57 protein-coding genes, 3 tRNA genes and 4 pseudogenes (1 of these 64 running past the window's edge) are annotated in these 57,671 nt (G+C 30.3%); 21 read left to right on the top strand and 43 right to left on the bottom strand.

Annotation, left to right across the window (positions count from 1 at the left end; all coding sequences use genetic code 11):
• A protein-coding gene (locus IPK88_00590; GenBank protein MBK8241894.1) for a site-specific integrase crosses the window boundary here: on the top strand, positions 1-843 show its 3' portion. It extends 375 nt beyond the left edge of the window; only the last 843 of its 1,218 coding nucleotides appear in the window; its start codon lies off the left edge, out of view; the stop codon is at positions 841-843.
• Positions 844-854: 11 nt separating this feature from the next.
• A complete protein-coding gene (locus tag IPK88_00585) occupies positions 855-1,901 on the top strand; it encodes an FRG domain-containing protein (protein ID MBK8241893.1) in 1,047 nt (348 codons plus the stop codon).
• A gap of 38 nt (positions 1,902-1,939) precedes the next feature.
• Here the strand turns inward: IPK88_00585 and IPK88_00580 are convergent, their stop codons facing one another.
• From IPK88_00580 to IPK88_00540, 9 genes are all read right to left on the bottom strand, one after another.
• A complete protein-coding gene (locus IPK88_00580) occupies positions 1,940-3,787 on the bottom strand; it encodes a hypothetical protein (GenBank protein ID MBK8241892.1) in 1,848 nt (615 codons plus the stop codon).
• A 66-nt stretch (positions 3,788-3,853) separates the two neighbouring features.
• Complete coding sequence (locus IPK88_00575; GenBank protein MBK8241891.1) at positions 3,854-4,654, bottom strand: hypothetical protein; 801 nt, start codon at positions 4,652-4,654, stop codon at positions 3,854-3,856.
• 205 nt (positions 4,655-4,859) lie between these two features.
• Complete coding sequence (locus tag IPK88_00570) at positions 4,860-5,732, bottom strand: relaxase/mobilization nuclease domain-containing protein (protein MBK8241890.1); 873 nt, start codon at positions 5,730-5,732, stop codon at positions 4,860-4,862.
• Positions 5,733-5,780: 48 nt separating this feature from the next.
• Positions 5,781-6,320, bottom strand: a complete 540-nt coding sequence (locus IPK88_00565) for a hypothetical protein (GenBank protein ID MBK8241889.1) — start codon at positions 6,318-6,320, stop codon at positions 5,781-5,783.
• A complete protein-coding gene (locus IPK88_00560) occupies positions 6,304-7,746 on the bottom strand; it encodes a type IV secretory system conjugative DNA transfer family protein (GenBank protein ID MBK8241888.1) in 1,443 nt (480 codons plus the stop codon). The genes IPK88_00565 and IPK88_00560 overlap by 17 nt, the downstream gene beginning before the upstream one ends.
• A gap of 189 nt (positions 7,747-7,935) precedes the next feature.
• On the bottom strand, positions 7,936-8,643 hold the full coding sequence (locus IPK88_00555; protein MBK8241887.1) for a hypothetical protein: 708 nt from the start codon (positions 8,641-8,643) through the stop codon (positions 7,936-7,938).
• On the bottom strand, positions 8,640-9,656 hold the full coding sequence (locus tag IPK88_00550) for a hypothetical protein (GenBank protein MBK8241886.1): 1,017 nt from the start codon (positions 9,654-9,656) through the stop codon (positions 8,640-8,642). Before IPK88_00550 ends, IPK88_00555 begins: the two co-directional genes overlap by 4 nt.
• 2,154 nt (positions 9,657-11,810) lie before the next feature.
• Positions 11,811-12,734 carry a DUF1738 domain-containing protein gene (locus IPK88_00545; protein ID MBK8241885.1) on the bottom strand — a complete coding sequence of 308 codons (924 nt, stop codon included), beginning with the start codon at positions 12,732-12,734 and terminating at the stop codon, positions 11,811-11,813.
• Between the two features lie 30 nt (positions 12,735-12,764).
• Positions 12,765-13,244, bottom strand: coding sequence for a JAB domain-containing protein (locus IPK88_00540; GenBank protein ID MBK8241884.1), 480 nt, complete (start codon positions 13,242-13,244; stop codon positions 12,765-12,767).
• Between the two features lie 333 nt (positions 13,245-13,577).
• Between IPK88_00540 and IPK88_00535 the strand changes: the two genes are divergently transcribed.
• Together IPK88_00535 and IPK88_00530 are read left to right on the top strand one after the other, a co-directional pair.
• Positions 13,578-16,400: a family 16 glycosylhydrolase gene (locus tag IPK88_00535; protein ID MBK8241883.1), complete on the top strand. Its 2,823-nt coding sequence runs from the start codon at positions 13,578-13,580 to the stop codon at positions 16,398-16,400.
• Between the two features lie 849 nt (positions 16,401-17,249).
• Entirely contained in the window at positions 17,250-18,122 is an 873-nt protein-coding gene (locus IPK88_00530; GenBank protein MBK8241882.1) for a hypothetical protein, read from the top strand.
• Between the two features lie 253 nt (positions 18,123-18,375).
• On the opposite strand, the gene IPK88_00525 is transcribed toward IPK88_00530, so the two are convergent.
• The gene (locus IPK88_00525) at positions 18,376-19,131 is read right to left on the bottom strand and encodes a hypothetical protein (protein MBK8241881.1); all 756 of its coding nucleotides are present in this window, start codon (positions 19,129-19,131) and stop codon (positions 18,376-18,378) included.
• Between the two features lie 84 nt (positions 19,132-19,215).
• The gene (locus IPK88_00520) at positions 19,216-20,391 is read right to left on the bottom strand and encodes a type IV secretion system DNA-binding domain-containing protein (GenBank protein ID MBK8241880.1); all 1,176 of its coding nucleotides are present in this window, start codon (positions 20,389-20,391) and stop codon (positions 19,216-19,218) included.
• Between the two features lie 106 nt (positions 20,392-20,497).
• On the opposite strand from IPK88_00520, the gene IPK88_00515 reads away from it, so the two are divergent.
• Positions 20,498-21,487 (top strand): site-specific integrase, encoded by a 990-nt coding sequence (locus IPK88_00515; GenBank protein ID MBK8241879.1) that lies wholly within the window; start codon positions 20,498-20,500, stop codon positions 21,485-21,487.
• 258 nt (positions 21,488-21,745) lie between these two features.
• Positions 21,746-23,452 carry a hypothetical protein gene (locus IPK88_00510; protein MBK8241878.1) on the top strand — a complete coding sequence of 569 codons (1,707 nt, stop codon included), beginning with the start codon at positions 21,746-21,748 and terminating at the stop codon, positions 23,450-23,452.
• 30 nt (positions 23,453-23,482) lie between these two features.
• Here IPK88_00510 and IPK88_00505 read toward each other — a convergent pair.
• Positions 23,483-23,555, bottom strand: a tRNA-Lys gene (locus IPK88_00505).
• 481 nt (positions 23,556-24,036) lie between these two features.
• Here IPK88_00505 and IPK88_00500 point away from each other — a divergent pair.
• The 3 genes from IPK88_00500 to IPK88_00490 all read left to right on the top strand — a co-directional run bounded on the left by IPK88_00500 (position 24,037) and on the right by IPK88_00490 (position 26,317).
• Positions 24,037-24,933, top strand: a complete 897-nt coding sequence (locus IPK88_00500) for a tyrosine-type recombinase/integrase (GenBank protein ID MBK8241877.1) — start codon at positions 24,037-24,039, stop codon at positions 24,931-24,933.
• Between the two features lie 538 nt (positions 24,934-25,471).
• The gene (locus tag IPK88_00495) at positions 25,472-25,810 is read left to right on the top strand and encodes a helix-turn-helix transcriptional regulator (protein MBK8241876.1); all 339 of its coding nucleotides are present in this window, start codon (positions 25,472-25,474) and stop codon (positions 25,808-25,810) included.
• A gap of 6 nt (positions 25,811-25,816) precedes the next feature.
• On the top strand, positions 25,817-26,317 hold the full coding sequence (locus IPK88_00490) for a hypothetical protein (GenBank protein MBK8241875.1): 501 nt from the start codon (positions 25,817-25,819) through the stop codon (positions 26,315-26,317).
• 28 nt (positions 26,318-26,345) lie between these two features.
• On the opposite strand, the gene pgeF is transcribed toward IPK88_00490, so the two are convergent.
• The 3 genes from pgeF to IPK88_00475 all read right to left on the bottom strand — a co-directional run bounded on the left by pgeF (position 26,346) and on the right by IPK88_00475 (position 28,421).
• On the bottom strand, positions 26,346-26,918 hold the full coding sequence (pgeF, locus tag IPK88_00485; protein ID MBK8241874.1) for a peptidoglycan editing factor PgeF: 573 nt from the start codon (positions 26,916-26,918) through the stop codon (positions 26,346-26,348).
• A 141-nt stretch (positions 26,919-27,059) separates the two neighbouring features.
• Positions 27,060-28,001, bottom strand: a complete 942-nt coding sequence (locus IPK88_00480) for a hypothetical protein (protein ID MBK8241873.1) — start codon at positions 27,999-28,001, stop codon at positions 27,060-27,062.
• A 63-nt stretch (positions 28,002-28,064) separates the two neighbouring features.
• A complete protein-coding gene (locus IPK88_00475) occupies positions 28,065-28,421 on the bottom strand; it encodes a helix-turn-helix transcriptional regulator (GenBank protein MBK8241872.1) in 357 nt (118 codons plus the stop codon).
• A gap of 151 nt (positions 28,422-28,572) precedes the next feature.
• Between IPK88_00475 and IPK88_00470 the strand changes: the two genes are divergently transcribed.
• Complete coding sequence (locus IPK88_00470) at positions 28,573-29,376, top strand: hypothetical protein (GenBank protein MBK8241871.1); 804 nt, start codon at positions 28,573-28,575, stop codon at positions 29,374-29,376.
• 77 nt (positions 29,377-29,453) lie between these two features.
• Here the strand turns inward: IPK88_00470 and IPK88_00465 are convergent, their stop codons facing one another.
• The 3 genes from IPK88_00465 to IPK88_00455 all read right to left on the bottom strand — a co-directional run bounded on the left by IPK88_00465 (position 29,454) and on the right by IPK88_00455 (position 31,683).
• A complete protein-coding gene (locus IPK88_00465; protein MBK8241870.1) occupies positions 29,454-30,650 on the bottom strand; it encodes an IS256 family transposase in 1,197 nt (398 codons plus the stop codon).
• A 203-nt stretch (positions 30,651-30,853) separates the two neighbouring features.
• Positions 30,854-31,228, bottom strand: coding sequence for a hypothetical protein (locus IPK88_00460; protein ID MBK8241869.1), 375 nt, complete (start codon positions 31,226-31,228; stop codon positions 30,854-30,856).
• Entirely contained in the window at positions 31,225-31,683 is a 459-nt protein-coding gene (locus IPK88_00455; GenBank protein MBK8241868.1) for a hypothetical protein, read from the bottom strand. Before IPK88_00455 ends, IPK88_00460 begins: the two co-directional genes overlap by 4 nt.
• Before the next feature lie 513 nt (positions 31,684-32,196).
• Between IPK88_00455 and IPK88_00450 the strand changes: the two genes are divergently transcribed.
• The 7 genes from IPK88_00450 to IPK88_00420 all read left to right on the top strand — a co-directional run bounded on the left by IPK88_00450 (position 32,197) and on the right by IPK88_00420 (position 37,516).
• A complete protein-coding gene (locus IPK88_00450; protein ID MBK8241867.1) occupies positions 32,197-32,517 on the top strand; it encodes a helix-turn-helix transcriptional regulator in 321 nt (106 codons plus the stop codon).
• The gene (locus IPK88_00445; protein ID MBK8241866.1) at positions 32,514-33,020 is read left to right on the top strand and encodes a hypothetical protein; all 507 of its coding nucleotides are present in this window, start codon (positions 32,514-32,516) and stop codon (positions 33,018-33,020) included. Before IPK88_00450 ends, IPK88_00445 begins: the two co-directional genes overlap by 4 nt.
• A 224-nt stretch (positions 33,021-33,244) precedes the next feature.
• A complete protein-coding gene (locus IPK88_00440) occupies positions 33,245-33,787 on the top strand; it encodes a hypothetical protein (GenBank protein MBK8241865.1) in 543 nt (180 codons plus the stop codon).
• 300 nt (positions 33,788-34,087) lie between these two features.
• Positions 34,088-34,576, top strand: a complete 489-nt coding sequence (locus IPK88_00435; protein ID MBK8241864.1) for an NUDIX domain-containing protein — start codon at positions 34,088-34,090, stop codon at positions 34,574-34,576.
• Between the two features lie 2 nt (positions 34,577-34,578).
• A complete protein-coding gene (locus IPK88_00430; GenBank protein MBK8241863.1) occupies positions 34,579-35,742 on the top strand; it encodes a radical SAM protein in 1,164 nt (387 codons plus the stop codon).
• Positions 35,743-35,752: 10 nt separating this feature from the next.
• Positions 35,753-36,442, top strand: coding sequence for a class I SAM-dependent methyltransferase (locus IPK88_00425; protein ID MBK8241862.1), 690 nt, complete (start codon positions 35,753-35,755; stop codon positions 36,440-36,442).
• 15 nt (positions 36,443-36,457) lie between these two features.
• Positions 36,458-37,516 (top strand): hypothetical protein, encoded by a 1,059-nt coding sequence (locus tag IPK88_00420; GenBank protein MBK8241861.1) that lies wholly within the window; start codon positions 36,458-36,460, stop codon positions 37,514-37,516.
• Positions 37,517-37,543: 27 nt separating this feature from the next.
• On the opposite strand, the gene IPK88_00415 is transcribed toward IPK88_00420, so the two are convergent.
• The 12 genes from IPK88_00415 to IPK88_00360 all read right to left on the bottom strand — a co-directional run bounded on the left by IPK88_00415 (position 37,544) and on the right by IPK88_00360 (position 43,610).
• Complete coding sequence (locus tag IPK88_00415) at positions 37,544-38,389, bottom strand: hypothetical protein (protein MBK8241860.1); 846 nt, start codon at positions 38,387-38,389, stop codon at positions 37,544-37,546.
• 126 nt (positions 38,390-38,515) lie between these two features.
• A complete protein-coding gene (locus IPK88_00410; protein MBK8241859.1) occupies positions 38,516-39,607 on the bottom strand; it encodes a radical SAM protein in 1,092 nt (363 codons plus the stop codon).
• A gap of 118 nt (positions 39,608-39,725) precedes the next feature.
• Positions 39,726-39,875, bottom strand: a complete 150-nt coding sequence (locus IPK88_00405; protein MBK8241858.1) for a hypothetical protein — start codon at positions 39,873-39,875, stop codon at positions 39,726-39,728.
• Between the two features lie 11 nt (positions 39,876-39,886).
• Positions 39,887-40,039, bottom strand: coding sequence for a hypothetical protein (locus tag IPK88_00400; GenBank protein MBK8241857.1), 153 nt, complete (start codon positions 40,037-40,039; stop codon positions 39,887-39,889).
• A gap of 245 nt (positions 40,040-40,284) precedes the next feature.
• Positions 40,285-41,112 carry a hypothetical protein gene (locus IPK88_00395; GenBank protein ID MBK8241856.1) on the bottom strand — a complete coding sequence of 276 codons (828 nt, stop codon included), beginning with the start codon at positions 41,110-41,112 and terminating at the stop codon, positions 40,285-40,287.
• A gap of 27 nt (positions 41,113-41,139) precedes the next feature.
• Positions 41,140-41,370, bottom strand: coding sequence for a hypothetical protein (locus tag IPK88_00390; GenBank protein ID MBK8241855.1), 231 nt, complete (start codon positions 41,368-41,370; stop codon positions 41,140-41,142).
• A 667-nt stretch (positions 41,371-42,037) separates the two neighbouring features.
• The gene (locus IPK88_00385) at positions 42,038-42,499 is read right to left on the bottom strand and encodes a hypothetical protein (GenBank protein MBK8241854.1); all 462 of its coding nucleotides are present in this window, start codon (positions 42,497-42,499) and stop codon (positions 42,038-42,040) included.
• 19 nt (positions 42,500-42,518) lie between these two features.
• Positions 42,519-42,749, bottom strand: a complete 231-nt coding sequence (locus IPK88_00380) for a hypothetical protein (protein MBK8241853.1) — start codon at positions 42,747-42,749, stop codon at positions 42,519-42,521.
• Complete coding sequence (locus tag IPK88_00375; GenBank protein MBK8241852.1) at positions 42,749-43,018, bottom strand: helix-turn-helix domain-containing protein; 270 nt, start codon at positions 43,016-43,018, stop codon at positions 42,749-42,751. Before IPK88_00375 ends, IPK88_00380 begins: the two co-directional genes overlap by 1 nt.
• Positions 43,019-43,042: 24 nt before the next feature.
• A complete protein-coding gene (locus IPK88_00370) occupies positions 43,043-43,279 on the bottom strand; it encodes a hypothetical protein (GenBank protein MBK8241851.1) in 237 nt (78 codons plus the stop codon).
• 114 nt (positions 43,280-43,393) lie between these two features.
• Positions 43,394-43,479: transfer RNA gene (locus tag IPK88_00365), tRNA-Leu, on the bottom strand.
• 58 nt (positions 43,480-43,537) lie between these two features.
• A tRNA-Gly gene (locus tag IPK88_00360) sits at positions 43,538-43,610 on the bottom strand.
• Positions 43,611-43,856: 246 nt separating this feature from the next.
• On the opposite strand from IPK88_00360, the pseudogene mnmA reads away from it, so the two are divergent.
• From mnmA to tnpA, 4 genes and pseudogenes are all read left to right on the top strand, one after another.
• Positions 43,857-44,967, top strand: a pseudogene (gene mnmA, locus IPK88_00355) (tRNA 2-thiouridine(34) synthase MnmA).
• Between the two features lie 8 nt (positions 44,968-44,975).
• Positions 44,976-45,728 (top strand): hypothetical protein, encoded by a 753-nt coding sequence (locus IPK88_00350; protein ID MBK8241850.1) that lies wholly within the window; start codon positions 44,976-44,978, stop codon positions 45,726-45,728.
• A 4-nt stretch (positions 45,729-45,732) separates the two neighbouring features.
• Complete coding sequence (locus IPK88_00345) at positions 45,733-46,251, top strand: hypothetical protein (protein MBK8241849.1); 519 nt, start codon at positions 45,733-45,735, stop codon at positions 46,249-46,251.
• Positions 46,252-47,359: 1,108 nt separating this feature from the next.
• A pseudogene (tnpA, locus tag IPK88_00340) lies at positions 47,360-47,820 on the top strand (IS200/IS605 family transposase).
• 136 nt (positions 47,821-47,956) lie between these two features.
• Here tnpA and IPK88_00335 read toward each other — a convergent pair.
• The 13 genes and pseudogenes from IPK88_00335 to IPK88_00275 form a co-directional block, all read right to left on the bottom strand.
• The gene (locus IPK88_00335) at positions 47,957-48,541 is read right to left on the bottom strand and encodes a LysE family transporter (protein ID MBK8241848.1); all 585 of its coding nucleotides are present in this window, start codon (positions 48,539-48,541) and stop codon (positions 47,957-47,959) included.
• Positions 48,542-48,572: 31 nt separating this feature from the next.
• Positions 48,573-48,812, bottom strand: coding sequence for a T9SS type A sorting domain-containing protein (locus tag IPK88_00330; GenBank protein MBK8241847.1), 240 nt, complete (start codon positions 48,810-48,812; stop codon positions 48,573-48,575).
• Between the two features lie 144 nt (positions 48,813-48,956).
• A complete protein-coding gene (locus tag IPK88_00325; protein MBK8241846.1) occupies positions 48,957-49,391 on the bottom strand; it encodes a hypothetical protein in 435 nt (144 codons plus the stop codon).
• Positions 49,378-49,596: a hypothetical protein gene (locus IPK88_00320; protein MBK8241845.1), complete on the bottom strand. Its 219-nt coding sequence runs from the start codon at positions 49,594-49,596 to the stop codon at positions 49,378-49,380. Before IPK88_00320 ends, IPK88_00325 begins: the two co-directional genes overlap by 14 nt.
• Positions 49,584-49,763 (bottom strand): hypothetical protein, encoded by a 180-nt coding sequence (locus tag IPK88_00315; GenBank protein MBK8241844.1) that lies wholly within the window; start codon positions 49,761-49,763, stop codon positions 49,584-49,586. Before IPK88_00315 ends, IPK88_00320 begins: the two co-directional genes overlap by 13 nt.
• Positions 49,764-49,795: 32 nt before the next feature.
• The gene (locus tag IPK88_00310; protein ID MBK8241843.1) at positions 49,796-50,074 is read right to left on the bottom strand and encodes a hypothetical protein; all 279 of its coding nucleotides are present in this window, start codon (positions 50,072-50,074) and stop codon (positions 49,796-49,798) included.
• A gap of 97 nt (positions 50,075-50,171) precedes the next feature.
• Positions 50,172-53,538: pseudogene (locus IPK88_00305) on the bottom strand (methylmalonyl-CoA mutase family protein).
• Between the two features lie 332 nt (positions 53,539-53,870).
• Positions 53,871-54,224: a gliding motility-associated C-terminal domain-containing protein gene (locus tag IPK88_00300; GenBank protein MBK8241842.1), complete on the bottom strand. Its 354-nt coding sequence runs from the start codon at positions 54,222-54,224 to the stop codon at positions 53,871-53,873.
• Positions 54,221-54,490, bottom strand: a complete 270-nt coding sequence (locus IPK88_00295; GenBank protein ID MBK8241841.1) for a hypothetical protein — start codon at positions 54,488-54,490, stop codon at positions 54,221-54,223. The genes IPK88_00300 and IPK88_00295 overlap by 4 nt, the downstream gene beginning before the upstream one ends.
• A gap of 255 nt (positions 54,491-54,745) precedes the next feature.
• Positions 54,746-54,898, bottom strand: coding sequence for a hypothetical protein (locus tag IPK88_00290; GenBank protein MBK8241840.1), 153 nt, complete (start codon positions 54,896-54,898; stop codon positions 54,746-54,748).
• Between the two features lie 259 nt (positions 54,899-55,157).
• Positions 55,158-55,307, bottom strand: coding sequence for a hypothetical protein (locus IPK88_00285; protein MBK8241839.1), 150 nt, complete (start codon positions 55,305-55,307; stop codon positions 55,158-55,160).
• Between the two features lie 52 nt (positions 55,308-55,359).
• Positions 55,360-55,710: a hypothetical protein gene (locus IPK88_00280; protein ID MBK8241838.1), complete on the bottom strand. Its 351-nt coding sequence runs from the start codon at positions 55,708-55,710 to the stop codon at positions 55,360-55,362.
• A 1,657-nt stretch (positions 55,711-57,367) separates the two neighbouring features.
• A pseudogene (locus tag IPK88_00275) lies at positions 57,368-57,671 on the bottom strand (lipoyl synthase).

Here is a 57,671-nt window from a genome sequence, read left to right as displayed (position 1 = left end):
GACAAACCAAGAATTAATAGATTTAGAGAGTTCTTGAAAGGAGAAGATATTTTTTTCTCAGAAATATCAATTAGTCTAATAAACAAATTCAAAGCATACTTAAAAGGTACTAGAGAAATTTCAGACCGAACAGTCATTAATCATTTAGTAGTTATAAGATCTATTTTTAGTCAAGCCATCAAAGCAGAATTAGTAGATTCCAAATATTATCCATTCGGTAAAGGCAAAATTCAAATAAAGTTTCCAGAATCTTCAAAAATAAGTCTAAATATTGATGAGGTTATAAAATTGGAAAATTTAGTACTTGATAACTATCCAAATTTAGATCATGCTCGAAATCTTTGGCTTTTATCTTTTTATTTTGCAGGGATGAGAATTTCTGACTTATTAAGATTAAGATGGTCAGACTTCTATAATGATAGATTACACTATTCTATGGGTAAAAATGCAAAGGCGGGATCAATTAAAGTACCAGATAAAGCAAAATCTATATTAGATAAATATAGGAGTCTTATAAATAGTGGTGAATCAATATATATCTTTCATCATCTGAACGGATTAAAGAAACCAAATGACAAGTTCGAACTTCAACAAAAAATTGCCAATGCCGTAAAAGCAATTGATGAATCATTACAAAAACTTGCATCTGGGATGGGAATTATTAAAAAACTTACAATGCATGTAGCAAGGCATACATTTGGAAATCTATCAGGGAATAAAATTCCAATACAAATGCTTCAAAAACTCTATCGTCATTCTTCAATAACCACCACAATTGGGTATCAAGCCAATTTTATTAATCAGGATACGGATGTTGCGTTAGAAAGTGTTCTTAAATACTAAATAAAATATCCATGTCAGTAATCAACACTAAATTAATTAAGACTTCAGTTCTTGCTTATGTTAAACAAACTCTAAAGGACGAAATTGAGACATTTCCAATTTGTTATTTAAAAGTATCTAATAATTTGTCTAGTCAAAAAAAGCCTTACGTTAAGGAATTGCCTTTAACAAATGAAGAATGCTTTGATTTTAAAAATGCTGAAAATTATTTCAATAAAAATTGTGATTATCTTAATGATTATTTAGTTAATGTTGTTAGATTAGACGGGAGAAATAGATATGAGGTGTATATATTTGAAAAGAAAGTTAAAGTAGCAAAAAAAATAAAATCTATAGAAATTAAATCACTCGCTGATTATATAACAAAGATTAATTCAGATAGATTAACTTGCGGACATTTTGTTTTTCGAGGAGTTACAGATTCTAAAAATTATGCACTTATTCCAGCAATTGGAAGAGTAGATAAGGAAATTTTAGATACATCTAATTATGAGAAAGAAATTATAGATAGATTCAAATTACGTAGTAGATCTGGAATAAATTCGTATCCAAATAATGATTGGGAGTGGTTAGCCTTGGCTCAACATCATGGATTGCCAACAAGATTGCTTGATTGGACGTCTAGTCCATTAATTGCACTTTATTTTGCTACAATGCCAAAGTTAAATAATCAAGGAATTATTTTACCTAAAGATAAGAATGGCACTGCGGTATATGCTTGGCATACTTGTAATAATATTGACATAGACAAGATTAAGAATCCCTTTGAATATGATTCTTGCGGATTATTTTACCCACCAAGTATATCAAATAGAATTTCAGGACAATTTGGTTTATTTTCAATACATTCGAACCCTTTTGTACCGTTTGAAGAATTATTAAATGAAACCGATGACCAATTATTAAAATTTACTCTTTCAAAGGAAGTGTCTGAAAGAGTATTGCGAGAGTTATATTTTTCAGGAATTAGGCATGAGAGTATTTTTCCTGACTTAGATGGATTTAGTTATGATTTAAAAGTGAAATTTAACTTAGCTCACTGTCACCTTAAAAATTAAAACATTCAGTTTCAAAATTAAAATAATAGAATACTTCGTCAATTAATTTCAAAATTCCTTTTATTATTTAAGATCCTATTTAAATCCTCAACATAATATGGTATAGGACTGTCTTTTTCAATATCAATTTCTTTAAGCTTCGTTATAAATTGAAATACATTTTCCATTGGATCAATTTTATTCTCACTCTGCTTAATGAAGTTCCATTCATTGTTTAGTTTAAGGTTAAACATTCCTGCAAAAAGTGAATCACCTAAATATTTTGTTAAAAACCCATCTATTTCTTGAATTTCAATTTTAGAAAATAAAATCCAAAAATCACTTTGATTAAATTCCTTTAAGTTGTCTATTAATTTTACTTTAAGAGTCAAAATAGAATTTTCAATGTAGCTATTAATTTTCATTTTATATATATCCATATAACAGTTAAGAATTTCTTTGGCATCTGCGAATTTGTGCTTATATTTTTCAAGCCTTTCTTCTGGAAATATTGAAGTATATATCTCGTTTTCAATAGCTTTATTTAGACAATTACAAATAAATGTTTTAAATTCATCAGATTCAAAATTATTAAGCTTTACATTATCTTCTAAGAAAAAAAAGTATTTGTTAGCAAATTTTAGAATACTATCAATATCATACTTATTTTGCTGTAAAAAAATAAATATAGATTTAACAGTATCCTTAAATTCAGGAATTGATAAATTTCTAAAATTGTTTAATTTATCTAACTTAATATTCCATTCGTCCAAATGGTTCAATTGAGGCAAATATTTATCAATTTCAGAGTGTAAGAAAGTTGCATCTAAATAACCTGTCTTGATGTAATCACTGATTGAAAAAAACATTTTAAAATAATTTGAAAACTTGATAGCAATTTCTCTATAGGGCAGAGTTTCATCAATGCCATTCTCAACATCAATCCTTCCTGAGGTAGAAAAAATTGGTCTCATTCCAATAAATTCTATCTCATTTGAAAAGTCTTTTATTTTATCATCAAACTTGTCTAATTTTCCATCTTTAAATGCTTTTGAGCAAATGAAATTAAAAAGAATTATATACTTTGAAATTCTTTCAAATTTTTGTGGATCAATTAAGTTTGTGAAAGTTGCTAAATTATTAAAAAAGAATTTAATAGTTCTTAAATTTTTCTCATTTGTAAATGTTATTAGTTCTTTTATGAAATCTAAATTTTCAAGTATATATTTATTCTTATCCCTATTGAAATTAGATTCATTTATTATGCTAGGCAAAAGATCTAAAATATCTTGTTTAAATTTAATAGTTCTTAATATTGATTTTTCTTTAATTATTTCATATTTAAATATTAAATCATCTTTTCCTAGTTTAACTTTTAATTGTGCTTCATCACAAATCAATATTACTGAAATTGAATCATGTTCTGTAAATATTTTGTTGATTACACCAAAAAAATCATCAATCGGGAATTTATTGAAATTAATTCTTTCTATATCATCAATAATAATAATGTCATTTTTAAACCCATCGATATCCTTAGAATTAAATATTTTTGGAATTACATCGAGCATATTACCAATTATTCTATATCTGTCTGACTCTTTTAAAGCTAATTTTGAGAGTTGATATGTAAGATTAAGTCCCTTTTGTATGCTTTTTTTATTTGAATAATATTTTTTAGTTATTATTTGCTCCAATATTTCATTAAAAGAAGAAATTCCATTTGCACTTGTATAAATTATCTTCTTTTGAGTAAAACCTTTTAAAACATTGCTCAGAACTTCTTTGAAATAATATGATTTACCTGATCCCCATTCACCATTTATCATTAGTGCAAATTGAGATTCGCTTTTGACATATTCTAAAATACTTTCTGATATTATTTGTGTTGAATTATTATTTTTCATAAATCTATTAATATTTTATAATTCATTATTTAATAATATTTAGTTGATGATTAAATCATTTAAAAATTATAAATTAAAGTCAACTCCCTGATGTCCCATACTACCACTAATATAAGCAACTGGAATATTTTTTGTATCGAATATTGTTTCAAAGGAAAATAGTAATTGGAATAACTTATCTTTTTTGAACTGATTTAATTCATCGGTAAGTTTGTATAAAAGATCATTTGATGCGGTTTCTACTTCTATTTGATACTTTTTTAACTCATCAGATATGTATCTCAATTTGAATTGTGAATCATACCAATTTGATTTATTTCCGAAGCTGTCATGTTGATTTGAAGTAGTTTGAATTTCAGGATATTGTATTAAATTGTGTTCATCAAAACTCATTGGAACTTTAATTGAATGCAAGAAGAGATTTCTTCGTTCATATAATGCATCTAAAACGCCACAATAATTTTTAGCTATTTCTGCCTTACTTTCATTAGTTGATTTTTTTAACATTAGTTCAAAACAATTTGAAAAATTATCTTTTAACCTACCGGCTAATGCATGATAAGCTATTATCTTAATGTTGATTTCAGAATAAACCCAAAAACTTAAAACAGGAGAATTGAAAATATCATCTTTGGAAATCAGGTGCATCAAATATATGGATTCTAATATTGTATAATGGTGTTGAGAAAAATTTACTCTTTCTTTTTCTTCAACCTCAGATAATCCTGTTATTTCAGCCATTCGACCTTTACCCCGATGTCCAATATATAGTTTCCAATTCTCTTCATAGGCTGGAATTTTTTCACGAATGAATCCAAAGACATTTTTTTCAAAAGAGTCTCCATGCTTTTCTAAGTCATACTGCATACTTTATTATTTTGAAACACTCAACGAGGAATATTATAAGAAAGTTCAAAAGTGCGTTAACAATCATTAAATTTGAATATGCTATTACTACTTTTAAAAAACCGTATAAAGGCAAACTTCTTTAATGTTGCAAGATTGCCTCTCGCCATGGCGATCTGTTATCTGCCTAAGTCGAGAGGCTATCTTGTCGGGAGACCCGAACCCCTTAAATACCTAATCCATCATACTCATCATTTCCTAGTTCATCTTCAGTTTCTTCATCTTCATCATCTTCAATATTTCGTTCATCATTAACCTCTTTTTCTAAATTTTTGGATTCACGAAGATCCTTAAGGTCTTGCAATTCAACTTCTACTTTACTTTGATTCTTATCCAATTCATCAAGTTTGTTAATATCAAACCCTAAAGTCTTAAACTTGAAATGCCTTCCTTGATCCTCAACTCCATACACTGTGCCACCTCTATAATATGGCTCCAAACCCTCAAATTTGAGCTGAGACAGGAATTCTTGACTTGTATTGACCTTGCCATATATTTCTGCAATATTCTCTGAAATTTGCTGTTTTTGAGACAATGTCTTATCAGAAGCTTTAAATGGATAAGAAATATCTTGGAAATCGACTTTGGTCAATTTACCATGAGCAGGCAAGCTATGGATTAACTCTGGATATTTGTCTTTTTGATAAGCATCTAGACCTAGCTTGAGATCTTGGAATTCCAATTTAGATATTCTATTGGATTCTCCAGTCAAATATTTTGTCGCCGACATCAAAATATGCAAATGGATATGATCTTTATCATGGTGTGAGGAAGCTAGATATACATTGTCTTTGCCACGTAGTTCTATAAATTTTTTAGAGATATCCTTTAAAAGATCCTTAGAGATATGTTCTATATCTTTACTTGAAAAGGATAATATCATATGATTGAGCTTTATATTATCACTTCTCTTGTATAATCGAAGAGCTTCATTTGATTCAAATTCCTTTGTCCATCCAACAGGAGAGCGAGACCTTAGATTATGTTTTAAAATTGGTTCAGCCTTTTCATTCTTTTCTGGCTTTAGAACATAATTCACTAATTGGCCAATATTACTTCGACGAGTTAGATTTTTTAATATCACAAGTCATAAAGAGTTTATGAATTCCAATAATAGAGCTTTATTTCCTCCATCCTTAATAATATGAATTTTGATAATGTCTTCTAAAGTTTTAGGGTGATGAAGTAAAGGTAGTATTTCTCGCTCCAGTCTATTTATTGATTCCATTATATCTCGGCCCAAATCAAAATTTAATTTGTTAGCATCAAACAAGTCTTGAACTGAATTGTATGTCATCGCAAGTAGTTGTGATATTTTTTTTACTTCTATTATGTCTGGAACTATAAATGAGTTATTGATATAAGCGAATGTTGTTTCTTTGATAAACTGAGTTCTACTTAACTTATGCTTTTTAGACTCGAAGGTTAAAACTTTTAATTCATCTGGATTAAAGGAGATGGTGAATTCTTTTTCTTTTTTTCTTTTCGCAACTCTCCACTTTCTTTTATATTCCCTCCAATATTCCTTTCGAACCTTTTGAATTTCTTCATGAGTTCCTTTTTCAAGAACTCCACTCGATTGTAAATATGAATATATGCTATTCTCCGACTTAACCTTTCTTTTCATCTTCAAATTGAATTAAAGGAGGAATATCAAATGGAAGAACATTATCTGGAATATATGGAGGAATTTCAGTTAGCAATTTCAATTTCATATTTTTGTAATATGGATACAATTTTGCATGAATTGGTGGTTTGTTACCTATCAGGATAATTGCCTTGTCACTCATACGAATTTCATCCGAAGTCATTAATTGGCGGGTATGCCTAACTTCATTTTCATCCTCATATTCAAATTTACCCAGTGTCATTTCTAACATTTTGCATGTTTCAATCGGCTGACCTGGCAAATACACTTTTGCATAACAATTGGCAGAAATATTTTTTGCTTCATATGAACCATAAATATGTTCTAGAATATGGTAGTCCTGATATATTAAAAGTATTCCACTATTGTATTTTCGGATATTAGAAATGATGGTTGAAAGTGAAGGCAAAAACATTGATCCTGCTTCATCTAAAAGAAAGAATATATTGTTTTCATGTTTATCAGGAATTCTAATTAATATTTCATTCATAAATTGCTGGAAAAACAGTGATGATATTCCGCTATAATATTGCATTGTTGGAATGGAGTTGTTGATAAATAGGGCAATTTTTTTAGTGCGAAATTCTGCAAAATCTATTGTATCAATTGAAGTAATCTTAGCTATTGTTTCATCAGCAAATAGTGAAAGTGAAGCTTTGGCTGTGGCAACAATAGACATGAGGGTCTTGTCCCCATATGCAACAAATGCTTTGTACTCGGATAACAGTTTATCGTCTCTAGTTTTAACGATGAGTTTGTCTATTTTCTCAGGATTTCCAGCGAATACATTTATCAAATGAAGTACATTGTATAAGTTTCTATTTTCAGGTTCACCATAGAATATTAAATATCGGATGAAAAGGGACAAAAGTGATTCAGCAGACTTGTTCCAAAATGGATCTTTGGCTTCTCCAAGAGCATTGCGAACTAGCAGTGAGGCTAATTTTTGAATATCAGAAATTGTCATACATCTTTGAAGTGGATTAAAGCATTCTGAGGCTTCATTGCTATAGTCTATTACTTTAATGGTATATCCATAACTTTGTAATGCACCACTTACAAGCAATCTAATTTCGTGGGATGGGTCATTAAATATGAGAGACGAATTTCCTTTGGCCATGAATAGTGCGCTATTGATAAGCACTGTAGAGCTTTTGCCTGAACCGCTTCCACCTAAAATAATTGCATTTTTATAACTCTCAGAAATTGAAAGACAATTTTCACCATCAAGACAAAAGCCAGTATCTGAATTTTGCAAAACTTTATCTACACTAATAAAGTCAGCATTGAATTCCGTTTTACGGCTCATTTGAATAAGAGAAGAAAGAAAATCAAACAGTCCAGTTGCTATTTCAGCACAAAGCCAATATATGACTTCAAATATTACACCTATTATCTTTATCATCTTGTCATCATTTTTTCAATAGTTTCTCCCGTTTTAAGTAAAAGCATTCCAGAAACTTTACATAATAGGGCAAAGGTCATTGTCATCAATTTGAAAAAAGTGACTACAAGTGTTCGTATTAGATTAAATATTGTTTGGGTAGAAGTTCTAATCATATTCAGGTATTTAGGATTTGATTAATACCAAGCACTATAAATTACTACCTATACTTACATGGGCACCATATGATTCTAGGAATAATTTATAGAAGTCAGAAACAATTTCAAATCTTTCGCTGTCCATTTTATCAATTGGCTTATATAGTATGTAAATTTCAATTTCAGATAATTTATTCAAAGGATACTTTTCAATCAGTAGATTTTGAATATGCTTTGGCTGATTGACTATTTCATTAAAAATATCTTGATCATAGTAATCAATGAATGATTTTTCCATAAGGTCGGTATTAATGACTAGCATCCTTTTGTCAGCTTTTGATTTTGATAAAATATTTAATTCTTCGGAAATTATTTTAAATATCACTGAACCAACTCTTTCTTTCTTGTTCTTGCTTAATTCTAATAATGCTGAATCGATATTGGTATAGTATTTCTTGATTTCATGCTTCCTTTCATAGTCATTTGATAATAAAGCACTCGATACTGAATCAAGCATAAAAGACTTTATTTGATTGAATCCAAACTCAGTAATGCCTTGAATTCTCACTGCCTCTGAATTATTCACATCTTTCGAAATAATTGATTTCTTTTTAAAATCATTCAACAAAATATGTGAAAAATTTGCTGAGGTTAGATCCAAAACTATCGATATATCCTGTGAAATTGGTTTTGGATTACAAGAGGAAAAGTGCACTGCTGAAATTATCAGCAGTGCATAAATGTATTTGACTATTTTCATGAGGTTTGATTTATTGGATTAACTAATGCCTTTACTTTATGTGATCCACTTTTCAAAACAAATTCTTTCATAGCCATTGCATGGATTCGTTCTGTTTCTTTATCGATTAGAATTATCATTGAATCTCTGTATTTATGAAAAGCTTCTAGCATTTGTTTGCGATCATTAATCCTTTCTTCTTCTAATCGTAAAAATGTAAGCATTCCTTCCTTTTGATTCTTTAAAAGCATTAATTGATTTTTCTTTTCTTCTAATTGGCTATGTTCCATTGATTGCTCTTTAGTGGGAAGTTTTGTTGAAGCGAAGATCAAGGCAATGCAATAGAAGAATAAATTGAATAGCATCCAAAGGATCGGATTATTTCCAAATGAGCTTGAATCATCCATATATGTTTGTCTCAATATGCCAAGGAAAAGAAAAACAATTCCAGCTCCAATTAATCCACCTATGAACCAAAACCGTTTTTGTTTTGGAGTCTTTGCAGTTTGGATTTTCATACCAATAGTATGTGAAGCAACAGCAAGACCACTGGCTATGATTATGGATAAAAAGATTGCTCCAAGAAGACTGCCTGTGATTACTTGAAAACTTGAATAGTTTAAGCCCGCATCGATAGAACATAGAGCTACAATGGCAACTAATACCCATATGTATTTTTTCCAATCATAAGTAAGTATTGTTCTCCGAATATCTACCTCAACACTACTTATTTTCTTATTTGTCTGCTCAACCTGCTCGTCAGTTGCATTTTGTAAAGCTTCTAAGTTCGTCTGCTTAATGTCTTCAATAATTTTGTCAACTTCAGGATCAATGTTTTTGTTAACTTCTTGCTTTAGTACTTCGGTCTCTGTGGATACTGAATTCAGTATTACAGATGTGTCATTTAAGTTTTGGGATACTGCAATATCCATGTCTTGTTTTGCTCTATCTCCAATTTTAGAGATTTCTGATTTAATATGGCTCTCAAGTGCGTTTACACGAATGCCAAATTGAAAAGAGTTTTTTGTATTCATAAAAAATATTTATTTGTGGTTATTTAATAATATTTAAATTTTCATTTTATCGTTCATATTTATTTCATTCAATCTATCACAAAAGTGATTTTGAATTAGCTTGTTTAAAGTTAAATGGCGATCACTCGTGATTTGAATAAACTTAATAGTTTCATTGCTTTCAAAAACAGAATCATTGTAAATTTCATTTTGCATAAAATTGAGATTTAGGTTAATGGAAATATTCAACTGTATTTGGATTGACCTATAGTGTGGTAATGAGTATATAGAATTACAATATGAGATATAGCAATTGATATTATGTAATATCATGGATTTGTAATCTGTAATTGTAGATTGAAATATATAAGTGGTTAAAAAGCTAGAAATGCCTTTTAAATAATAGAAAATAATGGTTTTAGAAACTGCTCGAGGAGAGCAGATTCTCAGGTTTGGTTTTGGTTGCATATTGTAGGTTTTATTAATATGCTGACCACCCTTTATTTATGAAAGTTGACTTTTCTTTGCAGAAAGTATAATATAAGCATCATAGGCATTACATTTGCCTCGTCAATTTAAAAAAGGGAGTTCCTGGAAGAATTTTACCCGATTTTAAATTTCTAATGCTGGTTTCATCGTTAAGGTGGGATCAGCTTTTTTTATTCATATTTATTTTAATTTTTAATAATTTATTTACCATTAAATAATTCCAAAATATAAGCTGCCAAAAGCAGTAATACTTCGTTCAGGCCAATACATAGCCTAGCTAATTTATTTGTGTGTGTAGTAAAAAATTAACTCTCGAATAAGAGTTTACTTTGGTTGGGTATGACAAAGATACGATAAATTCGATTATAAACAATAAATTTTTAACATAACGCATTGATTAACATATGTTTATTAAAATTTATACGTAAGATATTGAATTGTAATTAGTAGTATATTAGGAATTTGATATATCAATTAAATAAAAATGTAATTTGACTACATGGCGAGATAAATTAATATGTATAATTTAGAATAGAAATTGGTTTCTCTCAGTTTTTTTTATTCCGAATAAAATGAAATCTATTAATTAAGATTTTTATTGAAATATTGAATTTTGACATGAATCAAAAAACTATTTTTTGGTTGAAGAATTAATTCTTTTTTATATTATAGATTAATTTAATATATAAAATGCTGAATTATTGTTAATAATAAGGATTAAAATATTTTATTTAAAAATATTAAATATTTACTTAAAATTATATAAAATAAAGTTAACTTTGCTTTGCATAGTTCAAACTAGCACTTCCGAACCTGAAGCAATTTGAGAAGTGTAAATGAATTAACTCAAAATATACTTGCCCCGAAGTAATTGAATTCGTTTTGTTTGTCTATGTAATTCTACCAAACCAAGAAGATGAAAGGCTAAAAGTTATTTGTTATAACTTAAGGTATAAAATATAAGTAAAAGTGCGCTTATTTAAATAATAGTTGCATTTTAAAAGAAATAAAAAATACCATCCCTTAACAGAATGGTATTTTGGTTGAAGAATCACCAAATCTTTAGAACATGAAAGCAATTTCAAAGTACTTTAGAAAGGTGAGAAGTGAAATCATTTTCAAAAGGATCATTAAGCTCGTTGCTTTTGTTGTGATTCACTATTTCTGCCTTTGGTTACATATTTCATTTTTGTAACCTGTTGTACGAATGGCTCCTTATTTAAGGGGCCATTTTTATTTAAAATAATTTTTTAAAAGGCTAAATTCACACTCTACTTTGAGAAATGAGGTCTCATTCGGTTTTTAGTAACTTTTAATAATATTGCCACTAAATTTTTGCCAAATCAGGTTTGGTATGGCAAAGATAATTTAAATATTATGAAATGTCAAGTAATTCGCTAATTTTTTACTTGATTATTAGGCTAATATATATGTATTATTTATTAATGATATATATAAATTTCTAATATCTTTTATGTTCTGAAAAATTTGAGCATATTTGAAATCATTTAAATGAACAATTATAACTATTATATAATAACTTATTTGAATTTAAAAGCAAACTACTATACTTATTTTCAATCTCATATCAAAGTTTCTATATATATTATTTCTCAAACTGTATCAAAAAATCCCCACAAAGCTATAAAAGCCAAGCAGGGATTTACAAATGACTCAATACTCAAATCAACGAATTAAAATGAAATCCACACCTTTTTGGGCCTCTGAGGCTACTTTAAATATAAATTTGCTATCCACCTTTAGTACTTTAAGCCAGCCAGAGAGATAAGCTACATTGTTTTCAAAGATTTTATCAAAGTCAATCTGAACACTTGAACAGAGAAACGAAGCTCCCATTTCAGCAACTAACTCCTCTTTGCTGTATGCTTTAGTGCCAAAAACATGAGGATTCATAACTTCCTCTCTAGCTAATCTTGTAGCATGACCTGTAGAATGGATGAGTTCATGGAAAAGTGTAGCATAATATTCTTCCGATGTTTCAAACTGTTCAAGCTTTGGCATATTAACCATATCCAAAATAGGTGTATAGAAAGCACTATTACTTTTCTCATGCTGTATCAAAGGACACTTAGGCATAAGCTCTACAATAGATTCACATTTATCTATCTTCTCATTTGGCTTTAGCTGTATTTCTGAAATCTCAAATTCAATACCTTCCACATAAGAGATATTGAAGACATTGTAATACTTAATGAACTTTAATACTTTAACTTCTGCTCCTATATTAAATAGGTGTGTTGCTTCTTCTTTGTTTACCACTCTGTTGTTTTGATCCTTGTAGATAAGATTGAAGTAAATGACCTTATGTGCCTTTGCTCCTTTTTTCAATTTACCTCCCATTGTCCTAACTTGATTAAATGTCATGAAATATGGAATATGATTCAAAGTATTGTTCATCAATATGAAGTTAATTCCAGTATATACATGTCCAGTTGTATAGTTCTTGGCCAATCCATAGGTACTCCATGTTCTTCTCCACGGTGCTACTCCTTGTTCAAGCATAGAAATGATTTTGTTGGTCACTTCTTTATAGAGGTCAAAGTTTTTAGAAATAGCAGAGCCCCTAGTAGATTCTAGTTCCTTTTTCATTTTATTAAATTATATGGTTAAGAAATAGAACTATAGGGTGCCTTCATCGGCGAAGGAATAATAACCAGAATTGGGTATTAATATCAAATGATCAATGATTTGGATATCAAGCAGTTTTCCAGCTTCTAGTACCTTTTTGGTTAATTCAAGATCTGCTTTACTGGGTTTTATATTTCCTGATGGGTGGTTGTGCGCTAGGATAATGCCAGATGCTAATGCTTTTAGGCCTGCTGAAAAAAGAATCTTGAGATCGACATATGTGTTAGAGACTCCACCTCGAGAAAGGTGAAAGAATCCTTTTACACCATTTGCTCTGTTTAGGAATAGGGCATTAAATTCTTCTAGTAGTTCCATGTCATCACTCCAATGCTGGCGTAGAATTAATTCAGCTTCAGTTGAAGTGTTGATTTTTGGATAATCGGATGCTTTGGATTGGTTGTGGTATGAGATTTTAACCTCAGCAACTAACCAAGAACGCTTTGGTTGACTTAATTCATTCAAATTTTTCATTTTAAACTGGTTTAGATTGTTAAAGAATATTTCTAAACCATTATATTTTATGAATGAATGTTGTCGTAGAAGGCATAAATTGCCATAATGGCAATATAAAATTCTAATTTATACATTTTGAATTAATGAAAATTATTAAACTTTCATATTTCATTAGTAATTAAAAATAATATTTTATTTATATAAATAAAAAAAATAGCTTATTTATATAAATAATTATATTTTAAACTTATAAAATGTTAATTTTATGTTAATTTTATTGTAATATTTAGAAAAAAACCTTAGGTTTACAAAACATAAGTTTTAATTACTCAAAATTTTAAACATTTCTATATGAAAACCTCGTTTATTATTCTAGCATTTTTTCTTGCGTCAAATTTAATTTGTCAAAAAAAATATATTGACCTAACAGGTGGAGCAAGTAATTCATCTGAGAAAGATAACTGGGTACTCCTTCGAGAACACTTTACAGGTTGTACTAATGCAGAGCTAGATGCTCAGGGATTTATGTCAGATTATGGATGGGGCTGTCATTTGATTGGCGAAGAAGCAGTTTTATTAGCTGAAAATCGGGTTTGTGGAAATCAAGATGGAGTTGATATAATTGGTAAATATAATCCAAATGTAGATTATAATTGCATGCATAATAATGGAACAAACGGAAATGGCGCAACATCACATTATTCAGGAGGAATATTACATTGCAATATTGGATCTGAACTTGTCCGTAATGATGAAAACACAATTTTATACGGTTATGTAGAAGCTAAAATTACAGTACCAAGTATTACTGGTTATTACGCTCATTTTTGGTTATTTGGGCATGGTGATCCTAATGATGCTACACCTAATACATTTCATAATGAAATTGATATAATGGAATGGGGAATTGGTGATGTTGTAGTGCATACAAGTAATTACAAACCAAACCAAAATGGTGCAAATACAATTTTTCAAAAATGGAATTATACACTTCCTGGGCAATCTTTTAGTGGTACAAGTGTAACATATGCAGTCCAATGGGAGCCTAATAAAATGGTGTGGTATATCAATAATAAACCTGTTAGGACAACTATTAATATAGGACCTGGTGGTATTCCTAATCCAAATAAAAGAATGGGGGTGATTGCTGGATATATGCCTTCAAAGAAAATTGGAAATAAGGCTAGTTATTTACCAAATGCTGATTCAGCATCTATGAATATAGAATATATTAGGCTTTTTCAAAGAGAAGATGATTCCTATCATCATGGCATTATTGATTATTTAATAAATGGTAAAAAAGGACTAAGTATAAATGCCCCAGTTACGATTCCAAATCAAATTACCAACCAGAAGATAATTATTGATAACAATAAAAGTTTTTTACCTAACCACTTTTTATATGTCTATGTTGAAATGTTAATTGATTCGTCATGGTATTATTTTGGAAAAACATGGATTAAACCTGGAGATACAAGTAACATGGCTGAAACATTATGTAATAGACAAATTCCAACTACCTTTGATTACAGAATGTATAACTTCAATTTAAATGATTTTATAGATCTTCAGGGAGGCGATGATAATGTTATTTACAAATTAACTTTGGGGAGTTATGATCCCGAAACAAACGATTTTTGTGGTCCTGATATTTTTGAAACTCAATATTTAAAAATTACACCATGTGAACCCAAAATAGAATTCAAATTAAATGGGATAAGTAATTGTAACGATAACTCGAATGGATTTATGTGTACAAATCCAATTGAAATATCCGATAATCATGGAAAATCACGAATTATTTTAGATGGGTCATTATCTGTTACATGTTCATCTGATTATTTTGTTTCGATTGCTGAAGCTGACTCAGTTGGAAATATTAATCAAGCATCCGAAGTATATAGATGGCTCACCCAAGATGAGGTTGATAATATTGAATTTTTTGATTTGGACAATTTTGCTTCTACAATGGGTTTACCATTTGAAGGCGGTAAATATTATAGAGTTAAACTTGCAACAGGGCATGACAGTAGTTGGTATAGTAATGTTAAATTAATTTACATTGAAACTTGTGTTATAGACAGTAAGTTTACACTTAATAACGTCACTTCATCTCCAACACAAGGTATGGGAACTATAAATACCTTACAGTATAATCTTGGTAGTAATCTTAATATTGATGCTTCAGCTTCTAGATTTTGTTCAAAAAACTTTACGATAAAAATTGAAGAACTTGGAGCACATGGATATAGTGATTTTTTAAGTAGAACTTTTCCTTCAGTTTATGCATATTTAGATTCATTAGTTTCTAACGATACTCAATATAAGTATTTTCAATCTGAACTAGATGTAATTCAAGAATTAATTCTTGATTATACTACTAACATGACAGGTAAAAAATTCAAATGTGATAGCACATACAGAATATCACTAATTATATGTAACCCAAGTAATAATTGTGTATCTGAATCGGTTATTATGCATGTTAATGCTTGCAATCCAAACTCTGACTTTATGTTGCATCAACAATATTGTTCAACGTTTTCTGATACAGGAATTTTTAATATGTATGTAAGTTTAGGTGATCTTGTAATGTGGGCTCCAAACTATATTTCATGTAATGATACAACAATATTGAAAATAGCTGCGATACCACCTACGCTTGGTAGCACAACACAACGAATAATTTTAGGCTCAAGTCCACCTCAAGGACAAAGAAATTTAATTAACTCAGGGGATTTAAATGTTTCAAGAATATTAGTTGATAGATTTGGAGCAAATGCTTTGGACACAGGTCGAAGATATAGCATCTGTTTGTTAGCAAAAAACTCATGTAGTAATGATTCAGTTGAGACTTGCAAAGAAGTGTTTTTTCATAGTTCAGATCATTGCGGCGCACCATTTAATAATATAAATACACGGAATTTAAAGAAAGATATTGGTTTTGATAATATAATAATATATCCAAATCCATCGACATTATTGTTTAATTTTGAATCAATTGGAAATATAAATTCAATTTCTATTTATAATCTTGATGGAAAATTAATTAATTATTTTAGTGTTAATAAAAATCACTTTGAGATAAATATGGAAAATAAACCAAAAGGCATATATATAGCAAAAATAGTTCTTGCAGGTGAAATAATATACAAGAAATTATATTTAGATTAATATTTGAATATCAGTTCAAAGTTCAATTTATCAATATTGTGTTTCTTAACAAACATAGGCATAAATTATTTTATAAATTAGTCAAAAATAATTCATAACTTTACAGTATTAATATTTTTTATATTAATAAAATTTAATGTGTAAATAGGACAATCAATGATTTTAAATAGTATTCAAAGTATTAACAGGCACTTATACATTTCAATTGCACTTGTATTCTTGATCCTTATATTAATTTTTAGTAATCCCTATTTCGTAACTTGCGACGGAGCAGCCCACTTATACAATGCAAATTTATTTTCAAAGCTATTATCAAATAATGATTTTTTATCGGGGATATATAGTATAAATCCTATTATACCTCCAAATTATTTAACAACATTATTATACTTAATATTAGACATCATATTCATTCCTTCTATTAGCGAAAAATTAATAATAACATCAATTTTTTTTATAACTCTTTTTTCAATTTGGGGAATAATAAAGTCTACTAAAGGAAATAATCGGTTGGCAATAATTTTAGTCCCAATTTTACTATTTAATTATTTATTAGCTATCGGGATGAATAATTTCATGCTAGGAGTTAGTCTTATGTTTTTGTCAATTTATCTGTATCTTAGTTATAATTTTAGATATAATATTTATCGAATTATAATTTTTTCTTTTATTATATTTTTACTTTTTCTCAGTCATGGATTAGTATTTTTAATTACTCTTGCAATATTAACTTTTTTAGAATTTACTAATCAATTTAATTTGATTAAAAAAAATGACGCATTTAAGTTGGCTAATTTGAAAAACTATTTAGTCCTATTTATAGTTTTTATGCCCAGTTTAATATTGTTTATGTTTTACACAAAAGGTCAAAATTATATTAATCAAAATACATTTTTAGACTTTGAAACTATTATTAGTTTTATTATAGATTTTAGAGTTTTACTGGCTTATGTACCGATTGAAAGAATTTGTAGTAAATTAATATTTATACCTTTCTTTACTATTTTTATAATTCACACTTATTTATGGATATTAAATGTTAAATCCATTTCAATTATAGATAAAATAGATCAAGGAAGATGGTTACTATTGATTGTTATATTTATTTTAAGCATGTTTATTCTTCCTGATGAAACAAATGGAGGAGGGTATGTAACCTTGCGTCTCCAATTAATAGCAATGTTTTTTATAATAATTTGGTTATCCTATTCAAAGGCTGATACAAATTTCTTTGTAATCTGTCTTGTGATTATATATATACCATTTCTAGTTTCATTATATTCAAAAATTGTTGTTCAAAAGGACTTGAATAATAAAATTAGTTTTTTCCTTGAAGCAGAAAAAATCATTCCAGCAAATTCAGTGATTTATACAATTAGACATAGTGATAATTGGTTAGATGGCCATTTTTCAAATTATTTAGGTATTAATAATGCTCAAGTAATCTTAGATAATTATGAAGTGGGTACTGGTTATTTTCCTGTAGTTCGAAAAAATGAACAAAATCTTTGTGTTAGGTTGCCATTTGAATTTAAAACTGAGTTGAAAAATTCAAATTTTGGAATTTGCAGTGGGTCTGATGGAATTAATATCAATTATGTTCTCGAATATGGACATTTACCTTTTAACCAAGATCAAAAAATTTTAATGGATTCAGTGAAGCAAAAAGGTGAATTAATATTTGGGCGAGATGCTTTTAACATTTACAAGCTAAATTATTGATACAAAGGATTTTTGAACAGATTTATTTAACCGAAAGAATGTAACTTGAAATTGTTTGTAAATTAGAATATTTTATTAATAAAATATTTCAACCAGATAAATATTGTTTTGCATTATTGATAAAGGAAGTATTATATTTTTAATTTCCAATTTAAATCTTGTTTTTCTATCAACTGGCCTGATTTGCTATCGATTTGGAATTGAGAAATTCCGGCTGCAGTACTATTTTGTAATAGTTTGCAATAAATTACTTTTAAACATTATAATTTTGTATACAAGAATCTGGCAAAATAGTAAGATTGAAGTCACTTGATGGTGATTTTGTACTTTTAAAAACTATACCATCAATTTCTTCATGCATGTAATTATACGTTTTGATCATATGTTGGTTGATCAAGCCAGAAGATTTATAATCAATTGTATTTTCGTCCACCGGAATACTAAATTTATCCGCTAATAAATCGCTAAATTCATTTGTAATAGATCTTAATGTGTCGTCAGTATTATAATTACCTTTTTGATACGCATCACGGATTTCTTTATAAGCATCTAAGTCTTTATTGAAATCATTAACTTTAAAAACAGTTAATAACCTAATCGGTTGCTTAATTTTCCAAAGACTAAAACAAATAGAATTGTTTTTAGCTATTAATTTAATATAGTCAGAAAATGTTTCGCGAAAACAAGTCTCCAATTGGGGTTGTAAATTTGTAAAATCAAGACCTTTATTTAGAGTACAATAAAACATTGAATCATCGGGCGTACTTGCTCTTTGATAATTTTTATTAAATTCAAGTGGTGGATATTTTAATCCCTCTATTTTTGTAATTACTTCTTTATTTGAATTATATGCTGAAGCCCTGACTATTAAATGAGGAAATTGTTCGTTTCTTAATTGAGGCCAATAGATACTTACAATTGTTCCTAGTTTACCAATTCTTTTAAAAGCATTGCTGACAAATTCTTTTGAGTAATTTGCAGATGAAGTTGTTCTTAAAAGATTAATCATATCATTCATAATTAGCGTAATATGTATGTCAGTTTGTTTTCCCAAAAATACCAAATAATTTGAAATATCTAATTATGATGAATACTAAAAGACAAGTTTATATGTTAATGTATATCCACTAAATGGCCGACTAGGGCGTCCATCAATCATTAACTTCAAATATATCTTGTAATTCGGAAGATTAATAAAATCCTGAACATCAAATTCAGGAAACATTTCATCTGCCATATGCTTTGCATCTTCGGTTCCAATTCTAAAAGAAATAACTGTCCCAATATTCCCTAGTACTGCTTGCCTAATCTCTTCATCAAGTTGATGCATGTATTGGTGAGCTAGTATCATCCCAACTTTAAACTTTCGAAGTTCAGAAAACATATTAACCAAAGACAATGTAGTAAAGTTATGAAATTCATCCATATAAACCATAAAGGGAACTCTGTTCACTTCATCAGAATCAACACGACTAAAAGCAGCCGAAGCAATTGAAGTGATAAATAATGCACCAAGTATGTGTGCAACGTCTGCACCTACATGTCCTTTTGATAAATTGACTAGAATGATCTTCTTTTCATCCATAGCTTTACGCAGGGATACTTCTTCAGTATTTTCAATCAAGACTCTTTTGATTACTGGATGTACTAACATTCCACCTATCTTGTTCATAACTGGTAATAGATCATATTTTTGATATTCAGGAAATTCTCGTTTCCAGAATTTTTTAACACTTTCACTTTTAACATGCCTAAGTGCATTTCTCCTAAATTCTTTATCAAGCAATAATTCTGAAATATCTGCAATGGTTGCCTCTGGTTGATCAAGTAAAGTTAGGAAAGCATGCCTTAAAATATGTTCAAGTTTAACTCCCCACGCACTATCCCATAACTTTGAAAAGACATCTAAGATTCCAGAAGCCACTAATGACCTCTTTTCATAGGATACCTTCTTGAATGGATTATATCTCAAATTAAGATTAGGGTCTGGAATATTGAAATATATTAAATCTTTCTTACGATGTTCAGGAATATTCCTTGCAATTTTTTCAACTAAATCTCCATGTGGATCTAGTAAACAACAACCACGACCATGTTCAATATCCTGCATTATCATTGTCTCTAAACATGTTGATTTACCAGTACCAGTTTTCCCAATCATGTATGTATGCATTAATCGATCTGCTTGTTTAATACCAAAAAGTCTTTGATCATTTCTCCATCCAACTTTTGCAAAGTATGTAATGTCTTTGTTTAAATTCTGATCCATCAAGAAATTATAATTAATAAAATAGTGCTATCAAAGAAGGTATTATTTGCCACCATGACAAATAATACCTTCTACATTTCTAAAATTGATACCTTAAAATGATTGGATGGATAATGATAACAAAGTATTAAAACCAATCACTAAATTCGATAAAGAAAAGGGAACGAAGTTAATTACACCTCAAATTGAAAAGATTTTTTATGACTATATTAATGAATGCAAATTTTCTATGTGTTTACGCCCCGAAACGATTCGTGGATATATTGCTGTTTTTAAGCTATTTTCAAAAGTAATGCCTGAAGTCTCTTCAACTGAAGAACTTTCCCCTGAAATGTTGAACTTGTATTTTATGCGTATTAAAACTCGTACAAGAATAGTGGGTAAAAATACGATTAAAACTGGAGTAAAAAACTCAACTATAAAAACACACTACAGTAAACTTATTGTATTCTTTAGATGGCTATGTAAGAATGGATATTTGGAGCAAAATCCTTTGAAGAATATTAAAGCTCCACAAGTGATTTATGACGATTTCCGAAGACTTGAGGATGAAGAAATCAATAAAATATATTCGGCAATTGTTAGGTGTTCTAGTAATACTCTTCTTCTCCGAAGAGACACAGTCATGGTTAGTCTTCTTTTATTTTGCGGTATAAGAAAAGGAGAGTTTATTTCACTCCAAGTAAAGGATATTGATATAGAAAAGAAAGAAATCATAGTAAGAGGTGAAACTTCTAAATCAAAGAGAACAAGAGTATTAAAAATACATCCGACACTGCTTCTACATTTAAAAGATTATTTTCGAGAAAGAAAGAGCTTAAAAACAGAATGGCTCATTGTTTCTAATAGGGGGGAAGGTGGTTTAACGAGAGAGGGATTAATACATTGGGTTAAAAGCATTGCTGAGAAATCTGGTATAAGCTTTCATCTTCACCAGTTCCGGCATACTTTCGCATGTAAACTTGCAGAATCAAATGTAAATATTTTTAAAATACAAAAAATGATGGGGCATCAAACCATAACCATGACAATGAAATACTCACGTTCTTTACAAACTGAAAATATGGAGGAAGATATAAGTAAAATATCAATTTAGGTTATTTATAATATTTTATAGAAAATATGTTATTGCAACCCTTAATATATATAACTATACTTAAAAGTTTTGTTTAATTTTGCTTTCAAACTATTATTTAATGGAAATTTAAGATTTTGAAAAGCAGTTTAAATAATCCAGGCATTCTTGCATTGGAATGAAGTTTATAACTAATTGGATTTATAATAATTCTGGTAAATCAATAGTAGATGGTGTTTTTAAAAATGATGACTAATAATGTTCTAATCCTTTGTAATTATGAGAATTAATAAAATAATTGAATACTCAGATATATTTGATAACTATGAACAAATAGATATCAATGAATTACTTAAAACAATTCCATCACGATTTATTTTGGAATTTACAACATTTAATGAGGCTAATCTCTTTACAAAGGAATCTGATTTTGGTTTTCAGTTGATGATCCTTAACAAATTAAGCCGTAGCTTTGAGGATCAACTAATAAATAAAATTAATAAATTATTTAGTGAATTTAAAAACAATGAGTATGAAATCATTTTATTAAATCATATTTCAAATTTAGAGTTGGTTCAATTTGCTTTAAAATTCAATATTCCTGGAGATCGATTAGAGTTGACTGGAATGGAAGAACTAAACTTATTTAAAGCTTGCTTATATTATAATCAAAAACACACAACTAATCAATTAAAAAACTTACCACCAGAAGGTACAGAACTTAATGAATTTGCAAAATTCTATGTCCAAAGTCAATTGGCTCAACTCACCTTAAATCAAAGTGTGAATATTATTACAGAGATGTATAAATCTATCTCATTATTTAAGTTTTTATCCAATAATGATTTATTTAAAGAACTTTATCTTAAATTTATTGAATTTTACCATATTGAAAATTGGCAACAATACTTAAAAAATATTATAAATATTTTTATATCAGGCTATGTTTCTGGAAAAAGTTTTTCTCACAAAATAATCTTACGAGATGACCATCCACAAAAAGAATGGCTACTTACATTAGTCATTAATGGCAAAACTATAGAAGATAAAAAGGATTTTAAAACATTTAGAGAGTATCCAATTTATCAACTAAACAATGATGCATTTCTAATTTTAAATTACAATTTCTTTACTGAAAAGTTATACAATGGAATTCAATTTGCAATTATCAAACCAGCGAAAGAGTTTAAGTTATCAATATTAGGTCAAAAAATTGATAGTTTTCCAAAATTAAAATCTTTGTATTCAGAATATTTTTCAGAAGCTGAACTATTTCGCAATTTGAAGAATTATTGTTTTGAGAAGTTTAATTGGATTAAATACTTTGATCCAGATTTGAAGAACTTAAGATTGAAGTCACTTCCAGATTTACTCATGTTCAATGGAAATTATGTATTTGTATTTGAATTTAAAGACAAAATTATTACGGCAGATTCCTTGCATTCATATGATTACTCAATAATTGAGTCTGAATTATACAAAAAGTTAGTTGAAGATGATGAGGGAGACAAGGTAGGTGTCTCTCAACTTGTAAATATTATTGAAGACATTTCTGATGGAAGATACGTATTTTTGAATAAAAAAATTAAGAAGTTGAAAATTTATCCAATTTTAGTATATACCGATTTAGCATTGGAAACAAATGGTATTAATTACCTGCTAAATTTAGAATTCAAGAAAAAGATCTCATTATTAAATCTTAATGTTTCAAACATTTCTGATTTAACATTAATAAATCTTGATACATTTATTATGTATCAAGATTACTTTCATAATAAGAAATTAAAATTAAATGATTTGATCGATTTGTTTAACAGGTATTTGCTATCAAATGACAGGGATGAAAATCTATTAAGAAAGCATTCAAGGAGAATATCTGTAATTGATGATTATATTAAGCTGTTTTTTAAAAATAATAATATTTTGTTAAACCAATATCCCAAATTCATTTACGAAGAATTGGGTACATTGAGATCAGAAGAATGATATAACAACTTACTTTGTCAATTTTGTTAGTGCGCCCAGGAGGGATCGAACCTCCGACCATTCGATTAAGAGTCGAGTGCTCTACCAGCTGAGCTATGGGCGCGTGCTTAGTAATATAATAAGTTGTCAACAAGGCATTTTCTTTTGTGCACGATTCTGATTATATCATATGTATTGATTTTTTAAAAGACATTAAAATAAATGCTTCTAAATTAACCTTTGGATATTTTATTTAAATCTGCTATAATAACTTTGCAGTCGAGCAATTTATTAATTTAATGTATCAATTGCAGAGTATTTTAATTGAAGTTATTTTAGTGGTAAACAGGTCGAAGGACATCACCTGTTTTAAATCACAAAATCCAGTTTTATCTTTATTTTATATGGGTCATTTTGGAAAATCAATCTTCTTTGTTCCTCTTAAGGAGATGGTCTCTTGCTCAAATCCAAATGAGTGCACTATAATTGATTTTAAAAGGTTTTTTGGCAATTTGGGCTATTTTGAACGACCAGGTCCCGTGGTGAACAGGTTCTCGGCTCAAAAACTTCTCCAAAAAGAATAATCTGCTTGCGATTAAAAATGTATGGATTTAGAAATCTTGTCGCAGAAGTTTTGTGATTATTCTTTGTCTATTCGTGGATATTCAAAACATACAATAAGAAGATATAGAAATGTGGTGCGTAGTTATCAACAATTTGCAAAAATCAGAGATATAAGCCAAGTCAGTGATGATAATGTAAGGGCTTTATTTTACTATGGTAGAACCGAGCGAAAGTGGTCGGTAAATACATTTATCGTCTATCATAAGACGTTATTGGTCTTTTTTCGTTGGTGCATAAAACAAGGGTATATGCAGAATAACCCAATTTTAGATATTGAAAAACCTAAAATGGAAAAACGCTTGCCAATAAAGCTAAATAAACAAGTCTCATTACGCTTGTTGGAGGTGGTCTATAATTACCCGTATGAATACAAATTTCTGAGGTATCGCAATCATGCTATATTCTCAACTTTCATATTTACTGGCTTACGCAAGCAAGAATTACTTAATCTAAAGTTCACCGACATAGATACAGAGAACTTAACTATTTTTGTTAAGCAAGGTAAAGGCAATAAGGATAGAATAGTTCCAATTAGTTATACTCTGGCGCAGAGCTTAAAAAGATATCAAGAAGAAAGAAAAAGACTAAATAAAACAAACCCTGAATATTTTTCTTCTCTACGGGGTAATATTGGCTTTACTGAAAATGGATTAAAGAAGTTAGTCGATCAGGTTCGCAAATCTTCAGGGGTAACTTTTAGTGTTCATAAGTTGAGACACACCTTTGCCACTCTCATGCTTGAAGGTGGATGTGATATTTATTCTTTATCTAAAATGATGGGACATAGTGATATAAAAACTACTACCATTTACCTTTCAGCCAGTGCAGAACATTTAAGGGGTCAAATGGTGAAGCATCCATTAAATGATTTATCGTAATGATTTTTTTACTATATTCTGAACAAATTTTACCAACTTGTCAATTACGCTTGTACATGATCTTGATTAAAACTTAAATCTTAACCCTTTAAAAGACATTAAATGTAGCAACACTAATGTTGTTCACATTATTCTATTATGATATAATTAAATATAGGAAGGCAGTCGGAAATGAATCAATTACTGACTTGCAGACACTCTAACTTCATTTTAGGCAAAAACTAAATTTATTTTAATTACAACAAATATATACATTGACGGTGCCTTTGCACCGTTGGTTTGCAGTCTGCGGTTCCTTTTAATTACCGTAGATTATGGGTACCTACAGGTGCGAAGGTGCCTATTTTATCAATTTAATTTAAAACATTATGACTTCACCATAATCGTTTACTTACAATTCAACAGATTATCCACAAAACGTGGAACGTGCGCGAAAAAAATTTGCCAATTTGGCAAATTTTACCTTCTACAATAGGTCATATTATAAGAATACACTTAGGGCATCAGAAAAATTATTTCTGATGCCCAATTTTTATTTATGTCTACAATACCAAACTATTTAAAAGCATATCGCAAGCGAACTCCTTTAATGCAAGAGGAAATGTCTTTTTTATCTGACAAACCAGATACTACAAACATATCCAGATATGAAAAAGGCCAAAGAGAACCAAACAATGAAACACTGCTTGTCTATCACTATATTTTTGATGCTCCAATTGAAGAATTATTAAAACCGGAATCTAGGATAGTAAAACAGAAGATTGTCGAACGGATAAGAGATTTAATCAACGAACTAAGAAAAGAAGAACAAATAACATTAAAGAATACCTTTAAAATTAATTTCCTCGAACAAACATTTAATAGATTAACTACATAAAATCATATGCAAACAACAATAGAGAAAATAAACACCATATTCGCAATGTATCCAAACACAAACGGTTTTGGCTTTGTGTATATGGAAAATGTCAGAAAGCTAGTCGGGTTTGGCTCAGTTAGATTTAATCCAATTAGCAATAAACGGATTTTGGAAAGAATCAAAAAAATGTTTGAGGACTTCCCGCCGACACATATTGTTTTACTTAATCCGGAAAGCAAAGTGTCCAGAACTGGTAAAAGGACAAAGAAACTCATTAATGAAATTATGGCTTTTGCGGAATCAGAAAAACTTCCAGTCATTCAATATTCCAGAGACCAAATACGTGATGTCTTTAGGCCTAAACATGTTACAAAATATGAAATTGCCAAGCACTTGCTGACAGAATTTGAAGAACTTAAAGTCTATAAACCAGCTGAAAGAAAACTATGGATGAGTGAGGATAGGAATATGGCGATTTTTGATTCATTGTCGCTAGCTTTGACATGGTTTTTTTTAAATGATTAATTGCATTAATAATCAGTTAAAGACCATTTTATTCATTAATCCAAACAACTGTTGCCATTCTTCCAGATCTTTCTCCATCTCTTCTACTTGAATGCAAATCCAAATTAGAAAATGTATCCCACTTAGCACCAGAAATTTGTGATGTTTTAACTCCAAGATTAATTAATTGAATTTTTGCTATCATATATAAATCTGCTTGGTACTTGCCGTTTATCTTTTTAGTAAAAGCACTTCCAAAATTTATATCCAAATTTGTAAATTTATCATAAATTTCAGAACCAACTTCATAACTCTCCGAAGATATTCCAGGGCCAATCCAAACTAATAAATCTTTAATTGGTTCATTCAATTTAGCGATCATATTTCCAATTATTTCATTGTATAGTCCTCTCCAACCAGCATGCACGATGCCAACTTTGGTACATTTTGAATTTGTAAAAACAATAGGTAGGCAATCTGCAGTCTTTACTGCACAAACTATTCCTGGCACATTTGTAAATGATCCATCTGCTTCTATATCATTTGATGCAGGTAATTCTATTATTTTATTGCTATGTATTTGTTTAATCCAATGAATTGGAATTTTAGGTTTAATATACATTTCCAATTTATTCCTATTCTCATTTGCTATTTCAGATTCCCCATTAAAAAAACTGGTTCACCAAGTTTAGAATTGGATAAAATTGTAAAAGCATTGACATTGGATAATTCTGGCCATTCAGGTCCAATTATTTTAAAATAATCATTCATTTTCTTTATTTATAATTAAAGCATGTTTTGTCCAGTATTCAAATAATTCATTTTCAGTTACTGTTGATATTTGTAATGAATTATTCCATAAACTTCTAAAGTATCTATAGACTATATTATACATTGTTTTTGATATTTTATTTTGCATAGAATTGTTTTTAGCAAAGATTTGAGGAAAATACTTACCATTATCGGCTCTCCCATAAACAGATATTGATGCAACACAATACTGTTCATCTAAGAACATTGCTCTAAAAATTGGTAGTTCATCAATGGTTCTTGCATTGTACATTCTTACTTCAATATTTATTCCAAGTTTTCGTTTTAGAAAAATAATTTGTCCTAACGACAATCTTGCCTGATTTCCATATAAGTTTTCTCTAACCCCTCTGTTACTAGCTGCTTCTACAAGTCCGACTGAATTTGGGTCAGCTAATAGTAATTTTACATCTCCACTTGATTCTCTTATTCTTTTTAACATATGTTCAAATTCTAATAAGTTGGAAAAACTATAAGCATTTGTTCCGACAAGATAAAAAGATCTATTAGTTGATTTAAACACAATTGAATATGTATCAATAGCAATTTGAGAAGCAATATGACTTAATCCTAAATTCCAAAATTTAAAAGTTTCTTTAAGAATTAGGATACATAGAATTGTACACAAAAGAGCCATTAAAATAAACACACCCCTTTTTGTTAATGAATCATAATTAAAATAGAGAAATAACATTGCGGTGAAAATAGCTAAGATACACTGAACAAGTACTATATACCTTTTATCATATAAATATCTCTTTCTGTTATAAAGTGTTAATTTTTTTATTAGAATCTCTCGAATTAGCTTAATAATAAAAATTAATAATAATTCAGTAAAACCAGCAAGTAGGTTGATGGTAAAATCAGTAGACCAAATAGAGTTAAGAGTCTCCATCGATTTTTCTCAACATATATTTTTTTTCTTTAGTTCAAGTTTATTTAGAATTCGATAATTATATTAGTTAAGTGTCAATTGTTTGATTTTATCTTCTAAAAATTTAACCTTTTCCTCAAGCAATTTAATCTGTGCTTGATAAAGTTCTTTCATTTCAGAAGAATAATAATACGACCCAATTTGTTGATGAATTTTTGGGTTAAAATTTGTAATTACTGTTTTTTCATCAAAATTTATGATATTCTCAATTTGAGTTTCTAAAACCTCAGCAATTTTCATGAGCTTATCATAAGTAATATTGACCTCATCTCTTTCAATTTTACCATATCCAGCTTGACTCATTTCTAAGGCATGCGCCATGTTTTCTTGCGAATATCCTTTGAGTTCTCTGATTTTTCGAATTTTAGTCCCTAAGCTCATAAATCAAGTTTAATACAAATTTACAGTAATAATTTAATTCTTCAAAGTATTATTTTAAAACTCTGAGTTTTAGAAGATTATGTATCCTGCTTCTACCTTTGTGTTTTTGCAATTTAAGACAAATCTATAATTCCACATAAATTTTAAAATTATGAAAAAATGGCTTTGCTTGAAGAGATTAAATACTTGTTTAAAGATTGGGCTCTTCCTTTTAATAATAATCTTCAATGGGTGTTCTCCAAAAAAAGCACCTGCTTTTATTCAAGTAAATAAAAATCCAGTTAAATTTGATTACAGTACAAATACTATTGCCGGAACTGGATCAGCAGAGGTAACGATTGCTTTATTAAATCCTGAATATGGTAATTCAAACATGGATGGTAGCTTATTTGATACCTATAGAAAAAGTATGGGTAATGATTTTGAAGAACTTCTTACTTCTAAAGGGTTTAAAATCAGAGGGCCTTATAATCAAATTGGAGAAATGCTATATAACGACAAATTGAATTCTGACATGATTGTTAAGGTAGTTATAGATTTAAATTTTTCAAATTTAGAGAGAAAGGTTAAAAGAAATGAAAAAGCTCCTTCATTTGCAGAATTAATGGTTGATAGTAAGGCACAGTCAACAGTTTGGTATACTTATTTTGGCAAAGGATCTTTTACAACAACACTCACTATTACAGCAAGCTCAAGTAATTTTAATGAAAAGCTATGGAAGAAGAATATTACATTACCTGAAGCTCCATTGACTTATACAGGGAGTATAAAGTGGAGAGATCGTGATGTTTCATTTTTAGGTGAAATAACTAAAGACAATGAAGTATATAATATTTTCACTAAGTCATTAATGGAACAATACAATAGTATTTTTGATCTACTTGAAAAGCAAATAGATGCTGAAGAATTTCAAGGTATTAAAAAGGAGGCCCATAAGGTAGATAAGAAAGAATAAAAAATCCAATAAAAGCGCCCTTCAATTGAGACTATTGAAAATTTTGTGTTTAAAAGAAAGAATAGGCACCATAATTTCTAAATAATTCGATTTTCAAAGTAAATATACAATTGATTATAAATAATCGACCAGTTAAATCTTGTTTTACTCCATCTCGGCCTAATTTGTTGAGCAGCCAAATAAATGGATTTCAATGCGGATTCATCATTTGGAAAAACTTTTTTATTTCTTGTATACTTGCGTAATGAGGCATTAAAACTTTCAATAACATTGGTCGTATAAATTAATTTTCTGATTTCTTGAGGATATCCTAAAAATGAAGTTAATGCATCCCAATTTTGATACCAAGATTGTATTGCTTGGTGATATTTTGATTGCCATTTTGCTTTGAACATTTCCAAAGCGTGTTGAGCTGAAGATTCATCGTGTGCTTGATATATTGCTTTAACATTTAACAGAACTTCTTTACGGTCTTTATAACTTACATGCTTTAAAGTGTTTCTGATTTGGTGCACTATACAAATTTGATGGATCGTTTTTGGAAAGGATGCTTCAACAGCTTTTTGAAGTCCAGGTAGATTGTCTGAACACAAAAACAAAACATCTTCCATTCCTCTTATTTTTAAGTCATTAAGAATATACATCCAAGAAGCAGCCGTTTCATTTTCAACAATATGGATACTTAAAATATCTTGTTTCCCTTCCAAGTCAATACCTAATACTAACATTGCTGCCTTACATATTACCTTACCGTCTTGGCGAATTTTGTAATGAATCGCATCTATCCAAATAACTGCGTATTGTGCCTCCAGTGGCCTTTGTTGCCAATCTCGGATGTCATCAAGTAGTGAATTGGTAATCAGAGAAACTTTCGAAGGTGAATAATTTACTCCGTATGTCTTTTCCACAAAATCCACAATATCAAAGTTGCTCATTCCTTTTGCATATAATAAAAGAATAAGATCTTCAATTTCCTGAACCATAGTTTTATGTTTTGGCACAGTTACTGGTTCAAAAGTCCCTTGCCGATCTCGTGGCACTTTGATGGTTACTTCTCCTTTTTGAGTTTTTAAGGTCTTTTCTGAATAGCCATTTCGAATGTTTTCACCAATTGGTTTGTCCCCATTTTCATATCCCAAATGTGCATCCATTTCTGCGGCCAACAAGGTTTGAACTCCTCTTTTAAAGAGCTGATCATTAACCACTTTAAGTTCTTCTGAACTTTTAATTTCCTTTAATAAGGATTCTAATAATTGATTTGCTTTATCGTTCATAATACAAAGATTTTAAATTCTTTTATTATGATCCCTATTCTTTGATTAAATTCTGTTCCCAGAGTTTAAGTTTCCCACATTCCAACACCCAAAATTCCCTTGTTGAGGAGGGAATTTTAGGCATTGAAATATGGAAAACTTGCTTTGGTCTTCGCTCAAACACAAAATATTTTACAGTCCCCTTCAATTCAATCACACAGTACTTAATTCTTTTTAATTTTTAAATTTTTTATTTCCGATTTATATTTTGCAACTTCAATATTTAATCTTTCAGAATCCCAATAATTGCACTCTTTAAGATTAAATATTTGGGAATTAAAAATTCCTTCTGATGAGCTATGCTCATCTATTCTATTATAATATCTATACGCATAAGTGTTTGAAAACATAGTAGTTTTTATCAAAGGTTTAATTTGTTTGAATTCAAATTGAAGAACACAATAGAAAGTGTCTATAGTAATAAACTCATCCCAATTAAATCTTTCCTTCATTTGGTTATTAATTTTTATAGCCGGATTCCTTTCTATTGTATTGTCTTGTATTAAAATTTTATCTGACCAAATATTAGCATACTTCATTCTACCAAAATTTTTATCAAAAAATATTCGTGAATAGCAATCAATTTTGAATGCCTTACTCCAACGTTTTTTATTTGATAGTTAAACGACATGTTTTGACAATTTTCGGACAAACAAATAAATCCAATTCTAGATATCCCAATAATTGGTTTTTCTACTTCTGACATATATTTAGAATTATTTTTTTGAATTATTGCTTGTTCCATAAGTACTTCAATTTGGCTTTTAGCCAATTCAATTATAATGTTGTTTTTAATTGAGTCCAAGCTATCATTTGTATTGCTCCTTAAATAATTTTGTACTGACTCAGTTTTTTGTTGTTCGAGTGCCCTTTCTGATACTTTTACTGCTCTAATTGTATAAAATACAGTTATAAGAGTTAGAATTGTGAGGATGATTTGAATAATATCTTGGATACTTAAAGGATTATTTGAAATCCATTTTCTTAGATGCATAAAATTAGATTTATCTGTAGGAACAATAACAAACTTTAATTTGCAATTAATTTAATAATTTCAAATTAACAAATCAACCAAATTTCTTTTTTATTAGTTCAAAAAATTTAAAATTAAGCTTAAAAATACCAATCCTGTGGATAACTTAAAAATGTAAAATCAGGTTAACAAACCACCATTTCCAAAATAATAAGTAAAATCAACACTAAATAATCCTTTCATCCCATAGGATTGCTTTTAGCAATCCCTTTCAAATTTGCGTCAAAATGCATATCCCTATTGGTTATGAAAGTGATATAATATCAGCATAATACAACCTAATAAGTTTCCTGAAATGTTCTAATTGAACAACTTGGAATCCATACTAAAATCGAAGCTGGCGAAAAAAATTTGCCAATTTGGCAATTTCTGCCCTCTACGAAGTGAATTGAATAAAGACTAAAGTTAGAACATTAGAAAGCTAATCATTTTCTAGTTATTAATTTTATGTCCCATCCATCAAATTATTTAAGGATGTATCGTAAAAAGTCGCCATTAACTCAGAGCGATATGAGTTTTCTAATTGGCCTAAAAGAAGTTTCAAACATCTCTAGATATGAAAAAGGCCAAAGACAACCAACCATAGAATTCCTACTTAATTACCACCACATATTTGAATTATCGATAGAATCATTCTATGAACCACAATCAGAATTGATTAAAGGACATCTCACTGAAAGGATACAAATGTTGATATTAGAGATAAAAAAAAGCAATAACACATTAAAGAATAACCCTAGAATTAATTTTCTTGAACAAATTATTATTAGACTAACTAATTATATAAATCAATGACACAATCAACACAAAGGAAAAATATAGTATATGCATTGTACCCAAATGCTAATGGCTTTGGTTTCGTGTATTTGGAGAACCCAAGGAAACTCTTAGATTATGGAGCTGTTCGGATTAATCCAATAAGTAATAGAAAAGTACTGGAACGGATAAAAAGGTCTTTTGATTATCTTAGACCCTCAATTGTGATTATTCAAGATCCCGATGGTATTGCTTCAAGATCTGGAAGAAGGGTGCATAGGCTAATGGATAAAATCATAGCTTTGGCAAATGAAGAGAAGCTAAAAGTTGTCATGTATTCTAGGGACCAAATCAGAGAGGTTTTTGAGCAATTTGGAGCGGTCACCAAGTATGAGATAGCAAAAGTTTTACTTACTGAATTCAAGGAATTGGGATTACGAGAGCCGAAAAAACGGAAAACCTGGGAAAGTGAGAGTCATAATATGCCGATATTTGATGCTCAGTCTTTGGCTTTGACTTGGTTTTGGTTGAATGAGTATTAATATATTTAAAGTCTTTAATATTTTATAACATAAATATTGTAAACCAATTATATACATAAGGTGTGGACAAATATAAATCTTAATTTGTAGTCTTGACCATCTATTAGTTTTTTCAAAGAAATTTTTTATATCTTTGTTAACACTAAAGTGCTTTATAATAAATACGATCAGTAATAAATGTCGCCTTATTTAAATGTACATTATAATAATTAGAAATTCAATCTATGAAAGATTCTATAGGTTTGGAGTTAGCAAATCTAATGCATACTGAAGATCAGATTACTATTCTAAATAAGTATTATTCAGATGTAATAAATGGCAATAAATCATTAAATGAAATAATAAATTTTGACATAACATTTGATCAAAATATTAGGTTTATGTGTGTGCAACTTTTTGCTCAATTTAATGAATTAGTTGAGTCTGACCTTGAAGATCGTTATATTTTAGGAATAAATATCAGAATTTTAAAACATACTAAGATATTTGAAATATTAAATAGTAAAAGTGAATTAGTTAAACGGATAAGAAATAAAACAAAGGATAATATTTTCAAAATATTAAAACTATCCGACAAATATGAAACTCAATTTTCTGGAATAGTTCATCATTTTTACTTGGCATCTGATTATGAGGTAAATTTTGATATATTATTGAGTGTTGATCAAAATAAATTAGAAATTAAAGAAGTCTTTTTTTCTAGAAATGAAATTAGAATCGAATATATGTATAATAATACTAATTGTATTAATGGCCAAGAATTTTAATGAATAAAGTAATAAATTAAATACCTACTTACAATATAGGAATATGAGTAAGAATTAATTTAATTTTAATAATTTATGTCTCAATTTAGAATTTTTCTTAACTTACTAGCAATTTTAGGTTATATGTTGTATATTAAATTATGTTTTAAATAGGAAGAGAGTTAATTACATATATATAAACTGAATTAAGGGTTTAGATATTTCTATTTTTACTATCTTCATGTTCTGAATTAAGCCATTAACTTTAAATCAAATAACTGGAAAAAATCGCTCAATTAATCAAGTTTCAATTTAAAATAAATGACAAACTATATAATAACAGCAGGAATAGTAAGAAGAAATAATGAAATTCTATTAGTAAAACACAATTCAGAATTTGGATCTAAGGATTTTTGGACAATACCTGGTGGAACAGCAAATGAAAATGAAAATGCATTGCAGTCAGTTACTAGAGAATTAAAAGAGGAAACAGGCTTAGATGTCAACAACTGGAAGTCAATTGCTTATATTGCTCAACATTTAAACTACAAGAGAAATTGGCAAAGTATAATTATGGTTTTTGAAAGTGATAATTATGAAGGAAACCTTTCAATTACAGATCCCGACGGGGACATTATAGAAGTTGACTTTTTTTCAATTGAAGATGCAATTGAATTAATTAAAAGGATTCCATTTCCAGTAATGCGCGATCCACTTATTCACTATTTGTCAAATGAAATTAAAAATATTTTCTGGGTTTATAATGAAAACAATGAAGGTTTTGTTGAATTAACAAATAAAATTAGCTAGTTATGAATTATGACTTTATAGCAAGAAAAGAACATTATGGATGGGTTGTTTTTGATACAAAACTGCATTCTGTAGAAAAGACAAATTTGGATTTTGTAGAAAACTTAGAAAAGCAAGGTTATGTAATTAATAGAATTGAGAATTCATTAATTGAGGGTGCACTAACTGCTCCTTTAAAATTATTTATAAATGTTTCAAATCATTGTAATTTGGAATGTATTCATTGTTTTTCAGACTCCTCTCCGCATCACAAGGAATCAATGCCTTTTGATAAAATGAAAGATTTGATCAATGAAGCTGCAAATATGGGTGTTTTTCTTATAATTATTGGTGGTGGAGAACCATTTATGCGAACAGATATTTGGGAAATTATATCGTTAATAAGAGAAAAAGGAATGGGTGTTTCATTAACTACAAATGGGACAATTATATCTCCAGAAATTATTACTAATATTCAAAAGCATAATGTAAGGATGAATATTAGTTTTGATGGATGCGAAGAAACACATGATTTTATTAGAAAAAAGCAAGGGGCTTTTTTAAAAACACTTTCAACAGTAAAAATATTAAAAGAAGCTGGTATTAAATCGACAATACGATTTACACTTATGACTTTAAATATTAAAGATGTAGCTTATATGTTACACCTCGCTACCTCACTTGAATTACAAATTAAAATTAGACGAGCAAAACCTTCGGATAGAGCCATTAATAATATGCTATTAATTAGAGAGGCAACGCCAGAATATTACAAAGCAATAATGTTGATGAATAGTGATCCTAATTGTAATGTAGAAGATATAATGAATTGCTCAGGAGGATTAAAAGAACCATTATTACTATCTAAATCTGATTGCGGAGCAGGTACAAGGATAATGTTTGTAGAAGCAGATGGTACAATTTCTCCATGTACATTTTTAGGTAAAAACTTTCATTCTGGAAACTTCTACAAAAATTCGTTAAGTGAAATATGGAAAGAAAGTCCTGAATTTCAACAAATGAGAAATGTTCCTCTGAATGAGGATTGTAAATCCTGTCATCGAAAATTAACATGTCACTCAGAATGCCCTGCAATGAGATTACACATTGGAGGTAGTTTAGATGCAGCTGACCCGAGTTGCCTTAAACCTTTTTTTGAAGAATATTTGCCACTACAAAACCTCTAAAAATCCTTATATGTTTATTAAAAGTGCTAAATTTTATGATGATTTTAAAGTAAATAAAAATTATAAGTTAGAAGCAGAGCAACTAAGGAAAATAATATTAAATTCTAATCTAAAAAATTGTAAAATTTTAGAAATTGCTTGTGGAACAGGTGAACATATAAAATTTCTGAAAAATTATTTTGAAATAGATGGGATGGATATAAATCCAACCTTTGTATCCATTGCGAAGGAAAAGAATCCAGAATGCAACATATATCAAGGTGATATGAGAAATTTTTTGATTCAAAAGAAGTTTGATGTAATATTATGTTTATATGGAGCCATAGGATATTTAGTTAATACTATGGAATTAATCAAAGTTTTAGGTAATTTTAAAAATCATTTAAATGATAATGGAGTAATAATTATTGAGCCATGGTTTTCTCCTAATAATTGGTTGGCAAATAAAATACATAATACAGTAATTGAAAATGAAGCAATGACAATTGTAAGGATGGGATATGGTAGCCCAGAAGGAAAAATTAAATTTCACTATCTAGTAGGCAAATCAAATGGAATAGAACATTTTATTGAAGAATATGAATTTGCATTATTTACGGATGAAAATATTAGAGATGCATATACATCAATTGGATTGAAATCTACATTTCTATCAGATTTAATTTTTAAAAAGGGAATTTATATAAATAATCGTAATTAATAAATTGAATTAATAATGACAAATATAGAATATTTCAATTTATATGGAGGGACAGCTTTAGGCTTAAAATTGGCATATGAAATTTCTACACAAATTCCTAACCTTAATATTCCTGCTTACGATTTGTTTGAAGTTGAGACATTAAAATTAAAGAATTTTGATTTGTTAAATATTCAAAACACACTAAATAAAACTGTACTATTTAAATTTTCAGGAACAAATGAAGATTTTTCTCCCAGAGCTGCAAGAGGAATTAATTCTTCTAGAAGTAATCCTATTTTTATTGTTAACAAAAATGATTTCAATGAATTGGTTTTCAGAAATGAAAGTCTAATGAATTCTTCTAAAATCTATAAAGCAATTATCATCCAAGAGCTTATAACTCAAGGTAATTTTTATATTTCCCAGATTATCGATGGATCTCTTGAAATAGAGTTAAATTATAAAAAAAGTAAAGTATTAATAATTTCAAATAATGAAAATAGTAGTCCTATATTTGAATCAAATGGTTCCAAAAAAGTACTACATGAGTTTCTCTGTGAAATTAATGTTAAAGAATTAATTAAGCAACTTTGGCAGATAACATTTAAATTTGAATTTGAATCAAATGTCGAAGGATTTATAAATTCTGTAAATAAAAATATAATTGTTCAATTAAGACCTACGCCTAATGACATAAAGAAAATGTCAATTCCTTCCATTAATGAAATCAATGCAGATTACCAAACCTATTTCAATTTCGGATCTTTTGAAATAGAAGGATTAGTGTACGATATAAATGATAAATTATTAGACAAAACTGAAAACGATTGTTTAGTACTATTGAATGAAAAGAAAATACCATTTGAGCTTAAAAAGTATCACAAGCTAACAAATTTTAAAAAGGTAGTTTTTCTTCACAGACAGAATTGCTTTAAATTGTCCCATTCCCCAACTGATTTGCCTCCATTTGGAAAAGCACGAGACAAATATAATTACATTTATGTTGGCGACTTTATGAAAGAAAATATTATAGGTAAAAAATTTAGGGCTTTATGTGATGGAAATATTGCTAAGCTTATTAATATTGAATGATTTATAAATTTTGAATGTATCAACTACTTATGATGCCTTGCTTATTTTATAAAATCCAATTTTTTTTAGTCTATTTTTCTCATTAGAAATAATATCATTATTTGCTTTTTGATAATATAAGAAATCTTTATTGAATAAGCTCGTAGCCCTTCTTACATCCATACCTAAAAGTTCTTTTTTAATAGATATTGCGGCTTTCATTTGCTTTTCTACTTCCATAGAAGTGCCAAGTTTGTTACCAAGACATAAATTATTCAAAACACCTATGTTAGATACTATAGCTGTCAATACATCTTCCTTTCTTTTATAAATGAATCCAAAAGAATAGAAATTAATGGTAAATGGTGTTGAAAAATTTAGTTTGTAAAAATATTTAGATTCACTTAAAATTGAGTGTATAAATCCTTTAAGCAGTAAAATAACATTATTTCTTGCGTCTAAATAGTAAATTTTGTTATTTAGAAATGCAAGTATTGCAATATGACCGACAGGTGATATGAATTTATATGTAATTTTATTATGGTCCAAAATACTGCTTAAAATTAATGTCGCTCCAAGGCAATCAGTACCCTTAGAACCACTTTCCAACTTGTGCATTAAATTGGGCGTTGAGCCAAATCCAACAGGAAGTTTTGATAATGATTGAATACTAGTTTTTACTAAATTGTAAATCTCATTTTTATTTTGTTTTGGAGGTATAATACTTAATTCTATTGCCAATTGATACCACTCATGTTGAAGTAATTTAAATATAGCTTTTCTATCAATTGGATACTTATTGTACTTCTCCTCTAAGATGAATTGGTTTATAAAATTTAGTAGTAATCGCTTTTCGGATCTATTAGAAATTTGATCATTCCATATAGGGCACATTTAGAGATTATAGCATAAACCTCTGGATTTCTCAATTAATTGATTGCTAAATTAGTAAAATTTGATAAACCAATTCAAATCAATAAATTATTTTCAAATTAGGGAATATTCAACAGCAATTGAAAATCAATGATTTATTGGCTGTGCAACCAATTCCGTATGTTGAGAGATACCTTTAATTTGTGATATTTTCACTTTAATATGATGAATTAATCGATATAAATCTTCACAATAGACTGATGGATTCATAAAGCCATTTTCAGAATATCTATGAGGTATGTAACCGCCTCCACAAATTTTCACAACATCACACTTAAGACATTCAACGCACAAATTATTTACTCTATCTAATCGTGAACCAATTAAATAATGAGAAATCGCCTCGTCAAAAGAATGTTCGAATACATTTTTGCCAGTGTATATGGCACCATCAAATGTTGATTTAAGACTGTCCACTGCTTCGTAGGCCCCATCGGTTTGAATTACGATTAACTCAATTGGTGCGAGTCCTAAGTTTTCTACAGCATAAATACCGCCTAAAAGTAAATGAATAATATGCTCAAATATTCTAATAGAAATAGCATCACCATTTTCATACCATTCATCAAAAACAGTAATTAACCAATTAGATATACTACCATTAGATTCCCCTAAAGGGAAACATGGTTTATCTATATAATTATGGTGAGGCATTAAAAAATCAATTGCGGGAACTTCAAGGCTTTTTAAAAATCTGTAAGTTTCCAATGCTGGATTACTTGGATTTATTACAGTAAGGACTCCACCATTTATTTTAATGTACTTTTCTCTGTTTAGTAAATCAATACCCTTCATAACATCATCAAAAGTCGAATTGCCTTTGAAATCAACACGATATTTATCATTACTTTCTTTTGTTCCATCAATACTAATTCCCACTTTAATTCCTAATCGAATAAATTCATCTAAAATTTGTTTTGTTATTAAAATGCCATTCGTTTGGAGGGAAAATTTAATTGAACATGTGTTTGATATCATGTTTCGAAATAAATCTACTGCTTTAGAAAAAAACTCAAGTGGAACAAGTAATGGTTCCCCTCCATGAAAAACAACATTAATAGCCTTTAAATCTTTCTCCTGCACATATTCCGATATTCTTTTTACAGTAGAAATAAGTGTATGGTTTGACATTGTACCTGGTTTTTCCCCTCCAGGATTGATCACTAGAATTATATTCATAACAATATGAACAATTTATATTACATCTTGCTTTAACCTTTAGGAGAAAAACTTTGATTTTTGAGCCAGTCATTAGTTTAAGCTTCTACTATTTTAATATCATAAGTGAAAGTTAAAACTAATCAGAATTCACATGATTTGAAAATTCAGTATGATCATTTGATGAGTTTGCATCTTCATTAATCAATCGTTCAGCGACTCGAATAAGTGCTGGTTTTCCTGTCTGAATCAATGCAGCACCTAAAGTTTCTTTTGACTTGTTTTCCATATTGATGACAATTATAAAGGTGAATCTACGAATGCGGAGTAATCTGTGTGATCACAAAATGACTTGTTTGATTCATTAATCAATCGTTCAGCGACTCGAATAAGTGCTGGTTTTCCTGTCTGAATCAATGCAGCACCTAAAGTTTCTTTTGAAATGTTTTCCATATAATTAGTTTAAATTTAAAAAAAAGTCTAAGCTAAAATGATATACATCTAAGGTATTTCAAAACTTGCATCTCTAATTCCTATCCCCCAATTTAAGGATGCTAAGCTATGATAAAAATTTGTTAAATTGAAAAGATAATAAATATATATATTTAAATAATTTGTAATTATTTTATTTTCAACTAATTAATAATAATTACTTTGTTGGTTGGTAGAAAATTATCTTACTGGAACTATTTTGGAAATTATCTAAATAGATCCTTTTTAACCCAGAAGTTACCAATTAACGACAAAGTAATGTCAGGAAATGCTTTATTTAATGTAGTGGCATCATGAATTATATTTTCAGTAGGTGCAATATAAGCCTCTCCAGGATAAATATTTAATTTTGTAATTTGTTGATTTGGGTATTTCCTCAGATATAATCGCCCTAGTTCAGAACCACCTCTAAGATCAAAATTGTCAATTTCTAAATCATCTATAAGTTCAATAATTTTCTTATTTAAGAATATAAAATGCCTTACTTCTTTGCCTAAATTAATACAAATTCTATTTCTTGAATTCTCCCTATCATTCAATTTTTTTCTGTCCCAACTATCAAGGTGTAAACCTATTCTAAGGTTTAAATTGCGGTCAAATGTAGAAGTTTTCAAATTAGGACTTTTAAAATTTAGCCCTAAATATTGAATTTCACCATCTATATCAAAAAATTCATTTAAGTCTTCAGTGAATTTTTCAATTACCATTTTAAATAAATTAGATTTTGAAATATCATTTATTTGTTTAATATTTTTACAAGTATGAATACCAATATTAAAAAATGACATTACAATTTTATTAAGATTAAGAACTCCAATAAAATTTTTATTAGTTTTACTGTTTTCGAACTTAGCTGACATTAAGAAATCGAAAGAAAGGTTATCAATTTTAGTAAAAGTATCATTAGGAATAATAGAACCATATGAGTATGCAGGATCATTTTTAATTTCATATGTACCATCATTTATTTCAATTCGTTCATTACGATGCTCAATTTCTCGTGCAAAAAATATTGGAAAAGAACAATCCTCCATTTTAAACTGTTTATAAATGTATAATGGTTAATTCTTGCTTAAAAAATTATCTTCCCTCAAGTTATTTCTAATTTGTGCAAATTCAATTAATTGTGCTTTTGATAATTCGAATTCATTTCTCTCACATTTCAATTCATATAAATATGAATTGATAGGCTGAATATTGATTAAAAATGAGATTACTAACTTAGGTTCATAATTAGCGAGTAAGTGCCCTGTATTTAACCCCTCAATAAATTTTTGCTTATCAAATTCCATTAGAAATTTTTTTTGAATGTTTGTCCAAATATACATTAATGGAATCGGTATCATATAGAATTATTTTCTTTTCTGGTTGTGAGAATCGAATTTTTCCTTCATCTCTTAGTTTTTGTAGGATAGTCTTGCTCTTAATTCTAAGCTTTGACATAGCTTCACCACCCGAAATCCATTTATCTCCTTTAATCCTTTCCTTTTCCTTTACACGAACTATTAATTGTTTCTTACTTTTGGTATGATTTATTGTATAATGAAATTAAAGTCCAAATGTATATAATATTAAATAAAACATACTAAATTTGAAATATTTAAGTAATTTTTGCAATTAGGATGCATTAAATACTTGTTTCTTTCTTGTTAAGGAGAAGCAAAAAGTTGTACAGTATTCAAATTATTAGATCAGAGATGTTTATGAGCAGTCGCTAAAATCAGATTTTTGTTATTGATTTCAAGGACTTAGCATCATGGGAATCTAAGAAAAGGAAGCTATGGGATAGTGATGATCTAAATATGATAATATTTGATGCTCTATCTTTGACTTCTCAATGGTTGAATCATTAAAGTAAATATCCATTCTGAATGCAACATAAATTTACCAATAATAAGTAAATTTGATTATTTAGCATTTAAAAATGTTGAAAAGCACTATTTTATTTATTGAGGTTCTTTAAGATTTCAACTTCAAAGTCTTTTTCAATAATACAAACTTGTCCTCATCAGCTCCAATTTTTTGAAAACCTAGACTTTCAGTTACTTTAGTAGAAATATTATAATCTGACTGGCCATCATTAAGCAAACTAATTTCAATAGAATCATTATGCTTAAATCTATCAGGTAGAATAGCAGCTACCATTGCATTTTTAATGAATCCTTTCTTCCGATTGTTAGAACTAGTGAAAGCATGCAAGTCATCTTCCAAGAGTTGAACAACACTAACACAATTTCTGGATTCTGGATCTAAGATAAAGTAAATATAACTGAATGTTTGAGGATTAGGAGTAGTTGGAGTAGGTAGCCCTAAAACGTTTTTGAATATGACGGAATTAGTAATTTGCCTAGACTCTTTCACATGGGGTAAAGTATCATTGTTGTATCTTAAGATATATTCTGCTAAAGTAATATTTGTCATTTCAGAACCTTAAAATTAGTTATTCTAAATTTCTAGAATTGTCCTTTTGATGTCTTATGGATTTAAGTTCTTCTAATTGGTTTTTATCAATCTCAATTTGAAATTCCTTTTGTCCAAAGTTCATGCCTGAAATATACGAATTGATAGGGTGAATATGTTCCAACAATTCCAACGATACCTTTGGTTCGTATTTAGAAAGAAAATACCCAGCATTAAATCCCTTAATATATTTACTTTCATCTATTTCCATCAGAATGAATTTTTTGAATGTTTTTCCAAATATATATCTATTGAATCGGTATCATATAAAATAATTTTCTTTTCTGGCTGGGAAAATCTAATTTTTCCTTCATCCCTTAGTTTTTGTAGGGTGGTCTTACTTTTAATCCGAAGCTTTGACATAGCCTCTTCATCAGAAATCCATTTATCTCCTTTGATGCCTTCCTTATCTTTTATCCGAGCCACTACTGTCTCAATAAGTGCATAAAATGCTTCATCAGATAGACAAATGACTTCCATTTTTGCGATTTTTCGAATCAATTATTAAGTTGTTGATTTAGGAGATTCCTTAATCCTTAATACTGATAAAGAACTCAAGGTTAAACCAAATTTTGGATGGATAAAAGTTGTATATGAAACTTGGTAATCGATAAGATCTTCTTTATACAAATCAATAAAATTCCAAACATGCAACTCTAAATTTTTGCGCGCATCTTCTGATGATTCACAATGCATTAATGCAATTTCACTAGTCTGAACTTTGATTCTAGTATTTTTCATACTTTTTTCTCAAAAATACAAAATGTTATTTGAAAGAGAAAAAAGATTTAGTTTTTGTTCGACTTATGTTCGACCCAGATATAATTAAAAAGGTTCAACTTTCGCTGAACCTTGTACCCGGGGCGGGACTTGAACCCGCACGAACATTACTGTCCACAGGATTTTAAGTCCTGCGTGTCTACCAATTTCACCACCTGGGCTGGTACAATAGTTATATGTCAATCTATATTGACATGTGCTCTTAACTATTATATTAAGAGCGGGAGACGAGACTCGAACTCGCGACCCCGACCTTGGCAAGGTCGTGCTCTACCAACTGAGCTACTCCCGCAATTTATTACCGTTACCAGGCCTTTGATTGTTTCATTTCAGTCTAATAAAAGAGTCCGAAACTGAACCATATCAAGGGTTTATCCGTTTGTAACAGGCTAATACTTCTATTAGACTTTTGAATTGGAGTGCAAATATACGAGAGAGTCAAATATTTGAAGCATATATTTAGGAAAAAATATTATTTAGTTGAAATTTTTATATTCGATTATTTATTAATATGTATTATATTTGTAGCTAAGTTTTTATGAGTAAATTGGGAAAAATCTTAGTAGCTATGAGTGGAGGTATCGACAGTACGGTAGCTGCCATCATGCTGCATGAGCAGGGATATGAGGTGATTGGGATCACTATGAAAACCTGGGATTACGCTTCTTCGGGTGGTTCTAAAAAGGAAACAGGCTGCTGTTCTTTAGATTCCCTCCAGGATGCTCGAAGAGTATCTGTAGATATGGGTTTTCATCATTTTATTTTAGATATTCGGGATGAATTCGGCGATGCTGTGATTGACAATTTCGTAGATGAATATATCGCTGGCAGGACCCCTAATCCATGCGTGATGTGCAACACACACATCAAGTGGAATGCCTTATTAAAGCGGGCTGACGGACTGGATTGTGAATTCATCGCCACAGGACATTATGTGCGCAAGAATAAACTTGAAGACCGGTATTATGTATCCAAAGCTAAGGATTTGGTCAAGGATCAATCCTATGTATTATGGGGACTAACACAGGAAGCTCTTGGAAGAAGTGTGTTTCCGCTAGCTGAATATCTTAAGCCGGAAGTGAGACAGTTTGCTGCTGATCGTCAATACGATAATTTGGCAAAAAAGGCCGAGAGTTACGAGATTTGTTTTGTACCTGACAATGATTATAGAGGTTTTTTAAAGCGCCGGGTAGAAGGATTAGAAGATGAAGTCAAAGGTGGACTATTTATAGATCAATCTGGATCGGTTTTAGGTTATCATGATGGATATCCTTTTTATACCGTGGGCCAACGTAAAGGTTTAGGAAAAGCATTTGGGAAACCAATGTTTGTTACCGACATAATTCCGGAGACCAATACAGTTGTTTTGGGAGAAGAAATGGAGCTGTCAAGACCAGCTATGGATGTTAGCAAACTGAATTGGTTAAAATATAATACCGTGCCGGGGTGATGAGGATTTCGTTACTAAAGTTCGATATAAAGATCCTGGACATGTGTGTCAGGTCCAACACCAAGGCGACGAATTAAAAATTCACTTCCATGCTCCTGTTAGAGGTATCGCTCCCGGTCAATCGGCTGTCATTTATGAAGGTGATGATGTGGTTTGTGGTGGTATCATTCGGAATTCGTTATTTAATTTTAATCATTAATGGTAAAGATGCAATTCATAAAAACGATAGTTATAATATTGGTAACAGGTTTAGTTATCAATGCTTGTGATCCTGAAGTTGAAGTATTGGATGAAACTACTTTTGGTTATACTTATACGCCATTAGAGTTGGGTAAATTTTGGATTTATAAAACGGACTCTATTTATTTTTCCAAGGAAATTGTGGTTACTATTGATTCAGTAAGTGTTGAAATCATGGAAGAAGTAGTAGATACTTTTCGAAATGCAAATAATGAATTGGTATTTTCTTTAGATCAATACCTAAGAAAAGATTCCAGTGCATCCTGGGAATTGGTTGGAAATTCATTCGTCACTTCGAGTAAAAGCAAATTGATCAAAACAGAGTTTGGTCTTGATTTTATTAAATTAGTTTATCCTGTTGCTAAAAATAAATCATGGAATGGTAATGTTTATATTGGTTCAAGGCAATTGATAACTTTCCAAGGGGAACCCTTTGAACTTTTTAGTTATTGGAATAATAATTCTTATTATTATTTAGATATAAAATCAAAAGAATTGATTTCTTCTGGTTCATTTGAAAACGTTCTCAGTGTTGAGGAAGCTGATTATACAGATGAAATTATTAAAATCAAATCGAATTCTAAATATGCAGATCATATTGGTATGGTGTATCACGAAGCATGGTTTTTAAAAAGAGGTTTCGCCAATCCCAATACTCCTTATGATCCCAAGGCAGAACGTGGTGTTATTATTCGCCAATATTTAATTCAACATAATTAGGTTTATGATTGATTTTATTGAAGCTGGCAAATGTTACAAATCACATGGAATAAAAGGCATTTTAGATGTTGAAATGAATCCAATTTTCAAAAAACATATACTAAGTGAAAAGGTCGTTTTTTTTAAAATAAACGGATGTCACGTTCCTTTTTTTATTGAATCATGTAAAACAGATGGGAGTACTTTGTTGAAATTAGAAGGTGTAGATAATCCTGAGCAGGCAAGAGTATTAAGTCATCAAAGTTTTTATATAGATGAAAATAAATTATCAAAAGCAACAAAAAGATCTGCCAAGATTCAAGGTAAAAGTCAAGGATTAGAGGGCTACTCGATTCATGATCGGACATCGAATTATAATGTTGCTATTACCAGTATTGAAGAATATCCATCGCAGTTGATGGCCAGAGTTATGCATGAGGGTAGATCATTATTAATTCCATTACACGAAGATTTTGTAGAAGAAATAGATGAGGTAGAAAAGATCGTTTTTATGATTTTACCTGAGGGTATTTTTGATTTTTAATCTTGCAAATAGGTTGCTCCGCTGGAGCAATAATTTACGCATCTTACGATGCTACAAGGGGTTGCCCTGCTGGGGCAAAGATTTACCCAAGTTTTGATGGTACAAAGATGTAAGCCCGATGGGACAAAGATTTGATCGTCTTTCGATGCAACAGGGAAGTTGGTTCTTCGAGACAAAGATTTATTCATTTTTCTAAGCTATAATGAGTTTGGCTCGTTGTGAAAAAGATTTGCGTATCGTGTGATGCTACAGTAAGGATGGGTCTATGGGGCAAAGATTTACCCAAGTTTTGATGGTACAAGGATGTAAGCCTGATGGGACAAAGATTTGACCGTCTTTCGATGCAAAGATTTATTTATGTTTCGAAGCAATAAGGAGTTTGGACCGTTGGTAAAAGATTTGTGCATCATAATATGCTAAAAAAAGGTTGGTTTTTTTGGGTAAAGATTTATTCATGTTTCGAAGATACTAGGAGGATGGCTCGTTGGGAAAGATTTTACGCATCTTACGATGCTACTAGGAGCATGGTCTGTTGGGACAAAGATTTACGCATTTTGCAATGCTACAAAGAAATTGACCTATTGGGCTAATGATTTTCCAAGTTAAGATTTTATACATAGATTGAACAGAAGGTATATAATTTGTATAATTAAAGTTTCATTAAGATGTTATAGCCTTGGCTTTAAAAATCTCGTACATAGAGATTTATCAAAAGTATTTATCTGACAGAAGAATATTTTTATGTTTAGTATTATACCCAAAATATTTATAATAGCAGTCCCTTTGTTTCAAGTATCCTGAATCTATTTATTTGCCTCAAAACCAAAATTATAAAACCAATGTATTTATTTAAATTACCCCAACGTAGCAATCTCCATATATCAAAATAAAATTTGTAACACCATCGTATGTATTATAAAAGATTCAACAGGGCAAGCTCGTCTTATCAAAATAATAGCTGCAAAACCAATGTATGAATTATCATTGCCCCAGCGGGGCAACCTACTTGTCGCAAAATAAATACCATAAAATGGCATTTATTTTGTAGGTTAATTTTAGATTTTAATTTGCCCCAGCGGGGCAACCTGTTTGATTCAATGAATTTATAATGAGTAACACATATACACAATTGATTATCCAATTGGTTTTTGCAGTGAAGGGTAGAAAAAGTTTTATAAGTGAAACATGGGAAGAAGAATTATATAAATATATAACTGCTGTTGTACAAAACTATAGACATAAAATGCTAGCAATAAATGGTATGATAGATCATATTCATATATTAATAGGTTTGAATCCTGCGATATCCATTTCTGATTTGGTTAAAGATATAAAAAGAGCAAGCAATAATTGGATTAACGAAAAGGGGCTAATCAAAAATAAATTTGAATGGCAAAGCGGATTTGGAGCATTTTCTTATAGTCGATCTCATTTGGATAAAGTTTATAAATATATTCAAAATCAAAAGATACATCATAAAAGGTATCGTTCAAATCAGAATACCTAACTGAACTAATAGCGAATGAGATTGAATATAAGGATGAATATCTTTTTGAATATTACGAATAGAATATTTATTTAATTAGTTTTTGTGTCATTATTTTCTCAATGGTAAAATATAAGCATGCATTATTATTGTTAAAATGTTTATACTTTGTTTTTTTATTTTAGAATATGGCGACGTACACCAAATATAACCCATTAATTATAAAAAAACGCCCGACACATATTTGAATTTTGACAGGATACCATCCTTGAATTTTAAAGCAATTTTCTTACCTAAGAATATTTTCAACAAATCTAAACCAATGATGGTGATACCAATGCTCAAATAGAACATAAGAATTTCTGTGCCACTGGGTTTTAAAGTTATTTTATTGGCAATAGTCGCAACACTCATCCAAATTAAAAATGCAGATGGATTCATGGTGTTAACAATAAAACCTTTTGTGACCAAGACTGTCCATAATTTAGAAGTAGGAAGATATTGATGATCCATTTTTTTTGTTGGTGAGAGCATAATGTTTAAACCAATTAATATAAATGCTGCAGCGCAGATAACTATAAGAATCGGACTGATATCATCTGTGTTTGTAGGTAGTGGAATATTTTTAAATATAAAATAGGTGAGCATTAATAGAATGAAATCACTAATCCAAATTCCTGCTGCAAAAAGAAATCCTTTGCGGAATCCATATTCCATACCTGCTTGTATCAATGCAAAAAACAAAGGCCCCACCAAAAGGCCAATACTAATGCCTAACAATACGCCTTTGATCAACCACTCCATAAAGGAAACCTTTTACTAACTACGCTTAAAGTTATTTTGAAATCAATAACAAGGATCTTTTGAGAATTTTCTCTTTTGAATCTTCTATGATATACATGTAAGTTCCATCATTCATTTGCAAGTCGATGGATGGGTTTGTTGTAGTATTAATTGGTATGCTTTTTATAAAGTTTCCTTGGATTGAAAAAATTGTTATTTTTAAATGTTCACCTTTTATAAGGTCGGAAATAATATGTATTAATCCTTTAGATGGATTTGGATAAACTAACATGGATGAAGTATTTAAATCATCATTATTGCTTACTTTTTGATATTCTATGGCTCCAATTGATCGGTTGGTAATTTCAAAAGATTTCCATTATAATCTTCAATAGGTGCGATCACCGATTTGCCTTGACCAATGGCTGGTGAGCTTTTAAAGATTAAAATTTTCTTGTGTTAAGTTTACAAATAATGGATCCTTGCCTTTGATACTTCCGGTTTCTGCTACAGGTAAATTGTATTGATTAAAACTTGGATTCTGATGATTGTACCATAAGTTATTTGAAAAAATAAATGAAGAAGGATCTGTATTTGGTCCAATATTAACAATCGTTCTAATATTATTTGGGAAATAAATAATGTTATTTGTAAATTCATTCATTCCACAAGGAGCAAAACGATTGGGGTCAACCGTTTCCTGAAGTATTCTAAAAATCCAAATTACCGGATTGATTATGGTATTGTTTACCACTTTACTTCGGATACATCCTACAAATGCAATGGGTGTGTCAGATTCAATGAATATGTTCGACCATACATTTATATCTGCAGCCTCAAATGTTGCATTCTGAGGTCTAAAAAATGCCAACCCGGTACTTCCGCCAATATTGATTGCTCGTTGCCCACCTTTTTAAAAAAGTTTTTTCAATCCGGATGTATTGACTTCCTCCTTTCATTTGGATACTATTGGCACCCATGTTTTCAAAAGTGCATTTATTAATTCTACCATTGTGGCATCCTACCATATCAATTCCACTACCTGAGCTTCCGAGGCTTCCATTTAAAATGTACATTCTGATATTGAGAAAAAATCCAATCCTGACAATTTTAATAAGTCATTGTTTCCGGTTGCTTTAATATCTCTAAATATGCAGTGGATTATTGCAATATTTGTAGAAGGATTCACTAAACTTCCTGAATCGTCCATGTTGACACCATTACCGGTTTGTTGTTCGAACACAAACCCTTCGATAACAATATAGGAAACGGAACTTAAATGCCAAGCTTCTGACCCACCTCTATAGATTGCACCGTGTCTTTTTTTGAAATGACGTAAATATTGTTTTTGTCATTACCTTTAGTACCGCTCAGATATTCGGTTTGGGTATATATACCTTCATTTACAAGAATGGTATCACCAGGTTTGGCTATATTGTAAGCTGATTGGATAGAAGTATAAGTCTGATTGACACCAACGATGATTGTGTTGGCACTAAGATTGTTCTCTGCAATATTGATGAATAATAGTATCAGAAAAAAAAATCTAATCATAATGTAATTTTTTGACATTCTGTTTTAATTATTATTTTTAAGAAGTGCTTCTTTTTTTATTGATGATGGTAAAATTAAATAATTTTTTATTGATCCCTTACATGTTCCTTCGATACTTTCCACCAACAGCATATAATGCCTGAGTAATTTGTCCTAGGGAGCAATATTTTGTAGCTTCAATCAATTCTTCAAAAATATTTTTATTTTTAATGGCCATCAATTGTAAATTTTTCAAATGATTATCTGAAACACTGATATTGGCTTTTTTCAAATTTTCTAATGCATGGATTTGATCCTTTTTTTCTTCATCAGTAGCGCGTATAACTTCTTTAGGCAAAATGGTTGGAGAGCCATCTTTACTTAAGAAGGTATTGACACCTATTATAGGATATTCACCAGTATGTTTGAGTGTTTCGTAATACAAGGATTCTTCTTGGATTTTACTGCGTTGATACATCGTTTCCATAGCTCCTAATACACCACCTCGCTCTGAAATTCTATCGAATTCCATAAGTACAGCTTCTTCCACAAGTTCAGTTAATTCTTCTATGATAAAAGATCCTTGTAATGGATTTTCATTTTTAGCTAGACCCAATTCGTTATTGATGATGAGTTGAATGGCCATGGCTCTTCGCACCGATTCTTCAGTTGGAGTTGTTATAGCTTCATCATAGGCATTAGTGTGTAGTGAATTACAATTATCATAGATGGCATATAATGCTTGGAGTGTCGTTCTGATATCGTTAAAAGAAATTTCTTGTGCATGCAGGGATCGACCAGAAGTTTGTATGTGATATTTCAACATTTGACTTCTTTCATTGGCATTGTATTTTATCTTCATGGCCTTAGCCCAGATTTTTCTAGCAACTCTTCCGATAACTGCATATTCGGATCAACGCCATTAGAAAAAAGAAAGATAAATTCGGTGCAAAATCATCAATATGCATTCCTCTGGAAAGGTAGTATTCTACAAAAGTAAAACCATTCGCTAAAGTAAATGCTAATTGTGAAATCGGATTAGCCCCAGCTTCTGCAATGTGATATCCACTGATCGAAACAGAATAAAAATTTCGAACATTTTTTTGAATGAAATAATCTTGAACATCACCCATTAATTTGAGAGAAAATTCAGTTGAAAAGATACAGGTATTTTGCGCCTGATCTTCTTTGAGTATGTCAGCTTGTACAGTGCCTCTAACGGAGCTTAGTGCTTTGTTTTTTAATTCTTCATAAATAGGCGCTTCTAGAATTTGATCTCCGGATAATCCCAAAAACATCAAACCCAATCCATTATTTCCAGGTGGAAGTTCGCCATCATATTTTGGTCGTGGAAGATTTTGGTCATCAAATTTTGCTTTTAGTGCAGCTTCAACTTTGTGCTCTAATCCATTGGCTTTAATGTATAGTTCGCATTGTTGATCGATAGCAGTATTCATAAAAAAGGCACATATCGTCGCCGCAGGACCATTGATTGTCATGGAAACAGATGTCCTGGGATTACATAGATCAAAACCAGAATATAATTTTTTGGCGTCATCGAGACTACAAATACTCACACCTGAATTTCCAACTTTTCCAAAAATATCCGGCCGGTAATCTGGATCTTCTCCATATAAAGTTACTGAGTCAAATGCGGTAGAAAGGCGATTAGCAGGCATATCTACTGAGACATAATGGAAACGTCGGTTGGTGCGCTCAGGTCCGCCTTCGCCAGCGAACATTCTGGTTGGGTCTTCTTCTTTACGCTTGAATGGAAATACACCTGCTGCATATGGAAATTCGCCGGGCACATTTTCTTGTAATGACCATTTTATGATATCGTACCAACCTTTGTAATCTGGTAGACAAACCCTTGGAATTCTTGAATGCGAAAGGGATGTTGTGAAGGTAGGAACACTTATTTCTTTGTCTCGAACTTTATAAATAAAATGATCGTTTTTGTATTCCTTTTTTCGTTTCCCATTCCTCAAGAATAGATCGGGTAATTCCGTCTATAGTTTTTCAATTTCTAAAGTTTGTTTTTGATTTCTGGTTTGACATCAGAAGAAACCAAGTCTTCAGTTATTTTTAATGATTGCCATTTTTGAGCTTGTTCGGCTTGTTTTATAGACCATTGATCATATTTGCGATTGCTGTCTGAAATTTCAGAAAGATATCGGGTTCTGCCTGGTGGAATGATATAAATTTTTTTCGGATTCACCGGTAGGAAGACCTAAAGTTGATTTCCAAGGAGTGTTTAGTTTTTTATTAATATTTAAAATTAATTTTTCATACAATAAATTCATTCCCGGATCATTGAATTGTGATGCGATTGTTCCATAAACCGGCATCTCATCTATGGATATATCCCATAATTGTTTGTTGCGTTGATATTGTTTTCGGACATCGCGAAGGGCATCTAATGCGCCTCGTTTATCAAATTTATTAATCGCAATGAGATCTGCAAAATCAAGCATGTCAATTTTTTCTAATTGAGTTGCAGCACCATATTCAGGTGTCATAACGTATAGCGAAACATCTGAGAAATCGATAATTTCGGTATCGGATTGACCAATACCTGAAGTCTCTAGTATAATTAAATCAAATGATGCTGCTTTTAAAATGTCTAAAGCATTTTTAATATGTGGTGAAAGAGCAAGATTAGATTGTCTCGTAGCTAAAGATCGCATAAATACCCTGTTGTGATGGAATTCTGGATGGATTGCGTTCATGCGTATTCTATCACCTAATAGAGCACCTCCGGTTCGTCTTTTACTTGGATCTACTGATAAAATGCCAATGGTTTTTTCTGGAAAATCTAAAATAAATCTTCTAATGATCTCATCAACCAAACTTGACTTTCCTGCACCTCCTGTTCCTGTAATTCCTAGAACGAGTGTTTGTTTATTAGATGGACCTTTTGGTATTGTTGCTAATAATTCTTTAGCTGTATCAGGAAAATTTTCAACTGCAGAAATAAGACGAGCTACTGCTCTAACATTCCCTGCTTTTAATTCTTTGACTTCTCCATTTAGTGAAGCTCCGGTCTCAAAGTCACATTGTTTGAGAAGATCATTGATCATTCCTTGAAGTCCCATATGTCTTCCATCGTCTGGTGAATAGATTCTGGTTATTCCATATTGATGTAAGTCCGCTATTTCGGACGGAAGAATGGTTCCACCACCACCGCCAAAAAGTTTGATGTGACCGCAATTTTTTTCCTTGAGTAAGTCATAGATATATTTAAAAAATTCATTGTGACCTCCTTGGTAAGATGTAATGGCAATACCTTGTACATCCTCTTGAATAGCGGCATCAACAATTTCCAAAGCTGATCGATTATGACCAAGGTGGATGATCTCGGCGCCACTGGATTGCATAATGCGACGCATGATATTAATGGCGGCATCATGACCATCAAAAAGTGAGGCTGCTGTTAGGATCCGTATTTTATGTTTGGGCTGGTAAACTGTGGTTTCGATCATATAATTTAAGCATAGATTCTGGGTTAAAATTACTCATCATTGAAGATAATTTATGCTTTTCTATCATAAATCATAGATTTTAAAATACGCTATATGCCTATTGATAGCAATACACTATAGTAATTTTCTTTAATTAGAACAAATCCTTGGACTTAAACTAAAATTCAAGATCAGTTAGATCGCCAGATCAGAAATTATGATTCTTACCTTAACAAAGTAATTCCGCCCTTGCGCCATTTTGGTTCTTCATCTATGGCTTCATACTGTATGGCATAGACATAAACACCCGGGTTTACTTTTTACCTTTGAATTCGCCATTCCATCCAATTTTTTCACCGATTGTACCATTTACTTTTTTCATAAAGTTGGTTACCCCAACGGTCGAATATTTGAAATACATTAATTTTCGTTTTATCAGGAAAATGGAAAACGACTTCAAATATGTCATTGATATTATCCCCATTAGGAGAAAATACAGTAGGGATATAAATATCAGCTTCTTCAACACGAACCGTAATATTCATATTATCGCTTACAGTACAACCATTAGCATCTTCCAGAGTCAACAAATAGTTGGTTGTTACATCAGGCTTGGCAGTTGGTTCAAGGCAATCCGTACAACTTAGATTAGCTACCGGCGTCCATGTAATTATGGTAGGAACAAAATTGGTGGATGGTTTGATCAATACAGAGCGCCCTTATCAATCGTAACATCATTCGGTAGCACCAATTGTAGGGTACTAACTGTGTCGATATTTAGTGTATAGGTAGTATCACAGCCGAATTGGTCTAATATTTTAACTCGATGAGATCCAAAACTTAGATTAGCTAGATCAAGGTCGGGTGTAAAAGGAAGGCTTGCCTGATTATCAATGGATACATTAAACGGACCAATACCTCCTGATATATTATTCACTACAATTCGTCCGGTATTCGGTACATTACAATCCAAATTTTCTTTGGTGAATTGAGCATTTATTGAAAGGGCGATATTAATGTTGACTGTAACGGTAGAATCGCAACCATTTGCAGATCCTTTTTTACGATTAAAGTACCTGATGTTTTGTTTGCTGAAAAAGTTACATTTTGAATTTTGATACTATCTTTTTACAAATTGTGGTTGAGAAATTACCAAAAGATTCTTTAACAAATGTAGCATTGACTAATAAGAAGCTGTCACACAATCTGGATGAGCCTTTTATAATTCTTATGGGTCCAGATGGCTTGGCTTGAAGAAATCCTCTCCAAATAATCTCAAGGTATCATTTTCACAAAGCGTAGTATCCAATTGACCATTGGCATCGGGAATTACCGTGAGGTCAACTTGAACAATGGAATCGCAGCCATTGGTTTGATCCATTGGCAACTTTTAATATACCAGTTGTTCTTCCTGAAGAAAATGTTTCACCTTGTAAAACGAGTGTATCTCTTCGACAAATATCGGCTTTATAAACACCAGTTCCATTCTTAAGAATATTTAAGTTTACAAAAATGATACTGTCACAGCCAAATGATGAACCATTGGTTAATGTTAATGTATCGATGGGATTTCGTGCGCTAAAATACCGACCTTTACTACCACCAATGAAAATACTGTCTTCAGGGCAAAGATCGAGTTTTTACAAAGCAGTATTATTAGGATAGTTAAGCGTTACATTGACAATGCTATCACATCCTGTACTTGAAGCTCCCATAAGAGTGACACTTCCGCTTGGCCTTGCGGCATCAAACACTTCAGTACCTATAGTCAATTGAGTATTTGGACACATGTCTCTTTTAGATCAAAGACCGTAAAGTTTTTAATGGTTAAATCTACCAAAACTACGCTGTCGCAGCCAAATGCGGATTGACCTTTGAGTATAGCCGTGCCTTTAGGATTGTTTTTGTCAAATACTGTTCCTCCAATAGTTTCACTAGCATTGGAACATATTGTTTTAGTGTAAGTAGATAAACCTCTTTCGATTCCATTAAGAACAACAATCTATCGCATCCGAAGACATTTTTTAAATTAGTTATTGAATCAATTGGATTTAATTTTGAAATTTCTTTTCCACCGATTCTAGTGGTATCATTAAACAAATTGGTGCTATCAATCATTTGACGTATGCCATTTTGAAATTGAATATTTACAACGAACACAGAATCACATATACTTACTCCATCACCAGTCACATTAAATGAATCTTTAGGGATTTGCTTCGTTATAAAGTTTTCCTCTGAATAATATACTTTGTCCCTTACAGATAGTTTGTGAAAAGTAGACTTGATAGGCTGTGTACATTTATAGCAATTGGAGAATTCTGAATAAATACTTGGAGTCGTGGCTGTATTGCTTTTAATTGATATGCAGAAATGCTATGTTGATTTGGATAAGCGACATTCAATGTCCAATTACCTAAATTATTTGCTTGTGTTCGTCCGAGTTCAAATCCACCTTGACAATTGGCATTAGGACAGCGGTTCGTCGGTTTGCATAAACTACTATGGAATCAGTTGGATTTCCGGTACCAACGATTTGATCTCGATTCCTACAAGTAATGGTTGGATTACCTGGTGCAGGAAAGTTGCTACCATTTAATGATACTACATTATTGTTTATACACTATATTAGATTATCAATATATCGGGCTTTTAAAATCCCAGGCTCTAGATTATTTGGATAGATGGAATTATAGTTTTTTATATCATTTCGGTATAAATTTGAAGTGTAGTCATGTTGTAGATTAAGTGAGATAGAAAGTAAGCCCATCTCTTCCATAATTACGAGCAATGTTATAAGTTGCATTTGTATTTCCATTTAAAATAATATCAGATGCAACTTGATTGAATCTATTTCTGAAAATGTTTAAATCTTGATTTAGATTGTTACTTCGAATTGCAAATGTTTTTGGAAAATGAAAAAATTATCATTGATTGTATGAGGCTCCGCCACCTAGCAGTTCGATTCCAGAAGTTGGTGCAAAGAAAATATTGTTTTTGATGTCTACAGCACCGAAAATATTGTTGGTTTATGCTACAAATACCACCACTGGAAGAAATAGCATTATTCGTATTGACAAAAATATTTGAATCTATGGTAACGTTTTTGGATCCTTGCAATGGGTCAATATTTACCGCAGCTTTTGTGGCTGTAATAGAACTCAAAGTATAGTCCGATCCGAAAATGGATTTTTTTAATGTAAAATTCGAACTTTGATTGACCAAACCGAACTAGCCACCGTAACTGGAACTGTGAAATTATCTCCATTAACGATACAATTATAAATTCGTGCATTGGCAGCATCCTTTGCAGCATCAAAACTAAAAGGCGATCATTGGGATCTGCATAATTCTGGTGGAAAACCTAGCTACCGACAGAAAATTGATTTCCGGGCATAGTCCAAAAAGGAACTCTCCAAAATTCTGTTTAAAAAAAAGATGATCACTGATCCAGGTCCTCCGGTTGAGTTTCTCCAATAATGGTTAAATCATCTTGGCTTACGGTAGGATAGGGTCCACCTGGTAACATATTATGCGGTCCAGCTCCTGCACATTTTGAATGTGATCGCACTTGAACGCCATCTGCTCAGCTGCATTAATCGCCTCTCTAAGACTACAGTGAACGCCATATCGCAAACGCCATCATCTGTATCAGTATTACTATTGACAACATAGTTCTGGGCTAAAAGAGCACTACAAGTAAGAACCCATATCAAAAACCAAATTTTAGTCTCATCTTAAAAATTTAGAGCAACAACATGAAATGCAAAGAAAACACATTTATCAGATCTAATACTCAGGGTAAATACTGAAAAAAGACCATAACAATTAAATTCAAATATCGAGCCATTTAGACCAGATGTCGTTCAGCGTGATAGCTGGAGCGAACTAAAGGCCCGCTTTCTATATACATAAATCCCTTTTAAGCCTATTTCCTTATATTCAGCAACACATCCGGGTGAATAAAAGCTGCAACTTCCAAATGCATCTTAGTAGGCTGAAGGTAATGCCCTAAAGTCAAAATTTCTCACAACCTGAGGCCAACAAATCATCCATAACCATTAAAACTTCTTCTTTTGTCTCACCCAAACCTAACATAATTCCGGGTCTTAGTCCGCTTTCCATACAGCTTAGTACGTTGTATTTGTTCTAAA

Origin of the sequence: Candidatus Defluviibacterium haderslevense, from assembly GCA_016712225.1 — a bacterium.
GTDB lineage: Bacteria > Bacteroidota > Bacteroidia > Chitinophagales > Saprospiraceae > Vicinibacter > Vicinibacter haderslevensis.
This window is presented reverse-complemented; position numbering and strand designations above follow the sequence as displayed.

What these genes read in the sequence shown, in the direction of transcription:
- IPK88_00585 (MBK8241893.1), top strand. Translation starts at nt 855, where the DNA reads ATGTCAGTAATCAACACTAAATTAATTAAGACTTCAGTTCTTGCTTAT.
- IPK88_00580 (MBK8241892.1), bottom strand. Translation starts at nt 3,787, where the DNA reads ATGAAAAATAATAATTCAACACAAATAATATCAGAAAGTATTTTAGAA.
- IPK88_00575 (MBK8241891.1), bottom strand. Translation starts at nt 4,654, where the DNA reads ATGCAGTATGACTTAGAAAAGCATGGAGACTCTTTTGAAAAAAATGTC.
- IPK88_00565 (MBK8241889.1), bottom strand. Translation starts at nt 6,320, where the DNA reads ATGAAAAGAAAGGTTAAGTCGGAGAATAGCATATATTCATATTTACAA.
- IPK88_00560 (MBK8241888.1), bottom strand. Translation starts at nt 7,746, where the DNA reads ATGATAAAGATAATAGGTGTAATATTTGAAGTCATATATTGGCTTTGT.
- IPK88_00555 (MBK8241887.1), bottom strand. Translation starts at nt 8,643, where the DNA reads ATGAAAATAGTCAAATACATTTATGCACTGCTGATAATTTCAGCAGTG.
- IPK88_00550 (MBK8241886.1), bottom strand. Translation starts at nt 9,656, where the DNA reads ATGAATACAAAAAACTCTTTTCAATTTGGCATTCGTGTAAACGCACTT.
- IPK88_00545 (MBK8241885.1), bottom strand. Translation starts at nt 12,734, where the DNA reads ATGAAAAAGGAACTAGAATCTACTAGGGGCTCTGCTATTTCTAAAAAC.
- IPK88_00540 (MBK8241884.1), bottom strand. Translation starts at nt 13,244, where the DNA reads ATGAAAAATTTGAATGAATTAAGTCAACCAAAGCGTTCTTGGTTAGTT.
- IPK88_00535 (MBK8241883.1), top strand. Translation starts at nt 13,578, where the DNA reads ATGAAAACCTCGTTTATTATTCTAGCATTTTTTCTTGCGTCAAATTTA.
- IPK88_00530 (MBK8241882.1), top strand. Translation starts at nt 17,250, where the DNA reads ATGTTTTACACAAAAGGTCAAAATTATATTAATCAAAATACATTTTTA.
- IPK88_00525 (MBK8241881.1), bottom strand. Translation starts at nt 19,131, where the DNA reads ATGATTAATCTTTTAAGAACAACTTCATCTGCAAATTACTCAAAAGAA.
- IPK88_00520 (MBK8241880.1), bottom strand. Translation starts at nt 20,391, where the DNA reads ATGGATCAGAATTTAAACAAAGACATTACATACTTTGCAAAAGTTGGA.
- IPK88_00515 (MBK8241879.1), top strand. Translation starts at nt 20,498, where the DNA reads ATGGATAATGATAACAAAGTATTAAAACCAATCACTAAATTCGATAAA.
- IPK88_00510 (MBK8241878.1), top strand. Translation starts at nt 21,746, where the DNA reads ATGAGAATTAATAAAATAATTGAATACTCAGATATATTTGATAACTAT.
- IPK88_00500 (MBK8241877.1), top strand. Translation starts at nt 24,037, where the DNA reads ATGGATTTAGAAATCTTGTCGCAGAAGTTTTGTGATTATTCTTTGTCT.
- IPK88_00495 (MBK8241876.1), top strand. Translation starts at nt 25,472, where the DNA reads ATGTCTACAATACCAAACTATTTAAAAGCATATCGCAAGCGAACTCCT.
- IPK88_00490 (MBK8241875.1), top strand. Translation starts at nt 25,817, where the DNA reads ATGCAAACAACAATAGAGAAAATAAACACCATATTCGCAATGTATCCA.
- pgeF (MBK8241874.1), bottom strand. Translation starts at nt 26,918, where the DNA reads ATGTATATTAAACCTAAAATTCCAATTCATTGGATTAAACAAATACAT.
- IPK88_00480 (MBK8241873.1), bottom strand. Translation starts at nt 28,001, where the DNA reads ATGGAGACTCTTAACTCTATTTGGTCTACTGATTTTACCATCAACCTA.
- IPK88_00475 (MBK8241872.1), bottom strand. Translation starts at nt 28,421, where the DNA reads ATGAGCTTAGGGACTAAAATTCGAAAAATCAGAGAACTCAAAGGATAT.
- IPK88_00470 (MBK8241871.1), top strand. Translation starts at nt 28,573, where the DNA reads ATGAAAAAATGGCTTTGCTTGAAGAGATTAAATACTTGTTTAAAGATT.
- IPK88_00465 (MBK8241870.1), bottom strand. Translation starts at nt 30,650, where the DNA reads ATGAACGATAAAGCAAATCAATTATTAGAATCCTTATTAAAGGAAATT.
- IPK88_00460 (MBK8241869.1), bottom strand. Translation starts at nt 31,228, where the DNA reads ATGAAGTATGCTAATATTTGGTCAGATAAAATTTTAATACAAGACAAT.
- IPK88_00455 (MBK8241868.1), bottom strand. Translation starts at nt 31,683, where the DNA reads ATGCATCTAAGAAAATGGATTTCAAATAATCCTTTAAGTATCCAAGAT.
- IPK88_00450 (MBK8241867.1), top strand. Translation starts at nt 32,197, where the DNA reads ATGTATCGTAAAAAGTCGCCATTAACTCAGAGCGATATGAGTTTTCTA.
- IPK88_00445 (MBK8241866.1), top strand. Translation starts at nt 32,514, where the DNA reads ATGACACAATCAACACAAAGGAAAAATATAGTATATGCATTGTACCCA.
- IPK88_00440 (MBK8241865.1), top strand. Translation starts at nt 33,245, where the DNA reads ATGAAAGATTCTATAGGTTTGGAGTTAGCAAATCTAATGCATACTGAA.
- IPK88_00435 (MBK8241864.1), top strand. Translation starts at nt 34,088, where the DNA reads ATGACAAACTATATAATAACAGCAGGAATAGTAAGAAGAAATAATGAA.
- IPK88_00430 (MBK8241863.1), top strand. Translation starts at nt 34,579, where the DNA reads ATGAATTATGACTTTATAGCAAGAAAAGAACATTATGGATGGGTTGTT.
- IPK88_00425 (MBK8241862.1), top strand. Translation starts at nt 35,753, where the DNA reads ATGTTTATTAAAAGTGCTAAATTTTATGATGATTTTAAAGTAAATAAA.
- IPK88_00420 (MBK8241861.1), top strand. Translation starts at nt 36,458, where the DNA reads ATGACAAATATAGAATATTTCAATTTATATGGAGGGACAGCTTTAGGC.
- IPK88_00415 (MBK8241860.1), bottom strand. Translation starts at nt 38,389, where the DNA reads ATGTGCCCTATATGGAATGATCAAATTTCTAATAGATCCGAAAAGCGA.
- IPK88_00410 (MBK8241859.1), bottom strand. Translation starts at nt 39,607, where the DNA reads ATGAATATAATTCTAGTGATCAATCCTGGAGGGGAAAAACCAGGTACA.
- IPK88_00405 (MBK8241858.1), bottom strand. Translation starts at nt 39,875, where the DNA reads ATGGAAAACAAGTCAAAAGAAACTTTAGGTGCTGCATTGATTCAGACA.
- IPK88_00400 (MBK8241857.1), bottom strand. Translation starts at nt 40,039, where the DNA reads ATGGAAAACATTTCAAAAGAAACTTTAGGTGCTGCATTGATTCAGACA.
- IPK88_00395 (MBK8241856.1), bottom strand. Translation starts at nt 41,112, where the DNA reads ATGGAGGATTGTTCTTTTCCAATATTTTTTGCACGAGAAATTGAGCAT.
- IPK88_00390 (MBK8241855.1), bottom strand. Translation starts at nt 41,370, where the DNA reads ATGGAATTTGATAAGCAAAAATTTATTGAGGGGTTAAATACAGGGCAC.
- IPK88_00385 (MBK8241854.1), bottom strand. Translation starts at nt 42,499, where the DNA reads ATGACAAATATTACTTTAGCAGAATATATCTTAAGATACAACAATGAT.
- IPK88_00380 (MBK8241853.1), bottom strand. Translation starts at nt 42,749, where the DNA reads ATGGAAATAGATGAAAGTAAATATATTAAGGGATTTAATGCTGGGTAT.
- IPK88_00375 (MBK8241852.1), bottom strand. Translation starts at nt 43,018, where the DNA reads ATGGAAGTCATTTGTCTATCTGATGAAGCATTTTATGCACTTATTGAG.
- IPK88_00370 (MBK8241851.1), bottom strand. Translation starts at nt 43,279, where the DNA reads ATGAAAAATACTAGAATCAAAGTTCAGACTAGTGAAATTGCATTAATG.
- IPK88_00350 (MBK8241850.1), top strand. Translation starts at nt 44,976, where the DNA reads ATGCAATTCATAAAAACGATAGTTATAATATTGGTAACAGGTTTAGTT.
- IPK88_00345 (MBK8241849.1), top strand. Translation starts at nt 45,733, where the DNA reads ATGATTGATTTTATTGAAGCTGGCAAATGTTACAAATCACATGGAATA.
- IPK88_00335 (MBK8241848.1), bottom strand. Translation starts at nt 48,541, where the DNA reads ATGGAGTGGTTGATCAAAGGCGTATTGTTAGGCATTAGTATTGGCCTT.
- IPK88_00330 (MBK8241847.1), bottom strand. Translation starts at nt 48,812, where the DNA reads ATGTTAGTTTATCCAAATCCATCTAAAGGATTAATACATATTATTTCC.
- IPK88_00320 (MBK8241845.1), bottom strand. Translation starts at nt 49,596, where the DNA reads ATGTACATTTTAAATGGAAGCCTCGGAAGCTCAGGTAGTGGAATTGAT.
- IPK88_00310 (MBK8241843.1), bottom strand. Translation starts at nt 50,074, where the DNA reads ATGATTAGATTTTTTTTTCTGATACTATTATTCATCAATATTGCAGAG.
- IPK88_00290 (MBK8241840.1), bottom strand. Translation starts at nt 54,898, where the DNA reads ATGGATCAAACCAATGGCTGCGATTCCATTGTTCAAGTTGACCTCACG.
- IPK88_00285 (MBK8241839.1), bottom strand. Translation starts at nt 55,307, where the DNA reads ATGTGTCCAAATACTCAATTGACTATAGGTACTGAAGTGTTTGATGCC.